General features: G+C 70.3%; 56 protein-coding genes and 3 tRNA genes (1 of these 59 running past the window's edge). 17 read left to right on the top strand and 42 right to left on the bottom strand.

Annotated elements, in window-relative coordinates:
- Window positions 1-3: 3 nt before the first annotated feature.
- From GH740_RS02185 to GH740_RS02200, 4 genes are all read right to left on the bottom strand, one after another.
- Window positions 4-282: a hypothetical protein gene (locus GH740_RS02185; protein ID WP_153744436.1), complete on the bottom strand. Its 279-nt coding sequence runs from the start codon at window positions 280-282 to the stop codon at window positions 4-6.
- Entirely contained in the window at window positions 272-703 is a 432-nt protein-coding gene (locus GH740_RS02190) for a phage holin family protein (RefSeq protein WP_153744437.1), read from the bottom strand. The genes GH740_RS02185 and GH740_RS02190 overlap by 11 nt, the downstream gene beginning before the upstream one ends.
- Before the next feature lies 1 nt (window position 704).
- Window positions 705-989 (bottom strand): YtxH domain-containing protein, encoded by a 285-nt coding sequence (locus GH740_RS02195; RefSeq protein WP_216644886.1) that lies wholly within the window; start codon window positions 987-989, stop codon window positions 705-707.
- Between the two features lie 77 nt (window positions 990-1,066).
- A complete protein-coding gene (locus tag GH740_RS02200; RefSeq protein WP_367640347.1) occupies window positions 1,067-2,485 on the bottom strand; it encodes an NAD(P)/FAD-dependent oxidoreductase in 1,419 nt (472 codons plus the stop codon).
- Between the two features lie 35 nt (window positions 2,486-2,520).
- On the opposite strand from GH740_RS02200, the gene GH740_RS02205 reads away from it, so the two are divergent.
- Window positions 2,521-3,018 (top strand): hypothetical protein, encoded by a 498-nt coding sequence (locus GH740_RS02205; protein WP_153744438.1) that lies wholly within the window; start codon window positions 2,521-2,523, stop codon window positions 3,016-3,018.
- Here GH740_RS02205 and cls read toward each other — a convergent pair.
- From cls to lysS, 3 genes are all read right to left on the bottom strand, one after another.
- Window positions 2,999-4,459: a cardiolipin synthase gene (gene cls, locus GH740_RS02210; protein ID WP_153744439.1), complete on the bottom strand. Its 1,461-nt coding sequence runs from the start codon at window positions 4,457-4,459 to the stop codon at window positions 2,999-3,001. The two genes, GH740_RS02205 and cls, sit on opposite strands and share 20 nt — an antisense overlap.
- Before the next feature lie 88 nt (window positions 4,460-4,547).
- Window positions 4,548-4,769, bottom strand: coding sequence for a hypothetical protein (locus tag GH740_RS02215; protein ID WP_153744440.1), 222 nt, complete (start codon window positions 4,767-4,769; stop codon window positions 4,548-4,550).
- 40 nt (window positions 4,770-4,809) lie between these two features.
- Window positions 4,810-6,330, bottom strand: a complete 1,521-nt coding sequence (gene lysS / locus GH740_RS02220; protein WP_153744441.1) for a lysine--tRNA ligase — start codon at window positions 6,328-6,330, stop codon at window positions 4,810-4,812.
- Between the two features lie 99 nt (window positions 6,331-6,429).
- On the opposite strand from lysS, the gene GH740_RS02225 reads away from it, so the two are divergent.
- Window positions 6,430-8,055: a phospholipase C gene (locus GH740_RS02225; protein ID WP_253941158.1), complete on the top strand. Its 1,626-nt coding sequence runs from the start codon at window positions 6,430-6,432 to the stop codon at window positions 8,053-8,055.
- Window positions 8,056-8,104: 49 nt separating this feature from the next.
- On the opposite strand, the gene GH740_RS02230 is transcribed toward GH740_RS02225, so the two are convergent.
- The 12 genes from GH740_RS02230 to tilS all read right to left on the bottom strand — a co-directional run bounded on the left by GH740_RS02230 (window position 8,105) and on the right by tilS (window position 18,031).
- A complete protein-coding gene (locus tag GH740_RS02230) occupies window positions 8,105-8,809 on the bottom strand; it encodes a DUF2520 domain-containing protein (protein ID WP_367640351.1) in 705 nt (234 codons plus the stop codon).
- Entirely contained in the window at window positions 8,806-10,395 is a 1,590-nt protein-coding gene (locus GH740_RS14000) for a PH domain-containing protein (RefSeq protein WP_153744443.1), read from the bottom strand. The genes GH740_RS02230 and GH740_RS14000 overlap by 4 nt, the downstream gene beginning before the upstream one ends.
- Complete coding sequence (locus GH740_RS02240; RefSeq protein WP_153744444.1) at window positions 10,392-11,000, bottom strand: PH domain-containing protein; 609 nt, start codon at window positions 10,998-11,000, stop codon at window positions 10,392-10,394. Before GH740_RS02240 ends, GH740_RS14000 begins: the two co-directional genes overlap by 4 nt.
- Window positions 10,933-11,439, bottom strand: a complete 507-nt coding sequence (locus tag GH740_RS02245; protein ID WP_153744445.1) for a DUF3180 family protein — start codon at window positions 11,437-11,439, stop codon at window positions 10,933-10,935. The genes GH740_RS02240 and GH740_RS02245 overlap by 68 nt, the downstream gene beginning before the upstream one ends.
- The gene (gene folK / locus GH740_RS02250) at window positions 11,436-11,954 is read right to left on the bottom strand and encodes a 2-amino-4-hydroxy-6-hydroxymethyldihydropteridine diphosphokinase (RefSeq protein WP_153744446.1); all 519 of its coding nucleotides are present in this window, start codon (window positions 11,952-11,954) and stop codon (window positions 11,436-11,438) included. The genes GH740_RS02245 and folK overlap by 4 nt, the downstream gene beginning before the upstream one ends.
- Window positions 11,951-12,325, bottom strand: a complete 375-nt coding sequence (folB, locus tag GH740_RS02255; RefSeq protein ID WP_216644887.1) for a dihydroneopterin aldolase — start codon at window positions 12,323-12,325, stop codon at window positions 11,951-11,953. The genes folK and folB overlap by 4 nt, the downstream gene beginning before the upstream one ends.
- Entirely contained in the window at window positions 12,325-13,128 is an 804-nt protein-coding gene (gene folP / locus GH740_RS02260; protein WP_153744447.1) for a dihydropteroate synthase, read from the bottom strand. Before folP ends, folB begins: the two co-directional genes overlap by 1 nt.
- Entirely contained in the window at window positions 13,125-13,715 is a 591-nt protein-coding gene (gene folE / locus GH740_RS02265; RefSeq protein WP_153744448.1) for a GTP cyclohydrolase I, read from the bottom strand. Before folE ends, folP begins: the two co-directional genes overlap by 4 nt.
- 9 nt (window positions 13,716-13,724) lie before the next feature.
- Window positions 13,725-15,719 (bottom strand): ATP-dependent zinc metalloprotease FtsH, encoded by a 1,995-nt coding sequence (gene ftsH, locus GH740_RS02270; RefSeq protein ID WP_153744449.1) that lies wholly within the window; start codon window positions 15,717-15,719, stop codon window positions 13,725-13,727.
- Between the two features lie 161 nt (window positions 15,720-15,880).
- Complete coding sequence (locus tag GH740_RS02275; protein ID WP_153744450.1) at window positions 15,881-16,321, bottom strand: hypothetical protein; 441 nt, start codon at window positions 16,319-16,321, stop codon at window positions 15,881-15,883.
- 138 nt (window positions 16,322-16,459) lie between these two features.
- A complete protein-coding gene (hpt, locus tag GH740_RS02280) occupies window positions 16,460-17,011 on the bottom strand; it encodes a hypoxanthine phosphoribosyltransferase (RefSeq protein ID WP_153744451.1) in 552 nt (183 codons plus the stop codon).
- Window positions 17,012-17,020: 9 nt separating this feature from the next.
- Window positions 17,021-18,031, bottom strand: a complete 1,011-nt coding sequence (gene tilS / locus GH740_RS02285; protein WP_367640681.1) for a tRNA lysidine(34) synthetase TilS — start codon at window positions 18,029-18,031, stop codon at window positions 17,021-17,023.
- Between the two features lie 61 nt (window positions 18,032-18,092).
- Here tilS and GH740_RS02290 point away from each other — a divergent pair, with 61 nt between their 5' ends.
- On the top strand, window positions 18,093-18,575 hold the full coding sequence (locus tag GH740_RS02290; protein ID WP_153744452.1) for an inorganic diphosphatase: 483 nt from the start codon (window positions 18,093-18,095) through the stop codon (window positions 18,573-18,575).
- A 7-nt stretch (window positions 18,576-18,582) separates the two neighbouring features.
- Here the strand turns inward: GH740_RS02290 and GH740_RS02295 are convergent, their stop codons facing one another.
- Complete coding sequence (locus tag GH740_RS02295; RefSeq protein ID WP_367640358.1) at window positions 18,583-19,965, bottom strand: M23 family metallopeptidase; 1,383 nt, start codon at window positions 19,963-19,965, stop codon at window positions 18,583-18,585.
- Between the two features lie 234 nt (window positions 19,966-20,199).
- Between GH740_RS02295 and GH740_RS02300 the strand changes: the two genes are divergently transcribed.
- From GH740_RS02300 to GH740_RS02310, 3 genes are all read left to right on the top strand, one after another.
- A tRNA-Glu gene (locus GH740_RS02300) sits at window positions 20,200-20,272 on the top strand.
- Between the two features lie 27 nt (window positions 20,273-20,299).
- Window positions 20,300-20,373: transfer RNA gene (locus GH740_RS02305), tRNA-Asp, on the top strand.
- A gap of 70 nt (window positions 20,374-20,443) precedes the next feature.
- A tRNA-Phe gene (locus GH740_RS02310) sits at window positions 20,444-20,516 on the top strand.
- Between the two features lie 82 nt (window positions 20,517-20,598).
- Here GH740_RS02310 and GH740_RS02315 read toward each other — a convergent pair.
- Window positions 20,599-21,537, bottom strand: coding sequence for a site-specific integrase (locus GH740_RS02315; protein WP_172978255.1), 939 nt, complete (start codon window positions 21,535-21,537; stop codon window positions 20,599-20,601).
- A 113-nt stretch (window positions 21,538-21,650) separates the two neighbouring features.
- On the bottom strand, window positions 21,651-22,052 hold the full coding sequence (locus tag GH740_RS02320; RefSeq protein WP_153744454.1) for a hypothetical protein: 402 nt from the start codon (window positions 22,050-22,052) through the stop codon (window positions 21,651-21,653).
- 127 nt (window positions 22,053-22,179) lie between these two features.
- Between GH740_RS02320 and GH740_RS02325 the strand changes: the two genes are divergently transcribed.
- Window positions 22,180-23,646 (top strand): ATP-dependent endonuclease, encoded by a 1,467-nt coding sequence (locus GH740_RS02325; RefSeq protein ID WP_153744455.1) that lies wholly within the window; start codon window positions 22,180-22,182, stop codon window positions 23,644-23,646.
- Between the two features lie 141 nt (window positions 23,647-23,787).
- On the opposite strand, the gene GH740_RS02330 is transcribed toward GH740_RS02325, so the two are convergent.
- The 5 genes from GH740_RS02330 to GH740_RS02350 all read right to left on the bottom strand — a co-directional run bounded on the left by GH740_RS02330 (window position 23,788) and on the right by GH740_RS02350 (window position 28,199).
- Window positions 23,788-24,024 (bottom strand): hypothetical protein, encoded by a 237-nt coding sequence (locus GH740_RS02330; RefSeq protein ID WP_153744456.1) that lies wholly within the window; start codon window positions 24,022-24,024, stop codon window positions 23,788-23,790.
- A gap of 16 nt (window positions 24,025-24,040) precedes the next feature.
- Window positions 24,041-25,114 (bottom strand): replication initiator, encoded by a 1,074-nt coding sequence (locus tag GH740_RS02335; RefSeq protein WP_367640361.1) that lies wholly within the window; start codon window positions 25,112-25,114, stop codon window positions 24,041-24,043.
- A 285-nt stretch (window positions 25,115-25,399) separates the two neighbouring features.
- Window positions 25,400-25,924 (bottom strand): flavin reductase family protein, encoded by a 525-nt coding sequence (locus tag GH740_RS02340; protein WP_153744458.1) that lies wholly within the window; start codon window positions 25,922-25,924, stop codon window positions 25,400-25,402.
- Window positions 25,921-27,123 (bottom strand): acyl-CoA dehydrogenase family protein, encoded by a 1,203-nt coding sequence (locus tag GH740_RS02345; RefSeq protein WP_172978256.1) that lies wholly within the window; start codon window positions 27,121-27,123, stop codon window positions 25,921-25,923. The genes GH740_RS02340 and GH740_RS02345 overlap by 4 nt, the downstream gene beginning before the upstream one ends.
- Before the next feature lie 128 nt (window positions 27,124-27,251).
- On the bottom strand, window positions 27,252-28,199 hold the full coding sequence (locus tag GH740_RS02350; RefSeq protein ID WP_172978257.1) for a LysR family transcriptional regulator: 948 nt from the start codon (window positions 28,197-28,199) through the stop codon (window positions 27,252-27,254).
- A gap of 207 nt (window positions 28,200-28,406) precedes the next feature.
- On the opposite strand from GH740_RS02350, the gene GH740_RS02355 reads away from it, so the two are divergent.
- Window positions 28,407-29,666: an ABC transporter substrate-binding protein gene (locus GH740_RS02355; protein ID WP_153744461.1), complete on the top strand. Its 1,260-nt coding sequence runs from the start codon at window positions 28,407-28,409 to the stop codon at window positions 29,664-29,666.
- 79 nt (window positions 29,667-29,745) lie between these two features.
- On the opposite strand, the gene GH740_RS02360 is transcribed toward GH740_RS02355, so the two are convergent.
- Both GH740_RS02360 and GH740_RS02365 read right to left on the bottom strand, forming a co-directional pair.
- On the bottom strand, window positions 29,746-30,597 hold the full coding sequence (locus tag GH740_RS02360) for a transposase (RefSeq protein ID WP_153744462.1): 852 nt from the start codon (window positions 30,595-30,597) through the stop codon (window positions 29,746-29,748).
- Window positions 30,598-30,601: 4 nt separating this feature from the next.
- Window positions 30,602-31,621, bottom strand: a complete 1,020-nt coding sequence (locus tag GH740_RS02365) for an LLM class flavin-dependent oxidoreductase (protein WP_172978258.1) — start codon at window positions 31,619-31,621, stop codon at window positions 30,602-30,604.
- 103 nt (window positions 31,622-31,724) lie between these two features.
- Between GH740_RS02365 and GH740_RS02370 the strand changes: the two genes are divergently transcribed.
- Window positions 31,725-32,606, top strand: a complete 882-nt coding sequence (locus tag GH740_RS02370) for an alpha/beta hydrolase (RefSeq protein WP_172978259.1) — start codon at window positions 31,725-31,727, stop codon at window positions 32,604-32,606.
- A gap of 6 nt (window positions 32,607-32,612) precedes the next feature.
- Here the strand turns inward: GH740_RS02370 and GH740_RS14270 are convergent, their stop codons facing one another.
- Both GH740_RS14270 and GH740_RS02380 read right to left on the bottom strand, forming a co-directional pair.
- Window positions 32,613-33,221, bottom strand: coding sequence for a hypothetical protein (locus GH740_RS14270; RefSeq protein WP_367640365.1), 609 nt, complete (start codon window positions 33,219-33,221; stop codon window positions 32,613-32,615).
- A 139-nt stretch (window positions 33,222-33,360) separates the two neighbouring features.
- On the bottom strand, window positions 33,361-33,753 hold the full coding sequence (locus tag GH740_RS02380; protein WP_153744465.1) for a (deoxy)nucleoside triphosphate pyrophosphohydrolase: 393 nt from the start codon (window positions 33,751-33,753) through the stop codon (window positions 33,361-33,363).
- A 277-nt stretch (window positions 33,754-34,030) separates the two neighbouring features.
- On the opposite strand from GH740_RS02380, the gene GH740_RS02385 reads away from it, so the two are divergent.
- The 4 genes from GH740_RS02385 (at window position 34,031) to GH740_RS02400 (ending at window position 38,788) form a co-directional block, all read left to right on the top strand.
- Window positions 34,031-35,557 carry a sugar transferase gene (locus GH740_RS02385; protein ID WP_153744466.1) on the top strand — a complete coding sequence of 509 codons (1,527 nt, stop codon included), beginning with the start codon at window positions 34,031-34,033 and terminating at the stop codon, window positions 35,555-35,557.
- A gap of 202 nt (window positions 35,558-35,759) precedes the next feature.
- The gene (locus tag GH740_RS02390) at window positions 35,760-36,443 is read left to right on the top strand and encodes a hypothetical protein (protein WP_153744467.1); all 684 of its coding nucleotides are present in this window, start codon (window positions 35,760-35,762) and stop codon (window positions 36,441-36,443) included.
- A gap of 6 nt (window positions 36,444-36,449) precedes the next feature.
- Window positions 36,450-37,760, top strand: coding sequence for an MFS transporter (locus tag GH740_RS02395; RefSeq protein WP_367640368.1), 1,311 nt, complete (start codon window positions 36,450-36,452; stop codon window positions 37,758-37,760).
- Window positions 37,761-37,768: 8 nt separating this feature from the next.
- The gene (locus GH740_RS02400; protein ID WP_216644888.1) at window positions 37,769-38,788 is read left to right on the top strand and encodes a hypothetical protein; all 1,020 of its coding nucleotides are present in this window, start codon (window positions 37,769-37,771) and stop codon (window positions 38,786-38,788) included.
- Here the strand turns inward: GH740_RS02400 and GH740_RS02405 are convergent, their stop codons facing one another.
- A complete protein-coding gene (locus tag GH740_RS02405; RefSeq protein WP_172978260.1) occupies window positions 38,789-39,211 on the bottom strand; it encodes a VanZ family protein in 423 nt (140 codons plus the stop codon). It abuts the gene before it with no gap.
- Between the two features lie 200 nt (window positions 39,212-39,411).
- Here GH740_RS02405 and GH740_RS02410 point away from each other — a divergent pair, with 200 nt between their 5' ends.
- From GH740_RS02410 to GH740_RS02420, 3 genes are all read left to right on the top strand, one after another.
- Window positions 39,412-40,983, top strand: a complete 1,572-nt coding sequence (locus GH740_RS02410) for a DUF4082 domain-containing protein (protein ID WP_172978261.1) — start codon at window positions 39,412-39,414, stop codon at window positions 40,981-40,983.
- A gap of 143 nt (window positions 40,984-41,126) precedes the next feature.
- Entirely contained in the window at window positions 41,127-41,957 is an 831-nt protein-coding gene (locus GH740_RS02415; protein ID WP_153744470.1) for a glycosyltransferase family 2 protein, read from the top strand.
- Window positions 41,954-42,880 (top strand): glycosyltransferase family 2 protein, encoded by a 927-nt coding sequence (locus tag GH740_RS02420; RefSeq protein WP_153744471.1) that lies wholly within the window; start codon window positions 41,954-41,956, stop codon window positions 42,878-42,880. The genes GH740_RS02415 and GH740_RS02420 overlap by 4 nt, the downstream gene beginning before the upstream one ends.
- Before the next feature lie 8 nt (window positions 42,881-42,888).
- Here the strand turns inward: GH740_RS02420 and GH740_RS02425 are convergent, their stop codons facing one another.
- On the bottom strand, window positions 42,889-44,139 hold the full coding sequence (locus tag GH740_RS02425) for an O-antigen ligase family protein (RefSeq protein WP_172978262.1): 1,251 nt from the start codon (window positions 44,137-44,139) through the stop codon (window positions 42,889-42,891).
- A 71-nt stretch (window positions 44,140-44,210) separates the two neighbouring features.
- Window positions 44,211-45,023: a hypothetical protein gene (locus GH740_RS02430; protein WP_153744473.1), complete on the bottom strand. Its 813-nt coding sequence runs from the start codon at window positions 45,021-45,023 to the stop codon at window positions 44,211-44,213.
- A 148-nt stretch (window positions 45,024-45,171) separates the two neighbouring features.
- On the opposite strand from GH740_RS02430, the gene GH740_RS02435 reads away from it, so the two are divergent.
- Window positions 45,172-45,903: a hypothetical protein gene (locus tag GH740_RS02435; RefSeq protein ID WP_153744474.1), complete on the top strand. Its 732-nt coding sequence runs from the start codon at window positions 45,172-45,174 to the stop codon at window positions 45,901-45,903.
- Here GH740_RS02435 and GH740_RS02440 read toward each other — a convergent pair whose 3' ends face one another.
- The 8 genes in view from GH740_RS02440 to GH740_RS02475 are tightly spaced (each overlapping or abutting the next) and all read right to left on the bottom strand, a layout consistent with a single transcriptional unit that may run on beyond the window.
- Window positions 45,904-47,625 carry an asparagine synthase-related protein gene (locus tag GH740_RS02440; RefSeq protein ID WP_153744475.1) on the bottom strand — a complete coding sequence of 574 codons (1,722 nt, stop codon included), beginning with the start codon at window positions 47,623-47,625 and terminating at the stop codon, window positions 45,904-45,906.
- Window positions 47,610-48,629 (bottom strand): hypothetical protein, encoded by a 1,020-nt coding sequence (locus GH740_RS02445; RefSeq protein WP_153744476.1) that lies wholly within the window; start codon window positions 48,627-48,629, stop codon window positions 47,610-47,612. Before GH740_RS02445 ends, GH740_RS02440 begins: the two co-directional genes overlap by 16 nt.
- Complete coding sequence (locus GH740_RS02450) at window positions 48,626-49,957, bottom strand: glycosyltransferase family 4 protein (RefSeq protein WP_153744477.1); 1,332 nt, start codon at window positions 49,955-49,957, stop codon at window positions 48,626-48,628. The genes GH740_RS02445 and GH740_RS02450 overlap by 4 nt, the downstream gene beginning before the upstream one ends.
- The gene (locus tag GH740_RS02455; RefSeq protein WP_153744478.1) at window positions 49,957-52,347 is read right to left on the bottom strand and encodes a glycosyltransferase; all 2,391 of its coding nucleotides are present in this window, start codon (window positions 52,345-52,347) and stop codon (window positions 49,957-49,959) included. Before GH740_RS02455 ends, GH740_RS02450 begins: the two co-directional genes overlap by 1 nt.
- Window positions 52,344-53,801, bottom strand: coding sequence for a lipopolysaccharide biosynthesis protein (locus GH740_RS02460; RefSeq protein ID WP_153744479.1), 1,458 nt, complete (start codon window positions 53,799-53,801; stop codon window positions 52,344-52,346). The genes GH740_RS02455 and GH740_RS02460 overlap by 4 nt, the downstream gene beginning before the upstream one ends.
- On the bottom strand, window positions 53,798-54,904 hold the full coding sequence (locus tag GH740_RS02465; protein ID WP_153744480.1) for a DegT/DnrJ/EryC1/StrS aminotransferase family protein: 1,107 nt from the start codon (window positions 54,902-54,904) through the stop codon (window positions 53,798-53,800). Before GH740_RS02465 ends, GH740_RS02460 begins: the two co-directional genes overlap by 4 nt.
- Window positions 54,901-55,527, bottom strand: a complete 627-nt coding sequence (locus GH740_RS02470) for a NeuD/PglB/VioB family sugar acetyltransferase (protein WP_153744481.1) — start codon at window positions 55,525-55,527, stop codon at window positions 54,901-54,903. The genes GH740_RS02465 and GH740_RS02470 overlap by 4 nt, the downstream gene beginning before the upstream one ends.
- Window positions 55,524-56,249, bottom strand: partial view of a DegT/DnrJ/EryC1/StrS aminotransferase family protein gene (locus GH740_RS02475; protein ID WP_253941160.1) — the 3' portion only. 420 nt of this gene lie beyond the right edge of the window; only the last 726 of its 1,146 coding nucleotides appear in the window; the start codon falls outside the window, past its right edge — the gene reads right to left on this strand; it ends in the stop codon at window positions 55,524-55,526. Before GH740_RS02475 ends, GH740_RS02470 begins: the two co-directional genes overlap by 4 nt.

A 56,249-nucleotide genomic window follows, 5' to 3' on the forward strand; every position in this document is an offset into this window, starting at 1 on the left:
GCCTCAGCGGGTGTAGAGCCGCACCACACCCCACACGGCGCCGCCGATGGCCGCCGCCGCACCGACCACGGCCAGCACCGCCATCCCGGGGTTGCGCCGCGCGAACGACTGCGCGCGGGCGATGCCCCGCTCGGTGGCGCCGGCCATACGCTTGGGGATGTTCGCCTTCACCTCGATGGCGGCCAGGGCAGCCTTCAGTTCGGCGCGCGCCTTTTCGACGGGGTCGTCGATCCCCACCGGCACCGCGGTGCGCGGGACGGGGACATCGGTGTCAGAACTCATCGGCGACATCCTTCACGATCTTCACGTCCCGGGCGGCGGCCGCCGCGGGGTTCTCGCGCCGCGTGAGCCTGCGGAAGCGCAGGATGCCCAGCAGCGCGAAGAAGGCGGCGATCACGAGCACGATTCCGAACACGACCAGCGCCGACAGCCAGACCGGCCACCAGGACGACAGTCCGGCGATGATGAACGTGAGCAGGGCCGGCACCGACCAGAACAGGAAGATCAGCCCGACGGCCATCCAGCCCGCGCCGATCCCGGCATCCTTCGCCGTCTTTCCCACCCATGCCTTCGCGGCGCCGATCTCCGCCACGATGAGGTTGCGGATGAGCTCGGGCAGTTCGCCGACGAGCGTCAGGAAGCCGTCGTCGGCACGATCGCGGAACGCCCATGCACGGCCCTGGGACCCGCGTGGTGCGGCCATCTCAGCTCCCGTCGCGGTCGCGGACCGGGTCCTGGGCGCGGGAATCCTGGCCGCGGGAGCTTGCCGCGCGGGTGATCTTCACGGCACCGTCCCAGAGCGCGGTGGGCAGGGCCATCGCGGCCATCCGGCCGGCGTCCTTGACCTTGTCGACCTGCTTCTGCACCGCCGGCTGGTTCCAGATCCTCTCGGCCTGCTCCTTGATCTGCTCGTAACGCTCCCGTCCTGCGCGCGTGCCCAGGACGTAGCCGGCGGCGAGCCCGATCGCCAGTCCGATTTTTCCCCTCATCGGATCTCCTCACCTAGTCGGTCTTCCCCAGGGTAACCCTGTATGCCATTTCCGGCATCCACTTGCGATGCGGCCGATCAGTCGCTAAAGAGCGCCCGCCGACGCAGGCGGTCGGCGGTCGCCGCCGCGTCGTCCGCGACCTGAGCGAGCCCGCTTCCCGACAGCCAGGCCCCGGTCGCGGCCAGGCGTGGAACGGCTTCGATGGCGTTGCGCCCCTGCGTGGCCAGCCGGCGGCGTCCGGTCACCGCGTGGGACGGCGCAAGCGTGAACCGCGCCCGATGCGCGGCACGGACCCGCTCGATGGCGACGCCGAACAGGGAGGCCGCCTCGGTCGCGGCCATCTCGGTCGCCGCGGCGTCGTCGAGGTCCGCGGTGGCGGGCGCGGTATCGGGCCCGCCGAACGCTATCCGGACCACGTGCCGGCCGTCGCCGATGCCCCACTTCGCCGTCAGATGCAGCGCCGCGGCGGCGGCGCGGGATCCCGGCAGCGCGAGCGCCTCGGCCCCGCGCGGATGCGCGTCCAGGCCCGGCGCGTCCACGACGAGTGTCACGGTCTCGATCGGGATGCCGCCGGACGGCGCGGTGTCGAGCGTCGGCACGACGGGGTTCAGCAGGGCGCGGGCGGATGCCTCGGGCGTGGCGACGATCACGGCGTCCGCCTCGAGGTCCTCGTCCACGGCGCGCACTGTCCACCGGTCGCCTGGCGGCTCGAGGGCGGACACGGATGTCGCGACGCGGATCTCGGCGCCCGCGGCGCGCAGCTGCGCCTCGAGTGCGTCCACCAGGCGCGACATCCCGCCCTCCACCGACCGGATCGCGGATCCCCCGCGCTGTGCGCGCAGTGTCGCGACCGCCCCGGACAGCGATCCGGTGCGGGTGAGCGCGGCGTTCAGCCCCGGCGCGGCCGCGTCGACGTCGATGTCGTCGGGCTCGGCGCCGTACACGCCGACGGCGAGCGGGGCGACCAGCCGGTCCAGGACCTTCTGCCCCATCCGGGTGCGCACGAGCACGGACAGCCGCCGCTCGTGTCCGATCGTCAGCGGCGGCCGCAGCCGGTCGAGGTAGGCGCGCCACGTGCCACCGGTGCCGAGGATCGCCTGGGCCTCGTGGCCGAACATGTTCTCGGGAATGCCGAGGAGAGTGTCCTCCGGCAGCGGCGCGGCATCCTCCCCACCGCCGGTGCCGACGACCCACCGGGTCTCGGTGGCCGGGGCGATCAGGGCGCCGGCGAGCCCGAGCTCGTCGACGAGCCGGGCCAGCCTGCCGCGGCTCGCGAAGCAGTCGGCGCCGGTGTCGACGCGGATGCCGTCCAGCTCCACGGTGGACACCGTGCCGCCGAGACGCCCGGATGTCTCGAAGACCGTGACTTGGAGCCCGACCTTCGTGCACTCCAGGGCTGCCACCAGGCCCGCGATGCCCCCGCCGATCACGGCCACGCGCACGCGGCCGGCCTGGTCGGCGAGCTCATCCAGCGGGACGTGGTCGTTCGGGCTCACGCCTCCATCCTCCCATTCCGCCGTAGCATCGACGTGTGACCGGCTTCGTCTTCAACCCGACGCGAGGCGACGCGGCGGCGGCCGCCGACGACATGGCTCCCCGCGACCTGGTGGACCGCCCCGACATGTTCGGCCGCTGGGGCAAGCCGATGCGGGCCGCCGCCGGCATCGACCCGGCCGATGCCCGCTTCATCGCCGCCAACCTGCAGCACTGGGTCGCCAACGCCATCCGCGAGGAAGTGCTCATGCGGCGCACGAATCTCGCGACCCTGCTGCCCACGCTCGCGGTGACCTCGCCGGAGATGACGCTCGACCGCGTCTCGCGGCTGCAGCACGGCGACGAACCGATGCGCCTGGCCGACCTGCTGGTGTGGGCGCGGACGTTCGACGCCGTGCGCGACATCCTCACCTCCGCGTTCGGCGACGCGACCCGCGCGCCGGTGTCCACGACGCCGCCGGCGGAGGGCGGCATGGGACCGATCGTGACGACCGGGATGGCCCGCAGGCGGGCGGCTACTGCAGAGCCGACGTGAGCCGGGCGAGGTTGTCGAGCACGGTGGAGCGCAGCGGCTGCTGACGCCATTCCTCGAGCGTCAGCTCGCGGCTGAGCCGCCGGTACTTCTCCTCGATCAGGCGCATCTCGGCGACGAACTCCTCGCCGCGCACGAGCATCGATATCTCCAGGTTCAGACCGAACGAGCGCATGTCCATGTTGCTGGATCCGATGATGGCGACCTCGTCGTCGATCGTCATCGACTTGGAGTGGAGGATGAACGGCTTCCGGTACATCCAGATCTTCACCCCGGCCCGCAGCAGCGCCTCATAGTAGCTGCGCTGCGCGTGGTAGACCACGGCCTGGTCGCCCTCTTCGGACACGAAGAGCTCGACCTGCAGGCCGCGGTGACACGCGGTGGTCACCGCGAGCAGCAGCGCCTCGTCGGGCACGAAGTACGGGCTGACGATGATGATCCTGCGCTGCGCGTAATAGAGCAGGGCGAGGAACAGCCTCAGGTTGTTGTCGAACCGGAACCCGGGGCCGCTGGGCACTATCTGACAGTCCAGGTCGCCCCGGGACGGCGGCGGGATCTCGAACAGCTTGATCTCGTCCTCGAGCGTCTCGCCGGTCTCGCTGTACCAGTCGGACAGGAACACGGCGCCGATGGAGGCCACGACCGGGCCCTGGACGCGCACCATGAGGTCGACCCAGTGCAGGCCGCGGCGGATGTTCCTGCGCAGGTTGTACGTCGAGTCGATGACGTTCTGCGATCCCATGAACGCCGTCTCGCCGTCCACGACCAGCAGCTTGCGGTGGTTGCGCAGGTCGGGCCGCTGATACTTCCCGCGCAGCGGCTGCACCGGCAGCATCAGCCGCCAGCGCGCCCCCATCGCCGTGAGCCGCTTCAGCGTGCGCCGGTAGTACGGCTTGCCGCGGTTGGCCCAGTGGTCCAGCAGCACGCGCACCACCACGCCGCGCCGGGCGACCTCTTCCAGCGCCTGGAAGAAGTCCTCGGTCGTGGCATCCGTCAGAAGGATGTAGAACTCGACGTGCACGTACTTCTTCGCGCCGCGGATCGCGGCCGCCATAGCGGCAAGGCTCTCGGCATACTCCGAGATGAGGTGCGCCTCGTTGTCGCCGGCCAGCGGCATCGAGCCGAGCTTGCGGTTCATCCTCACCATCGTGGTGAACCAGTCCGGGGCGTGCGGGCGCAGCGACCCGAAGTCCAGGTGCGAGCTGGTCTCGTGGATGTAGTCGTTGATGGCGTCCTGCTTGCGGCGGCGCTTGCGCGGCAGACGCGGCGTGCCGATCAGCAGGAAGAGGAACACGCCGATGAAGGGGATGAAGTAGATCGCCAGCAGCCACGCCATGGCCGCGGTGGGGCGCCGGTTGCGGGGCACGACGATGATCGCCGCGATCCGGATCGCGATGTCGACGACCAGGATGGCGATCGGCCACCACGTCAGGATGAGCGACATCCGGCGGTCCCCTTCCCCCGAAACCTCGCTCCAGCGTAGTGGGGGCGTCCGCAGCCCGGCGAACCCGAGCGAGCGGGCGGGTCGGGCCTCAGCGGCCGGCGGCGGAGGACGCCTGACCGGAGCCGGTCGCGTCGGGCGTGAGCGCCGGCGGCAGACCGCGCCGGGCGCGCTCCTCGGCCTCGATCTTCGCGTAGACGCGGCGCTCGTTGCGGTCCATGTGGACGACCGCGCGAAGGATGAACAGGAACAGCCCCAGCACCACGATGGTCGGGATGATCGACCAGAACGCGGCGACCCAGAAGTTGTCCATGCCCCCATGGTACCGGCGGCCAATCGGCGTCGGCTGTGGGCTACTTGACCAGCGGGAACAGGATCGTCTCGCGGATCCCGAGCCCCGTGATCGCCATCAGCAGGCGATCGATGCCCATGCCCATGCCGCCCATCGGCGGCATCCCGTGCTCCATCGCCCGCAGGAAGTCCTCGTCGATGCGCATCGCCTCGAGGTCGCCGGCGGCGGCCAGCGTCGCCTGCGCGACGAACCGCTCCCGCTGGATCACGGGGTCGATGAGCTCGGAGTACCCGGTGGCCAGCTCGAACCCGCGCACGTAGAGGTCCCACTTCTCGACGACGCCGGGGGTCGAGCGGTGCTCGCGCACCAGCGGGCTGGTATCGACGGGAAAGTCCATCACGAACGTGGGCCGGGTCAGCGACCCCTTCACGAAGTGCTCCCACAGCTCCTCCACCCACTTGCCGTGGGTGGGGTGCGGCGGCTCGGCGACGCCTTCCCGGGCGGCCAGCGCGCGCAGGTCGTCGACGGATGTCTGCGGGGTGATCGTGACGCCGGATGCCGCGGACAGCGACGCGTACATCGAGATGCGGTCCCACTGTCCACCGAGGTCGTACACGGTGCCGTCGGCCCAGGTCACGGTCGTGGAGCCGGCGACCGCGATCGCCGCGTTCTGGATGAGCTCCTGGGTGAGGTCGGCGATCCCGTTGTAGTCGCTGTAGGCCTGGTAGGCCTCCAGCATCGCGAACTCGGGGCTGTGCGTGGAGTCGGCGCCCTCGTTGCGGAAGTTGCGGTTTATCTCGTAGACCCGGTCGATGCCGCCGACCGCCGCGCGCTTCAGGTACAGCTCGGGGGCGATGCGCAGGTACAGCTCGGCGTCGAAAGCGTTCGAATGCGTGACGAACGGGCGGGCGGAGGCGCCGCCGTGCTGGATCTGCAGCATCGGGGTCTCGACCTCGATGAACTCATGCTCGGCGAACGTGCGACGCAGGCTCGCGTTCACCTGCGCGCGGGCGCGGACGGTGTGCCGCGCCTGATCGCGGACAATGAGATCGAGGAAGCGGCTGCGGACGCGACCCTCCTCGCTGAGCTCGGTGTACAGATTCGGCAGCGGCAGCAGCGCCTTGGACGCCATGGCCCAGTGGGCGACCATGATCGACAGCTCGCCGCGCCGGCTAGAGATCACCTCGCCCCGCACATACACGTGGTCGCCGAGGTCGACGAGCTCCTTCCAGCGCTGCAGCGAGTCCTCGCCGACCCCAGCGAGCGAGACCATGGCCTGGATGCGGCTGCCGTCGCCGGACTGCAGCGACGCGAAGCACAGCTTGCCGGTGTTGCGGCTGAACACGACGCGGCCGGCGACCGCGGCGATGACGCCGGTCTCGGCGCCGGGCTCGAGGTCCGGGAACCGCGTCCGCAGGGAGGGGATCGTGTCGGTGATCGGCACGGTGACCGGATACGCGCCGCCGGCGGCATCCGCGCGCTCGGCGATGAGCCGCTCCCGCTTGGCCATGCGCACAGCCTTCTGCTCGATGACATCCTCATCGGAGGCGTCGGCGGGCGCGGATACGGGGGTGTCGGTCATGCGGCAGGGCTCCTCGGGAAAGACGCGGTCCAGTCTATCGGCGCGGCGCGGGGTGCCCGGAGAGAGCCGGCGGCGCGACACTGGTAGCGGAGGCAATGCATGAGCCGGCGATGGCACCGCATGCGGACGGCGACCGCCCTCGGCGTGCTCACCATCGGCCTCGCCGCCTGCACACCGGTCCCAGCGCCCGACGCTTCACCGTCGTCGACGCCGCTCGACGGCATCCGCGTCTCCCCCACCGCGGACGGGACACCGGCCACGCCGATCCAGCACCTCGTCGTGATCTTCGGCGAGAACGTGTCGTTCGATCACTACTTCGGCACGTATCCGGTTGCGGCGAACACCGACGGCACCACGTTCCACGCAGCATCCGACACCCCACGGGCCGACACCCTGATCACGTCCGGGATGCTGACGCACAACCCGAACGCGTCCCGCCCGCATCGCCTGTCCTCTGGGCAGGCGCTGACATGCGACCAGGACCACGGGTACACCGACGAGCAGGCTGCGATGAACGCCGGCCGGTTGGACCGCTTCGTCGAGCACACCTCACGGGACTCGTGCATGGGCGCTTTCGGTGAACCAGGGCTGGCCATGGACTACTACGACGGGAACACCGTCACCGCGCTGTGGAACTACGCTCAGCGGTTCGCGATGAGCGACAACTCGTGGGACACGGTGTTCGGACCCTCCACCCCCGGGGCCGTCGACCTCATCTCGGGTCAGACCTGGGGGGCCACCCTCACCGACCCGCACACCGGCGCGGTCGTGCGCGATCCCGCACGCGCGGCGGCCCCCGACGACACCGGCCGGGGGACGCTGATCGCCGACGTCGACCCGGCGTTCGACGACTGCAGCCGCACATCCGCTCCCCTGGGCCGGTTCCCGGCATCCGCTCACACGATCGGGGACCTGCTGTCGGCCGCGCACGTGACCTGGGGCTGGTTCTCTGGCGGCTTCCGGCCGACGGCCCCGTGGAACGCGGCCACCGGCGCGCCGGCACGGTGCGACGCGAGCCGCAGAAACATGGGTGGCGGCCGCATCACCGACTACGTGCCGCACCACGAGCCGTTCCAGTACTACCCGTCGACCGCGAACCCGCACCACCTGGCTCCGACGTCGGCCGCGATGATCGGGCACGACGATCGCGCGCATCACCAGTACGACCTGACCGACTTCGACGTTGCGCTGCGCGGAGGGAACCTGCCGGCGGTGTCGTTCCTGAAGGCGCCGGCCGCCCAGGACGGACATGCCGGATCCTCGGATCCGCTGGACGAACAGCGTTTCCTGGTGGAGACGCTGAACCGGCTGCAGACGTCGCCGCTGTGGGCGACGACAGCGGCCGTCATCGCCTACGACGACTCCGACGGCTGGTACGACCATGTCCCTCCCACGATCCTCAACGCGTCGCGGTCGTCCCTCGACGCGGCCATCTGCGCCGATGCGACGGCCCCGGTGATCGACGGCCAGGTGGGCCGCTGCGGCCCCGGCCAGCGGCTGCCGCTGCTCGTGATCTCCCCGTACGCGCGGCCCGGGGCCATCGACCACGCGCCGACCGAGCAGACCTCGATCCTGCGCTTCATCGAGGACAACTGGTGCACCGGCCGGATCGGCGGCGGCAGCTTCGACGTGCGCGCCGGAACACTGGACGGGCTGTTCGACTTCACCGCCCCGCCGCGCATGGCACCGCTGCTACTGAACTCCGACGGGTCGGCCGAGGGCTGATCCGCGCCTCGACTCACCCCGGTTTGGGGCGGATCCGGGATGTCGGAGGTCAGGGTGCCAGGTCGGCGGGGTCGGCCGGGTCCCCGGGCTCGGCGAGGGCCTCGTCGACGCTGGAGTGCACGATCGTGGACAGGAACGCGCGCGGGTTCTCGATGCCGGCGGATGCGAGCAGGTCGGCGGCCTGCCGCACTATCGAGCGGGAGAACTGGGTCGCGGTGGCGATCGCCTCGGCGTACGCGGGGCGGTCGGCGTCGGCCACCACCACCGGTTCGCAGCCGAGCTCGACGGCCAGCGCCTGAGCGATCGGAAGCACAGCCGGCGGCGCGGTGACGCCGGCGAACGCGTCGGTGAGCTGTCTCAGGTCCATCGAGGTGCCGGTGAACGTTATCGCCGGGTGGATGGCCAGCGGGATCGCGCCGCACGCGAGAGCGGGCGCCAGCACGTCCAGCCCGAACCCGGGATCGGTGTGCACCACGAGCTGGCCTATCTGCCAGGCCTTCAGCTCCGCGAGCCCCGCCACGAGCCCCGGCAGCTCGTCGTGCGGTACCGCCAGCACGACGAGCTCGGCACGGCGGAGGATCTCAGGGGTGGCCAGGAACGGCACCCCCGGCAGCACGGACTCGACACGGTCGTCGTCGGAGCCGTGCGTGACGCCGACCACCGCGTGCCCGGCGCCGGCCAGGGCCGCGCCGATCACGGGCCCCACCCGCCCGGCGCCGATGATCCCGACCCCGAGTCGTCCGTCGCGCGTCACGTTCCGCTTCCCTCCCCCGCCCAGCGGTGGCTGCGGTCGAACGTCCCGGCCACGATGGCGGCGGCCTCGGTCTGCGCGAAGACGGCGAGCGCGGCATCCCGGTCCACTGCGTGCAGCCGCCCGGATACCCGCCCGGCGATGGTGTGGGCGTGCACGGCGGCGACCCCCAGCGCCCGGTCCAGCGGACCCTGCGTCACCCCGACGCTCTGCAGCCGCGCCAGCGGGATGATCGCGAGGCTGCGCCAGACGGCGCCGCGGCGCAGGAACAGTGCGGGGCCGGACAGCTGGAACCCGTTGCGGCGCCATGACAGCGGCCGCAGCCACCGGGCGCGGTGCGGCGTGTTCGTGTACGGATCGCCGGCACGCGGGCCGAGGATGCCGTCCTCGAACACGAGGGGCCATTGCTGCTCGGGCATGCCCGGCAGCAGCAGTCGCAGGACGCGCTCGACATCCGACCGGTCGCCGACCGGCAGCACCTCGGCGAACTGGTCCTGCTCCCCGGACGACGCGCTCTTGCCGCTCATCCGGTTCACCCGCACGGACCACCAGCCGGCCGGACGCCACATCAGCGGCTGATGCACCTCGACGGCGTGAATGCGACCGGGCGGCAGGATCTCGGTCACCGTGGTGAAGAGGCCGTATGTGATGCGCACGCCGTCCGGCGTCGGCGCAATCGCGTAGCGCAGCGCCTTCACGACCGACCGCACCAGGACGGCGCCGAAGCCCAGGAACATCGGCACCACCGTGAACAGGATCCACGGCGTTTCGGCGATCGAGGCCCAGATCGCCGCGACCACGAGGGCCAGCAGCACGACGGTGCCGCCGCGCAGCACGCGCGACAGCACGAGCCGGACCACCGGGATCGCCACCACCGAGGCCGTCTCGGCGACCGGCGCCTCCGCGCCGAGCACGAGTCCGGTGACGGCGTCGGTGACGACGGATGTCGCGGCCGCCACCCGGGATCCGGGGGCAGCGGCATCCTGCACCCGCGCCTGCGCCAGCCGCCGCCCCGACGCGAGCCGGAGGATGTCGGCGCGCACGGCCTCCGCGTTGGAGGTGGAGAGGTACTCGAGTTTCACGTTGGAGTCCGAGCCCGCCCCCACCACCTCGAGCTTGGCCATCCCGCACAGCCGCGCCAGCATCGGGCGGGTCAGGTTGACGCCCTGCACGCGGTCCAGGGGGGCGCGGCGGTGGCTGCGGAACAGCACGCCCTGACGCACTTCGACGTCGTCGCCCGTGATCCGGAACGTGTGGAACCGCCATGCGAGGTGGAAGATCCCGATCAGCACGAGCGCGACCACGAGCACCGCCACCAGCGCCCACAGCACGAGGTTGTGCGAGATCAGGAAGTCGATGGGATCGCCGGATCCCTCGACATCCACGTCGGCGGGCACGACCTCGCGCAGGAAGAAGTCGACGATCCGCTCGCGCAGGTTCGAGATCACGATGCCGGTGACGATCACGAGGACCAGACCGCCGCGGAACAGCGGGGTCAGCGGGTGCATGCGGTGCCACTCGCCGTCGCTGAGCGGGGACCGCGCGGCCGGCAGCGGGGCGGCCGGGGCCGGCGGGACGGGGGTGGTCATAGGCCGGTCCGGCGGGTCTCGGCGACGGCGATGAGGGTGTCGCGCAGGCGCTCGGCGGCATCCTGGGTGAGCCCCGGGATCACGACGCCGGTGGATGCCGCGGCCGTGACCAGCCGGAGCTGCGCGATCCCGAATGCGCGGTCGAGGGGTCCGTGCGTGATGTCCACCAGCTGCATCCGGCCGTAGGGCACCGCGACCATGCGCTGCCACAGGATGCCGCGGCGGAAGACGAGGTCGTCGGCGCGCAGCTGGTATCCGAACGAGCGCGCCTGCCGCGGCGTGATCAGGGCGGTCCAGGCCAGGACCACGGCGGCCACGCCGCCGGGGACCCACGGCCACGGCGCCTGCGAGACGAGCGAGAGCACGACGGCCGCGGCGAGGACGATGACCAACAGCGCGGTGACCGAAATGAGCCGAACCCATACGTACGACCGCGCCAGCTGGTGCCAGGTGCCGTCGCCCAGGGGCAGCCGCCGGTCGCTGCGCGGCTGCGGGATGCCGGTGAAAGTGCGCTCGTCGAGGACGGGGGCGGCGTTGTCAGCGTTCGGCGTGGGAGCCGCCGAGGTGGGGCCCGTCGTCGGGTCCGTCTCCGGGGTGTTCGTCATCGTCGTCCTTCCGGATCGTGCACAGGTGCTCGGCGATCAGGCCTGCCGCGACCAGGGCCGCCGCGCACACGACCGTCGCAATCTGCGCGCCCATCGAGCCTAGCGACGGGTCGGCGGGCCGCGTCGCGAGGAACAGGATAAGGCCGAGCCCGAGGCCGCCGAACAGCGCGCCGAGCAGGCTCGACGCCTTCGCGAGGATCGCTATCCGCACGGCGCGGAACGGGTTGACCGGGCCGCCCGCGGTGCCGAGCGTGGCGCGACGGATGGGGACCGCGAGGGCCACGATGACGACTCCCAGCAGCAGCAGCAGGACCGGCAGCGACACCATCGGGGTGAACGTCGATCGGCCGGCCGCCGTGAGCAGCTGGTCCAGCAGATAGCCGGCGCCGGCGCCGAGGACGGCGGCGATCACCAGGGAGACGGGGTGCGTGCGCTTCATGCGTCCGCCTGCAGCCGGGCCAGCAGCTCCTGCACCCGGCCGGATCCGGGCAGCTGCGCGTCCGCGTCCAGCGCGAGCCACGGCTCGAGGACGAACGTGCGCTCGGCCGCTCGCGGATGCGGAAGGGTCAGATCCGGGGCGTCGCTGCGCACCGCGCCGTACGCGACGATGTCGAGGTCGAGCGTGCGGTCGCCCCACCGCTCGGCGCGCACGCGCCCGTGCCGCGCCTCCACGGCGTGCAGCGCGTCCAGGAGCCGCCAGGGCGCGAGCCGGGTGCGCAGCAGCGCGACGGTGTTCAGGTAGGCGGGGGCGGCGGCATCCGGCCCATCCAGCTTGACGGCGACGGATGAGATCGGCGGGGCGACCCGGACCTCGTCGGTCAGCGGCAGGGCGCGCAGGTCTTCGACGGCGGCGTCGATCGTCGCGGCGCGGTCCCCGAGGTTCGCGCCGATCGCCACCACGACGGGCACGCCCGGCCGGTCGGGGCGGAACCCCTGGGCGAGCCGACGGCTCATACGCCCTCCCGGCGGCGGCGGATCGTCACCGTGACGTCGTCGAACGGGACGGTGATCGGGGCGTCTGGCTTGTGCACCGTGACGTCGACGCCCTGGACCCCCGCGAACGGCAGCACCGTGTCGGCGATGCGCGTGGCGAGCGTCTCGATGAGGTCCACCGGCTCGCCGGTGACTATCGCCGCGACCGCTTCGGCGACGTCGCCGTAGTGCACGGTGTCGGTGACGTCGTCGGATGCCGCGGCCGGCCGGATGTCCACCCACAGTGTGAGGTCGACCACGAAGATCTGGCCCTCGCGCCGCTCGTGCGGGAAGACGCCGTGGTAGCCGAAGGAGCGCAGGCCGTGCAGGGTGATCTCGTCCAGCTCGTCCATCAGCCCCTCCATGCCGCGGCGACCCGCAGCGCATCACGGGTCGCGGCGACGTCGTGCACGCGCACGGCCCACACGCCCGCCTGCGCGGCCAGGACGCTGGCCACCGCCGTGGCGAGGTCGCGCCGGCGCTCGGTGGCCTCGCCGGCTCCGTCGGCCTCGAGCAGCTCCGCGAGGAACCGCTTGCGGCTCGTGCCGACCAGCACCCGCGGGCCCACCCCGACGAGGGCCGGCAGCCCGCGCAGCATGTCCCAGTTCTGGCTGCCGTGCTTGGCGAAGCCGATCCCCGGGTCCAGGATGATCCGGGCGGGGGGGATGCCGGCGGCCGCGGCGGCCTCCATCCTGTCCACGAGCTCGCCCACGACATCCCGGGCGACGTCCGTGTACTGCGCGTGCGCGTACATGTCGTCGGAGTGGCCGCGCCAGTGGCTGATCACCAGATCCACGTGGCACTCCGCCGCGACGCGCAGCATGTCCTGGTCGGCCAGTCCGCCGGCGACGTCGTTGATGATGCGGGCACCGGCCTCGACGGCGGCCCGCGCGGTCTCCGCGTGCATGGTGTCCACGCTGACCACGGCGCCCGCCGCGGCCAGCTCCCGGATCACCGGCAGCACGCGCTCCCGCTCGAGCGCCGGGTCGATGCGCACGGCGCCGGGACGGGTGGACTCCCCGCCGATGTCGAGGATGTCGGCGCCGTCGGCGACGAGTTCGAGGCCGTGCGCGATGGCGGCCTCCGCCTGCAGGTAGCGCCCGCCGTCGCTGAACGAGTCCGGCGTCACGTTCACGGCGCCCATGATGAGGGTCATCCACTCTCCCTTCCCAGGAGGCCCACCAGTTCGGCGCGCGCCGCGGGCTCGGCGAGCGCCCCGCGGGCGGCGATCGTCACGGTCGAGGCGACGGTCTGCGTGCCGCCGCGCATCGTGACGCATTCGTGCACGGCATCCAGCACCACGAGCACGCCCCGGCAGTCCAGCGCCTGGTCGATGGCGTCGGCGATCTGCTCGCCGAGGCGCTCCTGGACCTGGGGCCGGGCGGCGAGGATGCCGACGACCTTCGGCAGCGCTCCCAGGCCCACCACCTGCGCGCCGGGCAGGTACGCGATGTGCGCGCGGCCGGCGAACGGCAGCAGGTGGTGCTCGCACATCGAGCGGAACCGGATGTCACGCAGCATCACCGCGCCGGAGGGCATCGTGTGCGGCGCAGGGCCGGACGACACCGCGATGGTGTGCGCGAGGGGGGCGGTGGCGTCCTCGCCGACGCCGGCGTAGAACTCGGCGAAGGCGTCGGCGACGCGCTGGGGTGTCTGGCGAAGGCCGGGCCGGTCGGGGTCCTCGCCGATCGCGACGAGGAGCTCCCGCACCAGCGCGCCCACGCGCTCACGGTCGACGGCCATGCGCCGACTCTACGCGGTCGCGGGGCGGGCCTGCCCGCTGGGCCGGCGACGCGGCGCCTTGGCCGCGGGCTCCGCCTCCACCGAGGCGGCGATGCCGGCGGGCTGGCGCGGGACGTCGACGGGCGGCAGTGCCGACACCGGCCGGTCCTCGCTGGAGAGCCACTGCGGCCGCTCCGGCAGCTTCGTGACGTCCTGGAAGATGTCGGCGATCTCCAGGTGGTCGAGCGTCTCCTTCTCCAGCAGCGACAGGGCGAGCCGGTCGAGGATCTCGCGGTTCGCGTTGAGCACCTCGTACGCCTCGTTGTGCGCCTGCTCGAGGAGGGCCCGCACCTGCTCGTCGACCCGCTCGGCCATCGTCTCGGAGAAGTCGCGGCCGTGGCCCATGTCGCGGCCGAGGAACATCTCCCCGGAGGACTGGCCGAGCTTGACCGGGCCGACCGCGACGGTCATACCGTACTCGGTGACCATCTTGCGGGCGATGCTGGTGGCCTTCTCGATGTCGTTGGAGGCGCCGGTGGTCGGGTCGTGGAACACTATCTCCTCGGCGACGCGTCCGCCCATCGCCCACGCCAACTGGTCCTGCAGCTCGTTGCGGGTGATGGAGTACTTGTCATCCAGCGGCATCACCATCGTGTAGCCGAGGGCCTTGCCGCGCGGCAGGATGGTGATCTTGGTGACCGGGTCGGAGTGGTTCATCGCCGCCGCGGTGAGGGCGTGACCGCCCTCGTGGTACGCGGTGATGAGCTTCTCCTTGTCCTTCATCACGCGGGTGCGGCGCTGCGGGCCGGCGATCACGCGGTCGATGGCCTCGTCCAGGGCCCGGTTGTCGATCAGCTGCGCGTTCGAGCGGGCCGTGAGCAGCGCGGCCTCGTTCAGCACGTTGGCGAGGTCGGCGCCCGTGAAGCCGGGGGTCTTCCGCGCCACGACCTCCAGGTCCACGCTGTCGGCCAGCGGCTTGCCGCGGCCGTGCACCTGCAGGATCTTCAGCCGCCCCTGCAAATCCGGCGCGTCCACGCCGATCTGCCGGTCGAAGCGGCCCGGGCGCAGCAGCGCCGGGTCGAGGATGTCGGGACGGTTCGTGGCCGCGATGACGATGACGTTCGCCTTGGGGTCGAAGCCGTCCATCTCGACGAGCATCTGGTTCAGCGTCTGCTCGCGCTCGTCGTGCCCGCCGCCCAGGCCCGCGCCGCGGTGCCGGCCGACGGCGTCGATCTCGTCGATGAAGATGATGGCCGGCGCGTTCTCCTTGGCCTGGTTGAACAGGTCGCGCACGCGGCTGGCGCCGACGCCGACGAACATCTCGACGAAGTCGGAGCCGGAGATCGAGTAGAACGGGACGCCGGCCTCGCCGGCGACGGCGCGCGCGAGCAGTGTCTTGCCGGTGCCGGGAGGGCCGTACAGCAGCACGCCCTTCGGGATCCGGGCGCCCACGGCCTGGAACTTGGCCGGGTCCTTGAGGAAGTCCTTGATCTCCTCGAGCTCCTCGATCGCCTCGTCCGCCCCGGCGACGTCGCCGAACGTGACCTGCGGCATCTCCTTCGTCACGAGTTTCGCGCGCGACTTGCCGAACTGCATGACCTTGCTGCCGCCGCCCTGCGCGGAGGACAGCAGGAACCAGAACAGCACACCCAGCAGCAGCATCGGCAGCAGCAGCGAGAGGAAGCCGTCGAACCAGCTCGGCTGCGGCACCGCGTCGTTGTAGCCGCTCTTGGGCGCGGCGGCCGTGATCGCCTCGACCACCTGGTCGGCGCGCGCGGACACGTAGTAGAACTGCACGTCGCTGGCGTCCTCGTACGGCGTCGACAGCGACATGTCCACGCGCTGGTCGCCGTCGGTGTTCAGCACCTTGATGACGGTGCCGCCCTTGAGCAGGTCGAGCCCCTGCTGCGTCGTGATCTGCTTGGCCCCGCCGAGGCTGGAGATGAGCGAGAAGCCCACGATCAGCAGGACCCCGATGAGCAGCACGTACATCAACGGGTTGCGGGAGATCTTCTTGAAGTCCATGGTGGGGCTGGCCCCCGGGCCCTTTCGTCGCGGTCCGCACGCGCGCGGACTGTGGTTTCAGGGTATCGCGCGCGCATTGTGGGGCGTCTGTGCATTCGCCCACGGCGTACTGGATATGCGGATGCCGCCCGGACCGCAGGCCGGACGGCATCCCGGGTCGTTCAGTCCTCGCGCGGGCGGTCGTACCGGGCCGACAGCGCGGCCAGGGCCAGCGCGGCGACGAGCAGCCCGACATCGCGCAGCGCGATGTCCCAGCCGCCGTTGCCGGCCGTCACCAGGTTGACGATGATGCCGAGCAGCCAGGCCGCCACGACGTACGCCGACCAGCGCGGACGCACGGCGATGCCGATAGCGGCGATGATCTCGATCACGCCGACGAGGTACATGGTGCCCTGCGCGCCCAGGGGCGAGATGTTCGCGATCCACGGGGCGAGGTAGCTCGGCCAGTCGACCATCAGGTTCGTGAACTTGTCGATGCCCATGAGCAGGGGCAGGATGATGAACCCTGCCCGCAGAATCCAGAACGCCGTGAATGCGGGGTCTGTGCGCAGCCGCTGCCCGAACGTCAGCTGTGACGTTCCCGATCCGGTGGCTGTTGCCATGTCTCCTCCTTGGTCGATGACGAGACCCATCTATAAATAAGATCTCTGCGTATAGATGTACTCGCCTCGGCGGTCCACGTCAAGCACGACGACGGCGGCATCCGGTGATCGGATGCCGCCGTCGGAGTTCGGGAGGGCTCAGCTGTAGACGTGCGGGGCGAGGATCGCGACATCCCGCACGTTGCGGTACTGCTCGGCGTAGTCCAGGCCGTACCCGATGACGAACTCGTTCGGGATGTCGAAGCCGACGTACTTGCAGTCCACGCGGACCTTCGCGGCCTCGGGCTTGCGCAGCAGCGCGAACACCTCGACGGATGCCGCGCCGCGGGAGGCGAAGTTCTCCAGCAGCCAGCTCAGGGTCAGGCCGGAGTCGATGATGTCCTCGACGATCAGGACATGCTTGTCGTGGATGTCGGTGTCCAGGTCCTTGCGGATCTGCACGACGCCGCTGGACTTGGTGCCGCTGCCGTAGGACGAGACGGCCATCCAGTCCATCGGCACGACATCCGGCAGCGCGCGGGCGAAGTCCGCCATCACCATGACGGCACCCTTGAGCACGCCCACCAGCAGCAGGTCGCGGCCCGCGTAGTCCGCCGCGACCCGGGCGGCGATCTCGTCGAGCTTGGCTCGGATCTGCTCCTCGGTGACGAGGACTTCGGTGATCTGATCGGAGATGTCCGCCGCGCGCATGCCTCGAGTCTACGTGGGCCGCACGCCCGGCCCCGCGGCGAAGACGATCCGGCCGTCGACGCGGCGCGCACTGCACCCGGGCAGGTCGATGGGGCCCTGCCCGGCCCAGTCGGTGACCAGGCGCCCCACCTCGACGGTCTGCGTGCGGGTCAGGCTCTGCCCGAACTCGCTGGCCACCACGTGCCGGATGATCCGGTGGCGCAGCGCCGCGGGGTTCGCGGCGAGCGCGGCGACCGAGACGGCGATGCCGGCCTCGGCGTGCTCGACGATGTCCTCGATCGTCTCCTCAATCATCGCGGCGAAGGCCGCGGCATCCTCCCGCAGCTGCTCCGCGGTGCGGGCGAGGGCCAGCGCGACGCCGGGGCCGAGCTCCGCCTCGAGGACCGGCAGCACCGTGGTCCGCACGCGGACCCGGGCGTACGCGGGGTCGTCGTTCTGCGGATCGTGCCAGGGCTCGAGTCCCTGCGCCGCGCAGGCGGCCCGCGTCGCGGAGCGCGGCACGTCGAGGAACGGGCGCAGCAGCGGGATGCCGCCGAGCTCGGATGCCCGCGCCATGCCCTGCAGGCTGGCCGCGCCCGATCCGCGGGCGAGACCCAGCAGCACCGTCTCGGCCTGGTCGTCGCGGGTGTGGCCGACGAGCACGGCCGCGGCGTCCGCGTCCGCGGCGATGCGGGCGAGGGCGCGGTAGCGGGCGTCGCGGGCGGCGGCCTCCGGGCCGCCGGGCCCGGAGACGTCGACGCGCTCGATGCGCGCGTCCATGCCCAGCTCCTCGGCCTGGCGGGCGGCGGCCTCGGCGACCTCGGCGGATCCGGCCTGCAGGCCATGGTCGATGGTGGCGGTGATCAGCGTCATCCCGCGCTTGGGAGCTTCGAACGCCGTGGCGGCGGCGAGGGCCAGCGAGTCGGCGCCGCCGGACAGAGCCACGACGACGGCGCCGGGGCGGATGTCGGCGAGCGCCTCGCGCACCGCGAGGCGGGTCTGCGCGACGGCAGGGTCGAGTCCGGGGCGGTGCTCCACGATCACACGCTACGACCCGCCACTAGGCTTGTCACGGAATTCCCGCCATCGAAGGAGCACAAGCATGGGCGCGTACGACGCCGTCATCGAGATCCCGCGCGGCAGCCGGGTGAAGTACGAAGTCGACCACGAGACCGGGAACGTCCACCTCGATCGCATCCTCTACACGGTGTTCGGCTACCCCGCGGACTACGGCTTCTTCGACAAGACGCTCGGCGAGGACGGCGACCCGCTGGACGTGCTGCTGCTGCTGGACGCGACCCTGTTCCCCGGCGTGCACGTGACCGTGCGACCGGTGGCGGTGCTGAAGATGAGCGACGAGGCCGGCGGCGACGACAAGGTCGTCGCGGTGGTGGCGAAGGACCCGCGCTGGGCGCATATCCAGGACGTGGGCGACATCCCGGAGCACACGAAGAACGAGATAGCGCACTTCTTCGAGCACTACAAGGACCTCGAAGAGGGCAAGTGGGTCAAGGTGGACGAGTGGGCGGGCGCGGCCGAGGCCGAGCGACTGGTCGCCGAGGCCGCCGAGCGCTTCACGCACTGACGCGCGACTACACCGAGATGCCGCGGGCGGCCATGAACGGCACCGGGTTGACGGTGCGGCCGTTCACGTAGACCTCGAAGTGCAGGTGGCAGCCGAACGAGTTTCCGGTGTTGCCCTCGCTCGCTATCACCTGCCCCACCGTGACCTGCTGGCCGTAGCGGACGTGGATGCCGCCGTCGCGGATGTGGCCGTAGCCGGTGCCGATGCCACCGCCGTGGTCGATGCGGACGTAGTTGCCGTAGCCGCCGTTGTATCCGGCGTAGACCACGGTGCCCGAGTGCGCCGCGTAGATGTTGGTGCCGCAGCCGTCGGCGAGGTCGACGCCCTCGTGGAATCCGCTGGAGCAGTAGCTGTTGCCGCACTGCACGGTGCGCGGCCCGTATCCCGAGCTGTGCCAGCCGCCGTTGGGGCGGCACCAGCCGGAGCCGACGGGGCTCCCGCCGCCGCCGGACGGTGACCCGCCGTTCTTGGCCGCCTCCTCGGCGGCCTTCCTCGCGGCCTCGGCGGCCTTGCGTGCGGCCTCCTGCTCGCGGCGCTTGCGCTCCTCTTCGGCCTTGCGCCGCGCCTCTACGCCGGCCTTGTAACCGGCGACGGTCTTCGCGGTGGTATCGCGAAGCGCGGCGAGCTGGCCCTCGAGCTGGTCGAGGTGCGCGTTCTGGTTGTCGAGAGCGGCCTGGGCGGCGTCGGCGGCCTGCTGCGCGGCGACCATCTTCTGCTCGGCGATCTTCTGCAGCTTGTCGCGCTCCTCGCGCTTCTTCTTGGCGTTGTCGCTCAGGCTCTGCGCGGAGTCGCGCGCGGCGACCGCCTCGGCGTACACGGCGCGGTTGGACTCGAGGAGCTTGTCCATCGTGCCCAGGCGTGCGAGCAGGTCGTCGGCGCCGGCGGCCGATCCGGCGAGGAACAGCTGCAGCGAGGTGTTGTCCCCGCCGTTGCGGTAGAGCTGGGCGGCGACGCGACCGGCCTTGTTCGCGGCATCCTTGGCCACCGCGGCCTGATCGTCGGCCTGCGCCTGCAGGTCGTCGGCGCGGCGCGCGGCGTCGAGGTACTTCTCCTGCGCCGCGAAGTAGTCGCTGCCGCGCTGCTCGGCGAGCTGCTGGGCGCTGGCCGCGGCGTTCTTCAGGCCCTGGATGAGCCCTTCGATCTTGCGGATCTCGCCCTTCTTGGCGGTTTCGTTCGACTTCGCGCGCTGCACGTCGCCCCACGAAGGGTAGTCGGCGGCGTATGCGGCGGGCATCGTGGGGGCCACCGCGACACCCGCGGCGGCGACGCCGAGGATGCCGAGGGCGATAGCGCCGCGACGGCTGACGGCGTTCGGCCAGAGAGCGCGCTTCTCACGCGCGGAGGGTGCGCAGTCGCACTCCTCGGCCTCGACGGTTCGCTCGTCGATCACCGTGCCTCCTCATGATCTAGACACAACTCGCTCCACACTAACAACATCAGTCACAGATGCAACGATTTTCGGCGATTCCGCGTGCCTTTCTCTATCGTCCGCCGGCAGGCCCGTGTCATCCAGCACCCCGCTCGCGGGTCGCCCGAACGGGCTCCGGGTGGATTCGCGAATCCCCGGAGAATCTCTTATGCTTGAGCGTCGGCAAGCGTGTGCCCGCAAGGGCAGCCTGCACCCGGCCCCATCGTTTAGCGGCCTAGGACGCCGCCCTTTCACGGCGGTAGCACGGGTTCGAATCCCGTTGGGGTCACACTTTCCGATACAATTTCACAGTTCTGGCCCTGTAGCGCAGTTGGTTAGCGTGCCGCCCTGTCACGGCGGAGGTCGCGGGTTCAAGTCCCGTCAGGGTCGCTCCAAGCGACGGGCCCTTTCCGGAGGGCCCTTCGTGTAGGACGCGGCAGAGGTCCATCGGATGCCGCGCGGCTCTGTAGCTCAGTTGGTAGAGCGCACGACTGAAAATCGTGAGGTCACGGGATCGACGCCCGTCGGAGCCACTGAGACCCTCGCGTGGCTTCTACACGCGGGGGTTTCTTCATTTCCCTTGCAAACACAGGGATCGTGGGCTCCATCAGTCCTCTACGAAGGCGAAGTCGTGCCGGTCATCGCGGGCGCTTCACCCCCTTCGAGTTGACCTCTTGATTGGGCGTCGAAGAACGCCGACAACGGCTCAACGCTTCTTCGCGCAGCGAGTCGCCGCGTGTCGGCGTAGAGCTGCGTCACCATGAGCGACGAGTGCCCCAGTAGCGCCTGAACGTCTGGCGCCGGGAGCCCCGCATCGAAGAAGAACACCGCCGCCGTATGGCGCAGGTCATGCCAGTGCAATGCACGCTCACCGGGGGCAAACGACTTGACCACGTCGCGCTTCCGATGCCAGTCGAGCGCACGGCTCAGATTCTTCGAGCTGATGAAGCCGCCGCGCGGCCCCGTGAAGAGATAGTCGTGGATGCCCTTATCCGCTTCCGCTTCGCGCAGGATTGGGACGAACTGATCCACGACGGGAACTGTGCGCGTCCTGCGACCTTTGGTAGGCCCTACGACGACTTGTCCAGTGAGGCCGGGCGACACAGTACGAACGACGCTCAGGGTGCGCTCTTCCCAGTTCACGTCCGAGAGCCGGAGTCCCGCGACTTCCCCCAGACGACAGCCCGTGTACGCCATCGCCAGTACGAAGCGCCGGTATGGTCCCGAAGCAGGAAGCACCTCGAGCAGACGGCGGAACTCATCGCGAGTGAGGGCCCGAGCCGCCACATCGGACGCTTGCTGCCGACGCCGGTCAACGCCGATGCACGGATTTGACGCGATATAGCCGCCCTTCACTGCGACGCGGCACAGCGCTGACAGCACGCCGAGCGCGTCCGCCCGGGTGGATTCCGCTCCAGTCCAGTTCGCGAATGCTTCCTCGACATCCAGAGTGGTGATCGCGGAAATCGTCCGATCCGCGAACCACGGCTCAACCCGACGCCGCCATGCGTACGTGTACGCCCGTTGAGTGCCAGGCGCGATCTTCGAGAACACGACAGGCCGATAGCGAGCCCAGAGAGCACCGACCGTAGGTGGTGCAGTCGAGGAATCAGCTAGTCGCATATTGTGAGACTAGCTGCTTATCCTCCTAGACGCAATATATGCGACTAATCTTCTTTGCGCGGAGGATGACGCGCCGCAAACCCTGCCGCGAACTTCGCAGGGTCGAGGTCGATCCCTTCAAACTCGTACACGTCCGGATGCTCCCCGAATGCCTCACGGAACTGGGCAATCCGTCGATACATCTGCGATTTGGAGATCCCGAGGGCCTTCTGTGTGTTCTCGAACCCTCCGCACAGGTGCCACATCAGCCAGAAGCCGATCAGGTCGAGCACGCGAGCACCCACGTAGCCGCGCAACATCTGACGTAGCTCTGGGAACGCCCCGAACAGACGCTTGTTCGCCGCCTTGTTGACCTTGTAGTACGTCTCGTAAGCCGACTCGAGCGCAGACTTGGCGCGGCCCTCCCCTTCGGGCGAGGGCATACGCTCAGATCGAAAGTCAGCCATCGAGAGACCCCCTAGTCGCGACCTACGGGACTACACCCTACGGCACGCTTCTGACACTGTCGGTTGCCCGCCGCCTGCGGGAGAGATCGTCTCCCGAAATCTTCTACACAGGATCAAGAAAGACCACATGCCAGCTCCTACCGCATCCAAGCTCACCAGCGCATGGAACGCCGCCCGCCATCAACCCAACGGTTGGCCTCAGTTTCTGCAGGCCATAAACATCCAGGGTCTCCGTGGCTGGCGAGGCGAAACCGTCGACTTCCGCTATCCGGTAGTCGCCATCGCCGGTGTCAATGGAGCTGGGAAGAGCACCATTCTCAAGGCCGCTGCCGCGGCGTATCGCGCACCGACGGGTGGCCGGGCATCCACATATTCTCCTGACGACTTCTTCCCAAACACCCCCTGGGAGAAAGTACGCCGCGTCGTCCTTACCTACACGCTCCAGCTCGGGGACCGCGCAGAGACGATCACAGTGCGAAAGCCGACTGAAAGGTGGCGTGGCGGACAGGAACGCAGGGAGCGCCCGTCCTACTTCCTTGATGTCTCGCGCATTCAGCCCGCGAATACCCAGATCGGCTATGGACGAACCGCTCAGGAAGTCATCAGTCGCGGTACCACGGATACTCTCACTGCCGTCCAGGTGGGCCAACTTAGCCGGACGCTTGGTCGCACTTACGACACCGCACATATCGACCGCAGCGAGGCGAAGCAGATCGGTGTGCTAAGTCAAGGAGGAGTTAGCTACTCGAACTTCCACCAGGGCGCGGGGGAAGACTCCGCCCTAGACCTCATCGCCCTTCTAAGCGACGCCCCGAACCATTCCCTCGTAATCATCGACGAAGTCGAGGCTTCGCTACACCCGCAGGCGCAACGGGGATTGATGACTGAGCTACTGCGACTCGCGCACGATAAGAAGTTGCAGATCATCATGTCCACCCACTCACCTTTCATCTTGGAGCAACTCCCGGACGTCGGGCGGGTGTTCATCTCCGTCGACCGCGAGGCCATGCGACACGTCCTGTATGGCGTAAGTGCGGACTTCGCGCTGAACCTAATGGACGACGAGCGACACGACGAACTCGACATTTACTGTGAAGACGAGGAGGCAGAGTACTTCATTGAGCGCATACTGGCCGCCGGAGCGCCCGAGGTACTCGATCGCGTCCGCATCACCCCTGTAGGCCCAGCCAGCACGGTAATGACGCTAGGGAAAGTCGCTACGGAAAGAAAGCTCCCGCGCGCCACCATCTGCGTTGTGGACGGCGAGCAGGCAGCCGGAACGGACTATCACCTCCTTCCGGGTTTGGAACGACCTGAACGTGTCGTCTACGAGAGCCTTACAGACCGTGAGTGGGAGATAGTTGCCGAACGGCTGGGTGTGCAGGCGGGCGCCCTTCTGGACGCCAAGGATGCCGCCCTGCACATCCCCAACCACCATGCATGGGCCGGAGAGATCGCCCGAAAGATTGGCGGAACGATGCGTCCATCAAAAGTCTGGGAAGCAGCGACGGACGTCTGGGTGCGAGATCATTACGGCTCCGCAGCCGCCAAAGAGTGGAGCGAGCCCTTCGTCGAGGCTCTGTCTAAGCAGTAGTCTTGCTGCCGCCCTGCGCGCTCCGCGCTCCGGTTGCCCTCGGCATCGTGGTTCCTTTCCTTCAGGCGTGGTGCGGGGCGGGGCGGTGCGGGCGCGCGCGTGCCGCACGCGGCACTACGCTGCGCCCCGCCCCGGCCCCGCTCACACACCCCCGACTGTCGGCCACGGCGGCACGATTGTCGACCGGCGCACGTGCACGTACTCCCCCCGGTACTCCGGGTTCATCGACACGAACACCGCTAGCGCGTCCTCGTGCGTCCTCGCGATCCCGATCACCCCGCCGATCAGGTGTGTGGGACGCCCGAACGCGTCGCACGCGTAGATATCCCAATCCGGCAGCAACTCCGCGTCTTCCCCGTCGCGAATGTAGAACTCCATCAGCACGCCTCCCGCGTCATGGCGCGGCCCAGCCGCGCGCAACCAACTCACGACGCGACCGCGCCGCAAGATCCTCAAGCGGCGCCGGCACGACCGCCGGCGCACCGGCGCCCGCCTCGTCCCGCGCCCGCGACTCCCACCAAACGCGCCGCAGTCGCCGCTGCACCGTCCGCGTCAACCCCGTGAACGACCAACCCGTGCGGTGCTTCGTGCGCCGCGATGCGGACACCACCTGCGACCGGGACCCGTACCGTTGATGCACCAGGCTCGAGCAGCTCTGCGGCACGCAGTCACGCCCGCACCGCATCCGCCGTGCCGCATCACCGAGCGCCACCTGATGCCGCCACACCGCCAAGGGGACCTCGCCCGCGCCCGTGGCCACGTCCTTGAGCACGTAGTTCAGCGCCTTGGACAAGTACCAGATCGTCTTGGCACCGTCGCCGTCCGCCCGGAACGCGTCACACTTCGCCTGCGCGCCCCACTCCACAACCGTGCCGTTGATCCGTGACACCGCCGTCGCCGACTGCGCCGCCACCCGCAGCGCGTCCGCACTCGGCGCCTCCAGCCGTGCGACCCGCACCAGCGCGTGAACGTGCAGCACACCGCGGTCCTGCCACTCCCGCACGATGAAGTACTCCAACGAGTCCCACCGGTCCCGCAGCCGCCGCCGTGTCCGATCCCACAACACGCCCGCGTCCCGGTTCCAGGCCACCTGTCCCGCGTAGTCATAAGTGGCGGGGTCCAGCGGCACTCCCCGCAGCGCGGCATCCCTGGCCGTGTGTGTCGCACCGCACCCGCAACGATCCGGCCGTCCGCCGCCCTCACGCGGCACCCGATGCACCCGCCCGAATGACGGCGCGGTCAGCGTCAGCAGGTAGAACCGGAACCGCTCAACCGGACCATCGAACACGCCCGAACGCGCAATCGCCGCCCAATCACCCCGGTAGAGCTCCCCGCACGACTTGCACTTGGACTTGATCCGCGAGCCACAGCGCACCCACACACCGGTCGCCGTCTTGACGGGGCTCGAGCACCCGCGTTCGAGAATCGCGGCCCGAGCCGCTTTGTCCTCGGGAGTGTGTTCCGCCATAGCGGGCCCACACCGGCAGTTCGCCTGAAAATCGTGAGGTCACGGGATCGACGCCCGTCGGAGCCACGGAGACCCTCGCGTGGCTTCTACACGCGGGGGTTTCTTCATTCCGGCCGGCACCGCCGGTCGCGAGGGCAGGCAATGCGGCGAGAACAGGCCGATTCTCGGCTGAAACCGCCTGTTTCGGCTCCATCGCCTGTTTACGCCGCGGCTGCGGACCCTGTCGTCCCGCGCAGCCAAACGCGCCCCGCCGACGCAGGGTCGGGGGGCGCGCTTGATCGGAGGTCACGCGCTCTGGGATCCGGCGAGCTCGGGAACCCGGACGACGGAGTCCGGCGCGAGCCGGTGCCAGGTGCGGTTGCGGTAGACGAGCCCATCGTCCGGTTCTCCACTGCCCGACGCCGACTCGATCGCCGTGCCGACGAACACGGTGGACCCTCCCGCGTCGATGCGGTGCAGAATCCGTGCTCGCAGCCACGTGTGCACGTCGTTGAACACAGGTTCCCCGGTGGGCAGCCGCCGCCAGCGCGTGGTGTCCGCGAAGCGGTCCGCTCCCCTGTGCGCACCGAGGATCGCAAGATCGAGGTTGTCAGCCGCCAGGAGGTGGACGACGACGGTGTCCGCCAGCCGCAGGCTCAGCGCGCTGGAGCTGAGCGCTGACACCGAGAACATCAGGAGGGGAGGATCCGCGCTGACCGCCGATACCGAGGAGGCGGTGAACGCGACCGGGTCACCGGGATCCGCGGTGATCAGCGCGACCCCGCTGGGATGCAGCCGGAATGCCTGCTTGAAGTCGTCCGCGGAGATCATGAGGACACCGATGCCAGGTGCCGCATGGCGTTCTGACGCCAATTGAGCGTGACATGGTGGGACACCATCTCGATGTCGCGCTTGGCGAGCGAGACGGGGTGCTCCGCGCGGCCGGCGCGCGCGCCCACGAGCGAGAAGATCTGCTGCACGGCGCGCAGCGCGGTCCGGGCGACCAGCGCGTTGTCGCGCAGCTCCCTGGCTACGTTCTGCTCGGTGGACTCCACGCGCTGCCGGGCCCGTTCGGATGCCTCGAAGCTGCGCTTCTCGATGAGCAGGCGCGCCATCTCGATGTCGCCTTGGGCTTGTGCGAATTCCGTTGCGACGTAGTCCTGGTCGGCGAGGCGGACGGCGCCGCCCAGCGCGTTCGCAACCCGTGTGCTGCTTCCGACGGAGGCCGCGAAGTGCTCGGCGGCGCCCCACGCGGCGCCCACCGCGCACGAGGCGAAGGGGAACCGGCCGTTCGAGGGCCACGTCGCGTACATGGTGCTGAACGTGGGGTGCAGCGACCGCCGCTCCTTGAGCTTGCGCACGGTGTCCTTGGTGGCCTGGACCCGGTGTTCAGGAACGAACACATCGGTGACGGACATCGTGCGGCTGCCGGTTCCCCGCATTCCGGTGGGGAACCAGTCGTCCACCGTCTCCGCCTCGTCGTGGGGCACGAGGAACATGTGCCCTTCGCCGGCCTCGCCGACCGGCGCGTTGAAGATGAGCCATTCCGAGAAGTCGGAGCCGCTGCAAAAGCCCCAGCTGCCCGTCAGACGGTAGCCGCCGGGTACCTGCCTCACGGTGGCCTTGGGGTTCAGGTTCGTGTTGCCGGCGAGCGTGGCATAGGTGTTCTGGCCCCAGATCTCGTCCTGCACCTCCTCCGGGTAGGCGACGATGGCCATGTTGTCGGAGCTGAGGATCGAGAACACCCATGCGGTGGATGCGCACCCGCGTGCGAGTGTCATCGCGACCCGGGCGTGCTCATGCTCGCTGAGCTCGAGCCCGCCGTACTTCTTGGGCTTGAGGATGTGGAAGAACCCGGCGTCGCCGAGACGCCGGAAGGTGTCGTCCGAGATCCGACGCTCCGCGTCGACCTCGGCCGCCCGCTCCCGCAGCAGCGGGACCAGCTCTTCCGCTCGAGCGAGAAGGTCCTCGGCGGTGAGTGAGGGCGACGGCGCGGCGCGGTGCCCGGTGCTGAGTGTCTGGGTGTCCATCATGGCTCCCTCTCCGTGGCGACAGTGCCGACGGATTCGTCTGGATTGGTTGTCCCAGCCATGATGCGCACGCGGCCAATCCTCGGTCAAAGTGAACATTTCGAGGAATATGCACGGCCCAGTTGTAATTAGCGAGCAGGCCGCGGGAACTGTTCCCGGACGAGTTCCGCGAGGGCCTTCGCGCGTGGCGAGAGTTCCACGTCCTTGCACCAGGCGAACACGACCGACACGGGCGGCGGTGGCGGGACGATGTCCTTCTCGACGATCGGCAGGCCTTCGTAACTGGTCTTGTTCTCCGGGCGCTGGACGAGGACGGCGTACGCGGTATCGGACCGGGCCACGATGGAGCGCGTCAGTTCGAACGCGTGCGTGCGGTGCCGGATGTTGGGGGTCAGGCCGCGTGCTTCGAACATGGTCATGGCGTACCGGGTGCTCGGTGTCTGGTCGAACAGGACCAGGGGCACGTCCGCGAGTTCCTCCAGCGTCACCGAGTCCGCCTGCGCGAGGGGATGATGAGCGCCGAACAGCGCATAGCCTCGGGCCTCGTAGAGCGGGAAGCTGTCCAGCCTGTCGGTGTCTCCCATGTCATACATCAGGGCCACATCGATCGTGCCGTTCTCGAGGGCTTCTTGGAGCTCGTCCTGGGCTCCGACCACGAAGTCGAGCGTGACACGAGGGTGACGGTCCTGGAATTCCTCGAGGAGCCGGGGCAGCAGGCTCGGAGAGAGGGTGACGAAGCAGCCGACGATGAGGGGGCCCACCAGGTCGTTCCCGTTCCCACGGACGGCGAAGTTGAGCTCCGCGACATCGTCCACGAGTCTCTTCGCACGGACGAGGACGAGGCGACCGGTTGAGGTGAGCGTCACTCCCTGCGCCCTGCGCCGGATGCACAGTTCCGTGCCCAACGCCCGTTCGAGCTCGGTGATGGATGCCGAGATCGCCGAGGGGGAGAACCGCAGTCGTCTCGCGGCGCCGCTGATCGTGCCCTCCTCGGCGGCGGCGATGAAGTGAGTGAGCTGACGGAAGGTGAGTTCTCCGGGGATGAACTCGCCGTCGGGTTCCGAGGCGTGCGACATGCAACCACCTATAGCACGGTTCAACCGTGCTTCTACATCGATTTGTTTCGATTGACCGCAGAATGCGGACCCGCCCATGATGGTGCCGGAGTGGTCGACACAGTCGGCTCCAACGAGGGAGCAGGCCCGACACTCGGAACCCGGCAAGGCGAGCGTGCGCGCTGCTTCACGCTGACGCTCGGTTGCCCAGAGCAGGAGGCGTGTCCCATGCAGATCAATCGTCGTTCCCGTCGCAGCATCGCGGTTCTGGCCGCCACCGCGGCATTCGCTGTGGTCCTCGCGGGGTGTTCCCGCGGGGCTCCGGCCGATGAGAAGAACCGGACGGAGGCGTCACCGGGCATCACCGACACGAGCCTCACCCTGGGCATCACCTCGCCGCTGTCGGGAAACGCCGCGGGCGTGGGAACCTGCGCGGTCGACGGGGCAGTCGCATACTTCGGGGCGAAGAACGCCGCCGGCGGCATTAAGTTCGGCGACGGGAAGACCCGCACCGTCCAGATCAAGGCCTACGACGACGGCTACGACCCGCAACGGGCGGCCGGGAACTTCCAGCAGATGAACGCGGACGGCGTCTTCGGCGCGGCGCTCAGCCTCGGAACGCCGACGAACCGGGCCTGGCGCGAGGCAGCGACCGCGGAGGAGTTCCCCCAGGTTCTGGTGCAGACCGGGGACCCGCTGTTCAGCGACCGCACGCAGAGCCCCTGGCAACTCGGGCTGATCCCCGTGTATCAGCAGGAAGGCAAGGCATTCGGTGAGATGCTCGCCGCTTCCGGCACGCGGCATTCCGTGGCCGTCCTGTTCCAGAACGATGACTTCGGGAAGGGATACCTCGAGGGCTTCAAGGAGGGGATCGCCGGCGCATCCAACGTCGAGATCGTGAAGGAGGCCGGGTTCGAGGCCACCGCCACCGACATCAACGCGCAGATCACCGATCTTGCGTCCACGAAGGCGGACGTGTTCCTCAACGCCATGTCCTCGCTCGCGCCACTGGTGATCGGCTCCCTGAAGCAGGCTGCGGCCGTCGGCTGGAAGCCGAGCCTGTTCCTGCCCTCGACCTCCTCGAGCCCGGCGTTGCTGACGCCGTCGGCAGCCATCGGCAACTTCCCGGCCATCTACACGACGGCGTCCTCTCAATCGATCGCGTCGCCGGCGGTCCAGCAGAGTCCGGACGGAAAGGCGTTCCTGGACGCCCTGCACAAGTACACGAAGCAGGACGGCATCCCGGCGTTCCCCCAGTGCCTGTGGAGCTGGATCGGCGCCGCAGTCCTGGAGGAGGCATTCCGGACGATGGAGCACCCCACCCGGGCGAGCTTCATGGAGGCGCTGCGGAGCATATCGGACTTCTCCGCGCCGTTCCTTCTCCCCGGGGGCGACATCGACACGACGAAGGACGATCTGCCGGCGATGAGCGGTGTCGTGATCCTGAAGCACAACGGATCGGGATACGAACCCGTCTCCGGCTCCTGATAGGAGGGGCGGGGCCGGTGGGACCTCCCCCGCGCCCCGCCCCCCCGTTCCGGATCGTGCCCCCTCGCGTCAGGTCGCGTCAGCCCTCTGCCTCGAGCAGCCTGCGTGCAGCGGCGAGAGCCTCCTCGGCGGCGGCGACCGCGGCCCCGGCGGCCGCCGTGCGCTCCTCGATGCCCGGGATGTCGGCCCGCGCGGCCTTGAGCAGCCCGCGCGTGCGCGCGAGCTCGGCCTCCAGTTCACCCGCCCGCCCGGTCAGCCGCTCGATGCGCCGGGCGGCATCGGAGGCGTCGCGGTCGGCGTCGGAGCGCGTGCGCTGCGCGCGCACGAGCTCCTGTTCGGCGTCGCGCACGGCACGCTCGGCCTTGCGGCGCTCCCGTCGGGCGTTCACCTCGTCGACCGGCGGCGCCACGGCCGGCGACGCCGTCAGATGCCCACCGCCCACCGCGGCGTCCACATCCAGCGGGAACGCGCTTGACGGCGCGAGTTCGCGGATCAGTCGGCCCGACGCGACGGCGAGTGCCGCATCCGGATCGAAGAAGGCGGCGGCGATCGTCTGCCGCACGGCCTCCACCGTGGACGGCGTGGCGCGTCCGCCGCGCGCGTGGGCCAGCGTCACGGCGTCGTCGGCGAGCCGGTTGGTCAGCGCGCGGCGCTGGCGCCCGAGCTGCGCGAGAGCCGGGGCGTCGAGTTCCCCCTGAGCCTCCCGCAGCTCCTGGGCCAACTGCAGCGCCTGGCCCAGGTCTGCGGCCCGCTCGCGGGCGAAGACGTTCACGATCCACGCGGCGATCGACGGCTTGCGCAGGGCGCGGATCTGCTCCGCCAGCGCGGGATCGGCGACCTCGGCGGCGAGGGCGTTCCGCGCCGCGACGAAGTCCTCCGCCGGACCGGTGTACAGCTCGGCGGCGATCTCGGCCAGTGACGCGTCGGACATCCGCTCAGCCTGCGAGCCGCGCCCGCACCGCGGGGATCACCTGCGTGTCGAAAAGGTCGATCGAGGCCAGCGCGTCGGCCACCGGCAGCGATCCCCAGCTGAATGCGCAGGCGACGTAATTCACGCCGGTCGCCTCGACCACGTGGGCGACCTGCTCGATCACGGCATCCACCGACCCCACAAAGAAGAGGTGGTCGGCGACGAGCCGGCGCAGGTCGGGCAGCGGCGGCTGGTCGACGCCGTGCTGCCGCCACAGCCACGTGAAGTTGTCGTAGTGATCGACGAACGCCGCCTCGGCCTGCTCCCACGCCTCGGCCTCGGTCGGCGCGACGAAGACGTGACGCAGCACGCCGAACCGCGGGTGCTTGCCCGTCGAGGCCATGCCCGCGCGCGCCTCGAAATAGATGTCGCGGCGCTCGCGGATGATCTGCAGCGGCGGCGACTTGAACGCGAAACCGAAGATGGTGTTCTGCCCGTTCACCGCCGCGCGCTGGATCGATTCGGGATTGGATGTCGGGTACCACGTCGTGAACTCCCGCTGCACGGGCCGGATCGTCAGCGGATGCACCTGCCCGTCGTCGCGGTATTCGCCGGTCTGCAGCGCCGCCAGGATCCGCGGCAGGAACGCGTCGTACCGCTCCTGCATCTGCTCCGGCGAATGGCCGAACATGCCCGCCTCGACCGGCGACGAGCCTTTCCCGATGCCGAGCTCGAGCCGGCCGTGCGAGAGCTGGTCGATCATCGCGATCTCCTCGGCCAGCCGCAGGGGCTCGTACAGCGGCACCACGAACGTCATCGGCGCCAGCCTGATGCGCTCCGTCTCGCGCGCCAGGGCCGCCGCGAAGAGGCCGGGGGAGGCGGCCAGCCCGAGTGTCGTGCCGTGGTGCTCGGCGATGTGGTATCGCTCGAAGTCGCCGTGATCGGCGCGGCGTGCGAGCGCGATCCTGTCGTCATAGGTCTCGGCGATGCTGCGGCCGCGCGCGACATCCACCCAATCGAACACACCGAATTCGAGATCCACCACTGCGCCGGCTCCTTTGCTACTCGCCCTCAGTCTGCCGCACATCCCGCACCGGCCCGGCCGTCCGCGTATCGTCGGTGCGGACACGTGGATGACGGAGGACCGGATGGCAGACACCCTTGCCCAGCGCCGCCGGGCGCTGCAGGCGCTCGGCACCGCGATAGTGCCCGAGATGGTGGCGGGCACGATCGCGCTCACGGCGCCGGACATCGACCCGGCGATCTACGACGGCGTCGACGTCGTGATGGATGTGCACTACGGCCCGCACGCGCGGAATGTGCTGGACGTCTACCGCCCCGCCGGCGGCAGCGGGCGGCCGGTGCTCGTGTACGTGCACGGGGGCGGGTTCGTGCGCGGGGCGAAGGACTCCGACGACACGCCGTATTTCGCGAACCTGGGGTCGTGGGCCGTGCAGCAGGGCTGGGTGGCCGTCGTGATCAACTACCGGCTGGCACCGGAGTCCACGTATCCGTCGGGGGCCGAGGATGTCGCGGCCGCCATCACCTGGACGGTGGACGAGATCGCCGCCCACGGTGGGGACCCCGCGCGGATCTTCCTCGCGGGCCAGTCCGCCGGGGCCATGCACGCCGCCGACTACGTCGTCGGTCACGGCGGGTTCGGGCCGCACGGCCGCGCCCTGGCCGGCGCGATCCTGGTGTCCTGCCTGTACGACGTCCCCCGCGCGGCGCCTGCCGAGACGCCGCACGTGTACTGGGGCGGGGACGCCGCCGCATGGGACGCCTGCTCGACGCTGCCGGGCCTGCTGCAGACCGAGCTGCCGCTGCTGCTGACGGTGAGCGAGTTCGACGACCGGGAGTTCCAGGATCAGGCTGCGCTGTTCGTCGCGGCGTGGCACGCGCGGCACGGCACGTATCCCCCGATGCACCGGCTGGACGGGCAGAACCACCTCACGCCGGTGTACGCCGTCGGCTCGCGCTGGGACGTGCTCGGCCCCCTGCTCGCCCGCTTCGTCGACGCGAACCGGTAGACCGGCTCAGGTTGCGGCAACCTCGCCGACGAGAGTGACGACGCCGCCCTCGAGGACGCCGGAGAACCGGTAGTCGCCCCACCGCGTCGCACCCGAGTGGTTGTGGTCCACGGCATCCCAGTCCCATCCCGCGACCGGCCGGGGGTCGCCGCACTGCGGCGGGTAGGAGTCCATCACTATCGTGCAGAACACGGGGCCGTCGCCGGTGTCGAGGACCATTCCGGTGAAAGCGCGCACCGGCCCCACCAGCGCGACGACGAGCGCGAGCGCGGCGAGCACGAGGGCTGCGGGAGTCATCGTGAACCGCTCCGGCCGGGAACGGGATGCCGCGTTCATCACGATGCCGAGCGCGAGCATGCCGAACACGACCCACATCGCCACAGCGGACACCGCCGCCGGGACGACATCCACCACCCCGCTGCGATCGAGCGCTATCAGCGCCATGACCGCATAGATGAGCAGGGAGACCACGGAGCCGATGCGGTACCGGCGCGGGAGGACGCCCGGGTGCTGTCCGCCCCAGGCGAACCGGCCCCATGGGGCGCCGAGGGCGAGCGCCAGCTGAAAGGCGGCGAGGACGGCGATGAGTGCAGCGAACACAAGTGCGAGGGCCACGATCGGAGCCTATCGAATCGACGCGGCGTGACGCGAAACGGCGTGGCCAGAACAGGCGATGGGGCGAGAACAGGCTGATTCTGCAGATTTCCGCCTGTTCTCGCCCCGTTGCCTGTTTCCGCGACCAGGACGCCGCGGGCTACAGCTCGCCCGCGGCGAGCTGCGCCACCATCGGCAGGTCGGGCGCCGCCCAGTCCAGAGCGGGGAGCTCCGCGGGTCGCACCCACGCGAGCCGGTCGTGGTCCGTACTGGCATCCGGCCGCGGGCCGGTCAGGGTCGCGCGCAGACAGGTGAGCCGGATGCCGCGACCGGCCACCTTCGTGACATCCGACCGGAGCACCTCGCCGACGCGGACGTCGACGCCGAGCTCCTCGCGGATCTCGCGGCGCAGCGCCTGCGCGGCCGTCTCCCCCGACTCGACCTTGCCGCCCGGGAATTCCCATTTCCCGGCGTCCGTGCCGGGGCCGCGCCGGCACACGAGCACGCGGTCGCCGTCGACGATCACCGCTGCGACGACGTCCAGGGCTCTCATCGAGGCATCGTCGCATGCCCGCGCGCACCGGATGCGGCGGCACACGCACAGTCCGCCAAGAAGTCTCGGATCGGGTATGTCGCAAACACTTCCGCTTCCGACGGTGTGCCTGTAGAGTGACTGCCATCGAGGCGGTGGGACGCCTCTGCACCGGCGGTGGGACGCCGGTGCGACTACTGGGGAAACAGGCGACGGCGACGTCGCCGGACATTACTGCTGGGGAGAGAATGTCTACTGGGGACGCGCTTTTGCGCGGGCGCATCTGCGCGTGGGTTCGATGACGGCTGTTGCACAGCCGACGGTCGGCATCGGTCGTGTTCTTCCGCGACCGATCGACTTCGACCGCAACTGGGAGGCTGCGGCCGCGCCGCGGCTTCAGCCGTCGCTGGAGCGGCGGCGCCTGTGGGAGCGCCGCTACCGGCGCTACCTGCGTGTCTCCGACGTCGTGACCGTGCTGGCCGCGACATCCCTCGCCGCCGCGGGCGCGATTGCCGCCGCGCCCGCGGCCGGCGACCTCTGGGCCATCGTGCGCATGCCGATGCTGACCGCGTTCGTCTGGATCGTGCTGCTGGCGCTGTTCGGCACACGGTCGGCGAACATCTTCGGGTCCGGCGCCACCGAGTACAAGCGGGTCGCGCACGCGACCGGACTGGCGTTCGGCATCGTCGCGATGACCTACGTGATCTTCCAGTGGCCGGGGGTGCGGCTCCAGTTGGTCGCGGCCCTGCCGCTGGGACTGTTCGCCGTCCTGATCGGGCGGTGGACGTGGCGGCGCTGGCTCATCCGCCAGCGCGCACGCGACCACTACACCTCGCGCACGCTGGTCACCGGCACGCGCACCGACGTCGAGTTCGTGATCAGGCAGCTGTTGCAGGACAGCAATCACGGGTTCACCATCGTCGGCGCCGCGACCGCAGACGGCGCACGCGAGCCCGTCGTGGTCGACGGCCGCATCGTTCCCGTTGTGGGGACGACGGGAACGGTGGCGGCCCGTGCGCGCGAACTGGAGGCCGACTCCGTCGTTGTGGCGAGCCAGTTGGACGGGGAGCCGGACTTCGTCAAACGCCTGAGCTGGGAGCTCGAGGGCGCGGCGGCCGAGCTCATCCTGTCCAGCCGGCTCGCCGACGTCGCGGGGCCGCGGATCTCGCTGCGCCCGGTGGACGGAATGCCGCTGATCCACGTCGCCATCCCCGAGTTCGAGGGCGGTCGACACCTGCTCAAGCGCACGATGGACATCGTCGTCGCGGTGCTCGCGCTCATCCCGATCACACTGATCGGCCTGCCGATAGCGCTGCTGATCAAGCTCGCCGACCGCGGGCCGGTGTTCTTCCGGCAGACCCGCGTGGGCCGCGACGGCACCGAGTTCAAGATCCTCAAGTTCCGCACGATGCAGGTGGATGCCGAAGCACAGCTGGCGGCGCTGCAGGATGCCAACGAAGCCGCCGGTCCCCTGTTCAAGCTGAAGAGCGACCCCCGGGTCACCAGGATCGGCGCGGTGCTGCGCAAATTCTCACTGGACGAGCTGCCGCAGTTCTGGAACGTGCTGGTCGGCGAGATGAGCGTGGTCGGCCCGCGTCCGCCGCTGCCGAGCGAAGTGACCGCGTACGGCGGGACCGTCTTCCGGCGTCTGTACATCAAGCCCGGGATCACCGGCCTGTGGCAGGTCAGCGGACGCAGCGACCTCTCCTGGGACGAGAGCGTGCGGCTGGACCTGCGGTACGTGGAGAACTGGTCAGTGATGACCGACCTCATGATCATGTGGCGAACCGCCCGCGTGATGGTCGATCCGAAAGGTGCCTATTGATACGGCGGTCGGCACCGCCGACCGATTCCAGACCGGATCCGCGGTCACTCTCCCCTCATCGGCATGGATGTACCCCTGGGGCCTGTGCTGACATCGTGGCCGCGGATCCCTGGGTGACAGCGATACAGTGTGCACGCGGCGAGGGCACGGGGAGGCGTCGCCGCATGGGGAACGCCTGGGAGCCGACGGGGAGCGGATCTCGATGACTGAGCAGAAGAGGACGTCGACGCTCACGCCGGCGATGAAGATCGTGATCGGCGTGGTCACCGTCCTGGTGATCGCCGGGGCCATCGTGGCGTCGGCGCTTGTCGGCGCGGGGAGTGCGCCGGATGCAGCCGCCACCGTCGCGGCGACGCCGCCGAGCGGGAGCCAGCCGGGCGGGTCCGCAACGGGGCCGCAGACGCCGGGCGCGGCATCCACCGCTCCCGGCCCTCCCACCCGGGGGCCGCTGCCACAGGCGACGCCCACCACCGGGTCGGAGGTGCTGCCGCCGACGGCCACGCCGAACGCCCGGCTGCCGAAGGTGACTCCGGCGCCGCCACTGGTGCCCGGGCCGCTGCCGACATCCGCGGCGCGCACCGGCGGGCTCGTGACGGGATTCCCGAGCCGCGTGATGGGGCCGGCCGCCACGTCGCCGGTGGTGTCCAGCTCGGTCGCGACGCAGGGCACGACAATGCAGGTGACCCTGGTGGCGGTGTACAGCGGGTCGCGCGACACCATCACGAGGCACTACGAGACGCTGTGGGCATCGTTGGGCCTGCGGCGCGGCCTGACCAGCGACGGCACCCTCGTCTACGCCGGCGCGCACGAGTCCGTCACGCTGGCGTTCGGGGCGTCGGGGACGGGCAACCGGTACACGCTCTACGGCGTGTTCCGGACGAAGTGAGGCCCGTTGTACATCTCCTTCACGAACAAGCCGAAGCCCCCGGACCTCGATGTCGGCGCGCGCCCGCACCGCGGGGTGCGGGCCGTGTCCTCGACGGTGGTGGCGTTCGGCATAGTGTCGATGGTCACCGACATCTCGTCGGAGTCGATCACGGCGGTGCTGCCGCTGTACGTGACCGCGTACCTCGGGATGTCGACAGTCGCGTACGGGTTCCTGGACGGGCTGTACCAGGGCGTGAGCGCGCTGGTGCGGATCGCCGGCGGCTACACGTCCGACCGGCTGGGCCAGCCGAAGTGGGTGGCGTTCGTCGGCTACGCGGTGGCCGCCGTGGCCCGCGTGGGACTGCTGTTCACCTCCGGCTTCGGTGCGCTGATCGCTGTGTTCTCGGCCGACCGGATCGGGAAGGGGATCCGCACCGCGCCGCGGGACGCCGTGATCACGGCCTCGTCGCGCGCCGACAACCTGGGGGTATCGTTCGGCGTGCATCGCACGCTCGACAACATCGGCGCGGCGGTCGGCCCGCTGATCGCGTTCTTCATCCTGCTGCTGATCCCCAACGGCTACGGCACCATCTTCGTGGCGTCGCTGGCGTTCGCGGTGATCGGCGTGACGATCCTCGGCCTTTTCGTGCCGAACGTGCGCACGAGGCCGCCGGCGGCATCCGTGCGCGCCGGCGGCACGCAGGCGAAGGCGCCGCGGGCGAAGGCGCCGCGGGCGAAGTTCGACTGGAGCGTCGTGACCGCTGGTGGGATGCGCCGGGTGCTGGCGGCGGCGGGGATCCTCGGGCTGCTGACGATCGGCGACGGCTTCGTGTACCTCGTGCTGCAGGCGCGCAGCGACTTCGCTGCGCAGTGGTTCCCGCTGCTGTACGTCGGCACGAACGTGGCGTTCCTCGCGCTCGCGATCCCGCTGGGGCGCCTGGCGGATCGCGTCGGCCGCGCCCGCGTCTTCGTATTCGGGCACGCCGGATTGCTGGCGGCGTACGTGGTGGCGGCCCTGCCGATCGCCGACGTCGCCGCCACGCTGCTGTGCCTCGCGTTCCTCGGGGCCTTCTACGCGGCGACCGACGGCGTCCTGGCGGCTCTGGCGGCGCAGTTGACGACACCCGAGACGCACGGGACCGGGATTGCGGCCGCCCAGACGGTGGTGGCGCTGTCGCGGTTCGTGTCGGCGGCGGGGTTCGGCATCCTCTGGTACGCCATCGGCCGTGAGGCGTCGATGTTCATCGTCTCGGGTCTGCTGGTCGTGGCGATCCCGTTGATAGCGCTGCTGCTGCGCCCGTACCTGTCCGCGCGCGGGCGGGAGACGGCGACGTGACTCCCCGGGTGAAATGGGTCCTCATCGCGGCGGTGTCCGTCCTCGCGCTGGGCGGCACCGCCGGGGCCGGCCTGTACGCGTGGGGGCAGTACCGGGGGCGCCAGGACGTGCCCTCCGCGGTGCAGACGACGACGTCCACCGGCTGGGCCCAGGGCGACCGGATCCTGTTCCGCAACACGGCCGCCGGTCAGGGCTACGGCCTGGTCGCGAGCGTCCCGCGGGACGACCCGAGCGGGCCGCGCGCCCTCACCGACATCCCGTGCGACCGGGTCGCAGCCACCGCGACGCTGCTGTCGTGCCTGCGTTCGGAGCGCGGCCTCACGCCCACGTACAACGCCCGGCTCTACGACGACGCGGGCGTCGAGCAGCTGCAGTGGCCGCTGCCGGGCGTGCCCAGCCGCACCCGGTTCTCGCCGGACGGGTCGCTCGTGGCGACGACGGCGTTCGTCACCGGGCACGCGTACGCGACGATCGGATTCTCGACCGAGACCGCGATCCGGAAGACGTCCGACGGGTCGAATTTCGGCAACCTCGAAGATTGGAAACTGTTCATCGACGGCACGCCCAGCGCGCCGTTCGACCGCAACTACTGGGGCATCACGTTCGTCGATGACCACACGTTCTACGCGACGGTCGGGATGACGACGGCCGGGGTCACCTACCTCGTGAAGGGCGACATGGACACCCGCACGATGCGGTCGGTCCTGAAGACGGTGGAGTGCCCGTCGCTCTCGCCGGACGGCACCCGGATAGCGTTCAAACGCGTGACCGGCGGCGCCGGACCCACCGTGCACTGGACGCCCGCGGTGTACGACCTGGCATCAGGGAAGGTCACGGTGCTGGATGTCGAGTCGCGCAGCGTCGACGACCAGATAGCGTGGCTCGACGACGACACGCTGCTGTACGGCCTCCCGAACCACACCCCGGGCGACTCGGATGTCTGGGAGTTGAAGGCCGACGGGGCGAGCGCGCCGAGGCTGTTCATCCCGCACGCGTGGTCACCGGCGGTGGTGGAGGCCGGCCCGTAATCATCGGCCGAGGCGGTCATCCCGGCGTCGTCGCCGCAGCACGAAGAGCCAGGCCAGGAGGGCGCCCACGGCGGCGCCGATGCTGTTCGAGATGACATCGCGCAGCGTCGCCTGCCGGTTCGGGATCAGGATCTGAGCGAGCTCCGCGACCGCCGACAGCACGACGGCGAGGAATGTCCCGTACCAGGGGTGGCGGAACAGCAGGGTGAGCAGGAACCCCATCGGCACGAACAGGATGATGTTCGCGGCGAACTCGATCCAGCCGGCACCGAAGCGCGCACCCGCATCCCCGGTGAACAACCGCCAGACGGCGGTGATGAGTGCGCCATAGGAGACCGGCAGCAGGAGTAAAGCGAGCACGGCGACGAGGTAGACAGTGAGCCCGATGAGGCTCCATCTCTGCGTGGTGCTGGGACGTCGCATCCTGCTCCTCGGGCGCGCCGGACGGAGTTTCTCCTTGAGCGCTGTGCGCTCTCCTGGGAACATTACAGCCACGGGAGGAGGCGATGAGGTTCCTCTCATACGTCAAGGTCGGCGCAGACAACTGGGCAATACTTCCAGAGACCTGGGAAACCGGGTCGCCCCATCCCCTCACAGATGTACCCCATCCCCCACAGATATATATGACACGCAAAGAAACACGCATAAAGAAGCTCATCCGCAAACGCCGTATCAAACTCAGCACCACACTCATCGCCGCTGCCTCCGTGGCGGCGGCAGGGTTCATCGTGGCGCCCGCCATCGCGACCAACGCGACCTCGACGAACGGCATCTTCGCCGACAGCCTGCAGCCGCAGGTCGCCGCCGACTCCGACCGCAGTGCCGTCGAGCTCGGTGTCCGGTTCAGCCCCCAGAAGCCGGGATCCGTCACCGCGCTGCAGTACTACCAGGGCCCCCGCGCCCACGGCGTGCAGCGTGCGACCCTCTGGTCCGGCCGCGGCACGGTGCTGGCGAGGGTCTCGTTCACGCCGACCACCGATGTCGGCTGGCGCACCATCGCGCTGGCCAAGCCGGTGGACCTCGCGGCGGGACAGACCTATGTCGTCTCGTACAACGCCCCGAAGGGCGGGTACCCGGTCACCGAGCGCGCGCTGTCGAAGGCGTCGTCCCAGAACGGGTTCGCGCTGCCGGCGAGCGCCGGCGTCTACCGCTACGGTGACGGGTCCGTCGTGCCCAGCAAGTCGTACAAGGGCTCGAACTACTTCGCCGACATAGTGTTCGCACCGAGCGGCTCGGACGGGCAGAAGCCGGTCGTCACGCCGACCCCGACGAGCACGCCCACTCCGACGCAGACGGCGACGCCCACGCCGACTCCGACGCAGACGGCGACGCCCACGCCGACCCCGACGCAGACGAGCACGCCGACGCCGACCCCGACGCAGACGAGCACGCCGACGCCCACGCCGCCGTCCGGTGGCATGTCGGTGCTGGGACGCCACTTCCCCGACTCCAGCACCACCGGTGTTCCCAGCGGAACGACCCTGACGAAGTACACCGGGCCGTGCACGATCAGCGAATCGAACGTCGTGATCGACAAGAAGACGATCGACTGCTACCTGCGCATCACCGGCAAGAACGTCACGATCAAGAACTCCGTGATCAACGGCGCCATCTACAGCAGCAAGGGCTCCTTCACGGTGACCGACAGTGACATCCGCCTGTCCGCCACAGAGGACACCGGCGTGGGCGAGGCGAACTTCACCCTGAACCGGGTGGAGGTCACCGGCGGCCGTCGCAGCGTCAACTGCGCCTCGAACTGCACGGTGCAGGCGTCGTACCTCCACGCGCAGGGCAAGGACCCGACAGGCACCGCCCACCAGTCCGCGATCCGGATGGGTGCGAACTCCGTGATCCGCGGCAACACCATCGCGTGCGACGCCCCGGAGTCCGCCCCGGCCGGCGGCTGCTCGGCGGCTCTGACCGGCTACGGTGACTTCGCCGTCGTCGAGAAGAACACCATCGACGGCAACCTGTTCCTGGCCAGTAACGCCGGGTACTGCGCCTACGGCGGGTCGAGCACGGGCAAGCCGTACTCGAACGGCGTCAACAACGTCAAGTTCACGAACAACGTCTGGCAGCGCGGCAAGACCGGTGTCTGCGGCATCTGGGGACCGATCGTCTCCTTCGTGCCGAACCTGCCCGGCAACGAGTGGACCAACAACGTCTACGACAACGGGACGACGATCAAGCCCTGATCCTCCCCCTCCCCGCGGCCCGGGGCGGATGACGGCACGAGTTTCCTCGTGGCCTGACCCGCCCCGGGTCTCGTCGTGTCCGGCACGAGCCGCTAGTCTGCTCCCAGGGCGCGCGGGGAGCGCCCTTCCGGGGAGGTCGGGCGTTGCCGAGTGTCATCATCGCCGCGCACAACGAGGAATCGGTGATCGAGGCGTGCCTCGACGCCCTCATGGTCGGGCGGACTCCGGGCGACCTGGAGATCGTCGTCAGCGCGAACGGCTGCACCGATCGCACGGCCACCGCGGCGGCGCGTCCCGGCGTGACGGTGATCGATCGCCCCGAGCCGGGAAAGGCGGCGGCCCTCAATGCGGGCGACGGCGCCGTCTCGTCGTTCCCCCGCGCCTATCTCGACGCCGACATCGTCGTGCCGCCGGGAGGTCTGGACGCCCTGATGCAGAAGGCGGCATCCCCGGACGCGGTCGCCGCCTACATTCCCCGCCGCAGAATCGACACCCGCGGGCGGCCGTGGCCGGTGCGCGCGTACTTCGCGATCAACGAACGACTTCCCGTGTTCCGCACGGGCCTGTTCGGACGCGGGCTCATCGTCCTGTCCCAGAGCGGTCGCGCACGTTTCGGGGCGTTCCCGGAGATCATCGCCGACGACCTCTTCCTCGATTCGCAGTTCCGTGACGAGGAGAAGCAGGAGGTGCCCGACGTCGTCGTCAGCGTCCAGGCCCCGTTCACGACCCGGGATCTCATCGGCCGTCTGGTGCGCGTCCGGCGCGGAAACACCGACCTGCGCACCCGGGTGGACAAGGTCCGCCCCAGTGATCGCTGGGCATGGCTGCGGGATGTCGTGATCCCGTATCCCCGGCTCGCTCCGGCAGCGGTCCCGTACGTCGTGATCACGCTGATCGCCGAGATCCGTTCCCGCCGACCGGCCGCCGCGGACGGCAGGTGGGTTCGCGATGAGAGCACACGGGGTGCGCGATGAGCCAGCCGCGCATCGCCGTGTGCGTGGTCACCTTCAACAGCGCGCCGCTCATCCGGGGCCTCATCGACTCGCTGCCTGCCGGTGCCGCAGGCACCCGGTGGGCCCTCGTCGTCGCCGACAACGCCTCGACCGACGACACGCTCGCCGAGCTGGCCCGGTGGGCGCCGTCGGCCGTCGTCGTGGAGACCGGGGCGAACCTCGGGTACGCGGGCGGCGTCAACGCCGCCATCGACGCCGCGGGCGAGCAGGACGCCTACCTCATCCTCAACGCTGATGTCCGGCTCGGCGAGGGATGCATCGCCGAGCTGTACGCGCAGCTGGACGATCGCACCGGAATCGCCGTCCCACGCCTCGTGGACGGGGACGGCACCCTCATCTGGTCGATGCGACGCGAACCCACACTGTCCCGGGTGTGGGCCGACGCGCTCATCGGGGCACGACGCGCCGGTCGCTCACTCGCCCTCGGGGAGGTCGTCACCGACACGTCGCTGTATGCGAAGCCGCGCGCCACCGACTGGGCGGAGGGATCCACGCAGCTGATCAGCGCCGAGTGCGTGCGCCGATGCGGCAGGTGGGACGAGTCGTATTTCCTGTACTCCGAGGAGACGGATTACCACCTGCGTGCGGGCGACGCCGGACTGCGGGTGCTGTATGTGCCGCAGGCGACCGCCCAGCATCTGAAAGGCGATTCCGCGGTGTCTCCGGCGCTGTGGTCCCTGCTCACGATCAATCGCGCGCGCCTGTATGCCCGCCGGCACGCCGCCGTGCCCGCGATCCTCTTCTGGCTCGCACTGGTCATCCGCGAGGGAAGTCGCGCAGCGCTCGGCCGGCGCACCAGCCGTGCCGCCCTGATCGACCTCCTCTCGCCGCGGCGGTGGCGGCAGCGCCGCGGCCCCGCGTGGCTTGCCGGTGTCCGCGTGTGATCTCAGAGCTATAGAGCGTCGTCGCGATCCCGGCGCGCGACGGCGCCGATGATCCCGAGCACGAGGAACAGCGTGCCCATCGTCATCGGGAATGCGAAGGTGTCGAAGAACGCCATGCTCACGAATCCGGCCAGCACGGCTCCGGACAGCGACGCGGCGAGGTCGCGGCTGCGGATATCGGTGACGCGGTCGGCATTGCGAGCCACGCGACGCATCTCCAGCATGGCGACGACCGCGACGGCCAGCAGGGCGGCGACGCCGATGAAACCGACGCTGACCAGCTGGACGAGATACTGGTTGTCGAAGATCCGGTACTTGGGAAGGAACGTGCCGAAGCCACGCCCGAACAGCGGATGCTCGGCGGTGAACGCCCACGCGAAGTCGAAGCTGTCGGTCCGCGAGGTGATGCTGGGATCGTCGGCGGGGTCGTTGAACAGGCCGATGATGATCTTCGTCATCCGCGGCCAGACGAGCGCGACCAGCGTGACGCCGATCACGGCGACGGAGACGACCCACCGCCGCAGCACCGGCGTCCACGCCAGAAGGCAGACCAGGACGCCGGCGACAGCGCACAGATACGCCGAGCGCGACCCCGAAATGCCGATCACGGCGGTCAGGGCGACGACACAGCCCCACCGCACGAACGCCGATCGCGCCGTCTGGTACAGGGCGGTGTGCAGGGCGAGCGGCAGGATCATCGCGAGGATGGCCCCGTACTCGATGGGGTGCGTCGCCGTGCCGTTCGGGCGCACCAGCCCGTTGCGGGAGGGGAGTCCGCCGCCGGAGAGCTCGGTGAGCCCGGGGATGTGGATGAGGTCAGTGAACGGCATCGCCGTCACGAACTGGGCCAGGCCCAGCACAGCAAGCAGCCCGCCCGCTACGGCGATCCGCCACACGAGATCATCGATCCGGCGCCGGCTGCGCACGAAGTCGGTCGCCAGCAGCAGCGTCCCGGTCCACGACAGCAGCGAGAGGACGGAGACATCGGCCGGGCTCATCTCGTCGAGGTTGATCGGGCGGGCCATTGCTATCGCATACGAGACGCAGCAGACGACGACGAGCGCGCCGGCCGCCCAGCGCAGGGGATAGAACCGCAGCTGCCTGGCCGGCCGGCGCCGCGTGACCACGAGGAGGAACCAGACGCACAGGCTCAGCAGTCCGATCAGCATCGACGGCGCGCCGGCGCTTCCGAGCGGACCTATCACGAATCGCGTCGGGACCGCGAGGAGCGCGAACAGGTAGAACGTCAGCCATGTCACGGCGTCCGGGGGGACGCTGCGCGGGGGCGGCCGTCTCCGCGTTTCAGCGGCGTCCTGGGTGACGGCGGCGCTCATGACGACGAGTCATGACGGGCGGCGGTCGCACCTCCCTGGTGCGCGGACACCATGGAACGCTCTTGAGCGCTGTCGCCGTCCTCGACATCCGCGGTGTCGTCGACCGGGAACCCGCTCTCCTCCTCCGACAGCTCGATCGGGCCCTCGGCAGTCGCGGCGTCCCCCCGGTGACGGCCGCGATCACGGGGAGAAACGGCGGCGCTGCGGTGACGCCGCCGCTCGACCACGGAGTCGACGGCGAGCGCGATGATGATGGCGGCGGCCAGGCCGCCGCCGATCTCGAGCACCAGCAGGCGGATCAGCGTCTGGTAGTCCGGCTCGGCCTCCGTGTCCATGGCGAGCTCCATGGACCGGACGGTGTCGGCGGGCTTCACGCCGACGTCCTTCTGCAGGTTCGCGAGCCGCTGTGAGACAGTGTCGGTCACGTAGGCGAGAGTGTCCAGGGCCCGCTTCTCGCCGTGGTCTTTCACATCGATAGCGACGACGCCACCGCGCGTCGTGTCATCGACGCTCAGCTGCGCTTCGGCATCCGGGGAGACGGATTTGAGCTCGTCGGCGAAGGCCGTGCTCGAGTAGGTTGCGACGAGCACCCGGGCGGTCAGATCGAGTCCGCCGAGCTGGAGGAACGGGTTCGCGCCGACGGCCTCCCCGGTCGCGGCCGGCGGGAGCAGCAGCACGAGTCCTCGGGCGGTGTAGTCGGGTGGGCTCGCGGTGTATACGAACCAGGCACCTCCGAGCGTGAGGATGACGCCGACGATCAGCACATACCAGCGACGCCCGAGCGCGCCCGAGATCTCGCGAATCCCCACAGCTTCCCCCAAGCTCGAAGACCACTATCCGCGCGACATCCGGCACTGGATGCAGCAGGCCCTCACAGCGAGCCTGCGGACGCACACGCTATCGTTCTGTGACGCCGACAACGGTACAGTACGGCGCTGAGAAGTCGGTGAGGAGACGATGACGCTCGCGGACCTGCTTCACGCACTGCGCAGACGGTGGCCCGTCCTGCTGATCGGTCTGCTCGTGACGCTCCCGCTCGCCTCCCTGGCCGCGAAGCCGGCACCGGTCTACGATGCCCGCACGCAGGTCGTGTTCATGGCCCCGTCCAGCCTCGACAACCCCAACGAGCTCGTCACCCAGGCGGAGTCGGTCATCATCACGGCGGGCATCGTCGCCAAGCGCATCAACGGCGCGACGCGGCCTCTGTTGTACGGAAGCCCGGAGGTGGACGCTGTCGGCGTGCCGGATGTCGGCGACACGTGGATCCAGCTGCTGAACACGGGAACGCAGTGGGTGCCGGCCTTCGATGAGCAGGTGCTGCTCGTGGACACCGTCGGCGCGACGCGCGAGGAGGCCGCCGCGAAGATGGATGCCGCGATCACGCGGATCCACACGGTTCTCAACCAGCTTCAGCGCGAGCAGCACGTGGCGCCGATCAACGACATCACCACCATCTCCTCCCCCGACCCGGCGCGCATCACCCGGATCGAGGGCAGCCGCCCCCGGGCGGCCGGCATGACCGCCGCCATCGGGCTGTTCGTCACCCTCACCGCGGTCATTGCCTTGGAAGTTCGTCGCGGTGCTCGTTCCCCGAACGGCCCGTCCCCTGAGGTGCGCCGGTCGGCTGCGCGGCCTGTGCCGGCTCCCGTGCGCGTCGCCGACGAACCGGTGCCAGAGCCGGTGCGGTGATCAGTCCAGCACCGCGTGGTCTGCGACCACGATCAGGGCTGTTGCCAGCGCCACCGAGCTGGGTCGCGGTGCGAGCGCGCCGGAGAGCACACGGTCCATCCACACCGGGTCGACGACCTCCCGGAGGGATGCCGCGACGAGCGCATCGTGTGAGCGCCAGTGGCGCACAACGAGCTCGGAGAGCACGTCCGTGCCCTCGGCGGGCCTGTTCCCACCGCGTACCCGCTGGATGACCTTGCGCGCGCCCTTGCCGGCGACGGTCCGGGCCCGGCGGGCGGCGCCGAGGGCGGACGGCGCCACATGCACCACGGGTGCCGGCCGGCCCTCCAAGGGGACGGTGCCGAGGTCGGCGTCCAGTCGCATCTGCAGCCGCCCGAAGAATCGGGCGTGGGCCTTCTCGGCGGGCGGAACCCCTTCCACCGCGGCAAGGAACGCCGCGGAGAGCATCGGGTTCACGACGAGGCGGTCGTCGCCGACGGCCGTGTCGTTCGTGCCCGCCCACCGTTGCACGCGATTGCGCAGGTACAGCCGGTCCGTGGCGCGGAACCATTCGTCGCCGCCGCGCCGCAGCGCGGCGTAGACCTCGTCCACCGCGACATCCTGCGCCCATCGTGCGAAGTCCGCCACGAGCATCCCCGGCTCGACGGCATGGTTGGGGAACATCCGCCACATCGCGAGACGTCGCGCATCGTCGCGGTCATAGGGGCGGTCGCGGACGCGGGACGAGTAGTAGAAGCCGCGTCCGACCTCGCCGCCGACGCCGGAGATCCGGGCGCCCTGGTCGAACTGCTCCTCGGCGAGCGCCAGGGCCGCGAGGGCGAGAGCGTCGGTGTGGGCGTCCACCTGGAGAGCAGCCCGGCGCACTCGTCGCCATGCCTGTTCGGGACTGAGCCGGGAGGCGTCGACCGACGGACGCACCTCATGATCGAGCCCGCACCGCTCCGCGAGCACCCGTGCGATGCGGACGTCGCCGTCGTCGGGGGTTCCCAGCGTCATGGCCCGCAGGCCGCGGCGGCGGGACGGGGGAACGGCGCTGAGCAGGATCCGGGAGTCCCACCCGCCGGACAGCTGCAGGATCACGTCGGGGTGCTCGTCGAGCAGCCGCTCCATCGTCGCCGTGAGGGCGGCCGCGGCCAGGCCGACGCCCTCATCGGCCGACAGCGCACGCGGCGGGACATCGTCCGGCGCGGCGACCGCGACGCCGGCGGCATCCAGGCGGGCGGTGGCGCCGGGGGTGAGCTTGGAGATCCCGTCGAACATCGTGCGCTGCCCGAGCTGCCAGCCCAGCTGGGACTGCACCGCCACGGCCCGCCGGTCGAGCCCCGCCTGCGTCGTCCACCCGGCCAGGAGCGCGGACGTCGATATCACCGGAGCGGCGTCGCCGTGATACAGCTGCCGGAATCCCGCGGCATCGGCGGCCACGGTGACCCCATCGCCGTCGCCGGTGAGGATCGCGAACGGCGGAAGCATCCGTGCGGCCAGCGCCCCGGGGGCGGCAGCGCCCGCAGCCAGGTCGCCGTCGGCGACCGGACCGGCGGCATCCCAGCGCAGCCGCGAGAGCGCAAGCACCGGGCCCGCGGCCACCGGCTCCAGCCCCCACCGGACGAGCTCGATGTCGCCGTGGCGGGTCCGGGTGGCACGCTCCGGGATCCTCGCCCGTGCCGGCACGCCCGCCGGCACCGCCAGGAACCCGGACAGCGGCGGCATCACGATGCGCCCCACCGGATGAACGTGACGGTGCTGGTGGGGTACGACGTGACGCGCATCGACCGGCGGGAGCGCAGGAGTCCGCCGCCGACGGCTTCGTCGTGGATGGCGGGCTCCACGTACCCCATGACGAACCGCCCGTGCGGGTGGGCGTCGTACGCCCGCTGCGCCATCCGCGTGATGAGGTACCAGGCGGCGCCGGTGTTGCCGGCCTGCGAGCCGCCGTCGGCATAGTACGTGCTGCCCGCGAACTCGAGACCGTGGAACGCGGCCATCGGCCCGGCCGACGATGTGGCGACGGCAGTGAGTGCATACCGACGTGCGGAGACGATGCCCGCGACCGCCGACACCGCGGCGGCGGTGCGCCGGAATCGCAGGCCCTTCCGGCGGTACATCGTGGAGCGCAGCCGGATGATCGTGGGCACATGGCGCAGGCTCCCCAGGCCCGATCGCACGTCGAGCTGCAGGCCGTCGATCTCGTTCTGCGCCTTCTTGACGTTTCTGCGCACATTGGTGCTGATGGCCCGCCAGTACTCTTCCCACGTGGGCCATGCGGCGAAGTCGACCGCCTCGACGACCATGGGCCGCACCCGAGTCACCGTGACGCCGGGGATCGCGGCGATGTCGTCTTCGCGGGGCGGCTCCATCGACAGTTCCCAGCCGTACGAGAAGGTGCCCGGGCCGACGGCGGTGAGCACCGCCGCCATCACCGGTGGCCAGGGGCCCGCAGACGGTGCGAGCACGAGCCGATCGAGGAAGACATGGTCGGTTCCTGCGGTGCCCACGGCGCACTGCGCGACGACGTCGCCGGACGCGCCGCCGCCGGCGTGCACCTCGAACAGCCGCAGCCGGCGGCGGCCGACGTGCTTGACCGCCCACCCGCGCAGATGTCCCGTGGTCAGGCGCACCGAGGAACGGTTCCGTTCCGCGAACGCGTTCCAGCGGGCGCTGTCGACCGTGCGCAGGTGCCGTTCGACGACGACGAGGCCGTCGGCGCGCGCTCCGCCCCCCTCGGTCACGGGGCACGCCGTTCGAGCAGGTAGCGGCCGGCCTCACCGGGATCGTCGAGGTCGACGTACCGGCGACCCTGACGATCCGATCCGGCCGCGGCGCCGTCGTCCGGTACCGCGGGTCCGGGCCTGGAAAAACCTGTGAGATCGTCGAACACACCGACGTACGCGTCGGCCTGGGGTCGCCAGTCGAGCGCGTCCGCGACGCGGCGCCGTCCCCGCTCGCCGAGTTCGACCCGCAGGCGGGGATCGTCGATGAGGCGCTCGACGGCGTCGGCGAACGCCGCGATGTCACCCGACGGGACGTAGAGAAGGCAGTCGCCGCCCGACACCCGCGTCTCGGCGAGGTCGAACGACACCGCCGGCAGCCCGTACGCCATGTACTCCATCGTCTTGTTCATCGTGGACAGGTCGTTCAGGGGCGTCTTCAGATCGGGGCACAGTCCGATGTCGGCGCGGCTGAGGTACTCGGCGATGGCCACGCGGTCGACGCGTCCGGTGAACGTGACGCTAGCGTCGAGGCCCAGCGCGGTGCACTGCGTCTTCAGCTCGTCGAGGCAGTCGCCGAATCCGAGAAGGGTCGCCGTGACATTCGCGCGCCCCCGCCGGTGCACGAGCTCGTCCATGACCAGCAGCACCTGATCCACGCCGTCCTGCGGGCCCATGATGCCGAGGTAGGCCAGTTCGATCCCGTCGGCCGGGCGGGGCCGCTCCGGGTAGACGGGGCGCATCTGCCGGGTGTCGGGCCCGCTGCGCACCACCGTGACGTGCTCGGGCGACAGCCCGCCGCGCCGGACGGCGATGGCCTTGTACGACTCGTTCGTGGACGTGACGCGGTCGGCGGTGCGGAAGGTGCGCCGCTCCAGCCAGCGCAGCCCCCGGAACTGCAGCTTCTGGGCGAATGTGGTGGGGTCGCCGAACCGGGAGATGTACAGCTCCGGATTGAGGTCGTGGTGGTCGAAGACGAACCTCACGCGGCGGATGCGCCACAGGAGCGCGAGCAGCCAATACGTGTCGGGCGGGTTGCACGCCTGGATGACGTGGAACCGGCGGCGACGCCAGGCCGCGAGCGACAGCAAGGCGGTGCGCACCCAGCTGTACGCGAACTCCCACGCGAACCCGAGGAATCCTTCCGCCTCCGCCGCCGGCGGGTACTTGTAGATGTCGACGCCGTCGATGTGCTGGCGCGGCGGATCACCCGGGCCCTTCGGGCAGATCACGCTGACGTGGTACCCGCGGGCGACGAGCGCCTGGCACTCGAGCCACACCCGCCGGTCCAGCGGAACGGGCAGGTTCTGCACGATGATCAGGACGTGCGGGCCTGAGCTGTGCGGCATCAACGGCTCCCCTCCGTGTCGTCGCCGTCGATCAGCCGCAGCAGCCGATCGGCGCGATCGTTCCAGTCGTGTCCCGCGACGGATGCGGCGATGGCGGCGCGGTCGACGTCGCCGGACAGTGCTTCCCGCACCGCGGTCACGAACCCTGCGCGGTCGGCCACCCGCACGTACCGGTCGTCGAGCCCGTCGACGACCGCGATATCGGTGGCGACGGCCGGGATCCCCGCCGCCAGATACTCGATCGTCTTCAGCGGATAGCTGCGCCGATTGAACATCGAGTCCCGATACGGCGTGAGCCCGACGTCCAGGGCGCCGAGGTACCGCGGAAGCTCCTCGCGGGGGACGGCGTCGATCCATCGAACGCCCGGACGGGCGATCAGCTCGTCGAAGGCCGCATTGTCGGCCGCCGTCTCGAACCAGCGCGGTCCGACCAGCAGGAGACTGATCCCCGCTTCCTGGACGGCCCCCAGCAGATTCAGGTCGATCCGCGCGTTGAACTGTCCGATGACGCCGGCGACGGGTCCGGTGAGTCCGACCTCGTCCGCGGGCGTGCGCGGGATGTCGCGGAACCGCTGCAGCTCGGCGCCGTTGGGCAGCCACTGCGCGGGTTCGGACCGTCGCTGCAGATGCCGGGCGAGCTGCGGCGTCACGGCCACCACGAGGTCCGCGGCCGCCAGATTCTTCTCCCGTGCGGCGTGCAGGTAGGCGGAGCTGACACCCCACAGTGCTCCAGCGGCGACCGAGTCGTCAGTCTCATAGAACACCTTGCGTCCTGGCAGATTCGCCACCAGCGGCAGGATCGGCGCGGTGGTCGAGGCGATCACCGCCGAGGGGGCGAGGCCGTTTCCGCGCAGGTGGCGGCGGGCCGCGCGCGCGCGACGGCGATCGCCGATCGCCCGCAGGATCGGCCGCTGGGGACCCGGCAGTGTGAAGACCCGGAGCCGGGTGACGTTGTCCTGCGGCTCGCTGGAGCGGGGGCCGCGGTGCCGGCGGAGGCTGAGCAGTGACGTGGCTGTGTCGACCCAGATCACGGGGCGACGTGCGGCCAGTGCGCTGACAAGGTGCCGGTCGGTGCCGGCGAGGGTGTCCCAGCGCACGCCGGCGAAGTAGAGGATGGGCCCGTCGGACCGCGCGTCGCCCTGCGGGCGGGACGGGGGCGGGGCGGCTGCCGCCACGGGGGCGGCGTTGAAGTCGTCGGCGCGCCGGTTTCCGCGCAGCTTCTGGATGCGCCGGCGAGCGTAGTACGCGCCGATGCGCAGGCCGGATGCCGCCGCCGCGCCGAGGCGCCGCTTCTGCCCCGGCGCCGAGGCGACGGCATCCCGGTAGACGGTCACGAGATGACGGGCGGCCGTCGTCAGCGAGAAGTCCTCGACCACCCGACGGCCGAACTCTCCTCGCTCGCGGCGCAGCGCAGGGTCATCCAGCAGCGGCAGGAGCTCGGCCCGCAGGGTCGCCACCCCGTCCTGCGCGGCGGCGCCCACGCCATACCATCCCTGCCACCGGAATGTGTCGACCGTCGCGGGCGAGAGGGCGCGGAAGAATCCGTGCTCGCCCTGCACGATCAGCGGCTTGCCGAAGGCGAGGGATCGCAGTGCGGAACCGCCCATCCCGATCATGATGTCGGCTGTCGCGTAGGCCGCTCGAGGGTCGGCGAGCTCACCGGTGAACACGATGCTCTTCCGGCCGGAGTGGGCGTGCGCCGCCGCCGCGGCGGCTTCCATGTCGGCGCGGGAGCGGCCCTCGCCGACGATGAGGAGCTGGAACGGCGCCCGGTCGACGAGGTCTCCGGCCAGCTCGATAGCGGAGAAGATGCCCTCGGCCTTCAGGTCCGGTACGAGCCGGCTGACCACGGCCACGACCGGCCGGTCGTCCAGCCCCCTCTGCCGCTTGAAGGCGTCGATCTCCGCGGCCGGCAGCGGATGGTTCGCGGCGAGGTCCACGGGCGGCTCCATCAGCTGCGCGGCCGCGCGGCCGCGGATGTGCTCGGCGGCGAGGATCTGCTGCGTGCCGACAAGCAGCGGCATCCACTTCGGGATGAAGGGGGCTATCGCCATCGACATCACCGTTGTGACGACGGCGACGTCCGGAAGCGGGTCGACGGCGAGCGCCGCCTCGAGCGCGGGGGGCCACTCGTATCCGTGGACCACGTCGATGCCGCGTTCGACCACAAGCCGGCGCAGCGCACGCACCACCCGTGGCGAGGGGCGCCGACCCGGCTCCGGAGCGGCGACGAACTCCAGTCCGAGCTCGTCGATGCGTGCGCAGAGGCTGCCGGGCCGGCCGAACACTATGCATTCATGGCCGAGGGCCTGTACGGCGGCGGCGAGCTCGATGGCGTTCAGCTGACTGCCGCCGATGTCCAGGTCGTGCGGGTAGACGACGATCTTCACGAGGTCCCCCGATTCGCCAGCGCCGTGCGCAGCAGCCGGAGGTTCGCGCGCTGGGTCAGCGCGAGAGCGGCGATGACGGCGACCGACACCAGGGCGGAGGCCGCCGCGGCGAAGAAGGCGGGCTCCACCATCCGCGCGAGGGCCGCGGCCGCCACCCAGACGACCAGGCCGGCGAGCGTGGGCAGGACCACACCCCGGGCGACGGCGCCCACGCGCACGTCGACGCTGCGCAGGCTGAGCAGGTAGAGCGGGACGCCGACAGCGAGGCCCACCACCAGCTGCGCGGCGGCGACGCCGGCCTCCCCCAGCGGCCGCACGACCAGCAGCATGACCGGCAGTGCGACGACGAACGTGGCGCTCTGGATCACCAGCACCAGTCCCGACCGGCCGTGGACCACGAGGTAGTCGTACGCGAGCTCGAACCAGATGCGGAGGGTGGCGAACGCCGCGAGCCACAACAGGACGTCCGTCGCCGGCGCCCACTGCGCTCCGTACACGAACCGCACCACGGGGCCTGCAGCGCCGCTGATGGCAAGGCACGCCGGGATGGCGACGGCAGAGAGGATGCCGAGGATGCGCACGAAGTTGCGGGTCATCCGCGCGGGGTCGTCCTTCAGTGCCGAGAAGGTCGCCGGGGCGACTGCTCGCAGCGGCTGCGAGAAGATCGACACCGGCCAGCTGGCGAGGTTGAAGGCGAGCACGTAGAAGCCGAGCGCCCGTGCGTCCAGGCTCGACGCGACGATGACCTGGTCGACGTAGCCGGACGCGAACACGACGATGCTGGATGCCGCCAGCGGCAGGCCGAACCGCAGCAGCCGGCCCGCGGTGGTCCGGTCCCACCCGAAGCGGTAGGGCACCGGCGACCAGTGCCAGATGAGCAGGGCGAAGACGATGCTCGCTATCAGGCGGCCCGCGGCCAGGCTCATGGCGCCCCAGCCGAGCAGCGCGAAAAGAAGCGACAGTCCCGCGCCGAGCCATGTGTTCACCTGGTCGGCGATCGTCCGCTCCTTCTGCATGAACTCGCGCTGGAGCACGGCGGCGGGCGTCGCGACCAGCCCGTTCACGAAGATCGAGAGGCCGAGGACCTGGATGACGCCGGTCGCCCGGACATCGCCGAGGATCGTGGTGATCGACGGGGCGAGCAGCCAGGTGGCGGCCGTCAGGATCGCGCTGCTGATGACGGCGATCGTGTTGATCGTGGGCGCGATCGTCCGCGGATCGTCACGCCAGCGGATGACGGCCAGGCTCACCCCGAGCTCGTTGAAGCTCAGGATGGCCAGCAGCGTCACCATCGCAATGGCGAAGATCCCGAATTCGTCCGGGCCGAGCACTCGGGCCAGGGCGACGCCGATGACGAGCGTGCCCAGGCGCGACACCACGGTGTTCCCGAAGCTCCATCCCAGAGCCCGGGTCGCCTTGCGTGGCACGGAGTCCTCCGGCAGCGGTGCGCTCACCCGGTCACCACGCTCCGCAGCGCACGGGTGACGTCCTCCTGCTGGCCCTCGGTCAGGTGCGGGGACATCGGCAGCGACAGGATGGTGTCGGCGGCGGCCTCCGCCACCGGGAACTGCCCGCGGCGGTGCCCGTGGTCCGCGTACGCCTCGGTCAGCGGCACGATAGTGGGGTAATGGATGCCGACGCCGATGCCCGCGGCGCCGAGCCCTGCCGCCACCCGGTCGCGATCGGCGACGCGGACCACGTACAGGTGCCACACGTCCTCGTTGCCGGGGCGCACTGAGGGCAGCCGGATGCCGTCGACGTCCGCGAGCAGGCCCGCGTAGCGCGCCGCCGCCGCCCGGCGGGCCGCGTTCCAGACATCCAGCCGCCGCAGCTTGGCCCGCAGCACCGCAGCCTGGACCGCGTCCAGACGGGCGTTCACGCCGATGTGGTCGTGCACGTACTTCGTGGAGCTGCCGTGTGCGCCCAGGCTCCGCACGAGCGCGGCCGCGCCCGGGTCGTCCGTCAGCACGGCGCCGGCGTCGCCGGCTGCCCCGAGGTTCTTGCCGGGATAGAAGCTCGTCGCCGCGATCCGGCCGAGCGCGCCCGCGCGGCCGGCGGACGAGACCGCGCCCTGCGCCTGCGCGGCGTCCTCGATGACGGGGATGCCGTGCGCATCGGCGATCGGCGCGATCCTGTCGACGGGCGCTGTCTGCCCGAACAGGTGCACCGGGACGATGGCGCGCGTGCGCGGCGTGATCGCCGCGGCGACGGCATCCGGGTCCATCAGCAGGAACTCGTCGTCCACGTCCACGAACACCGGGACCGCGCCGATCCGCGACGCCGCCTCGGCCGTCGCGATGAAAGTGTTGGCGGGCATGACGACCTCGTCGCCGGGCCCCACCCCGGCCGCCCGGTACGCGAGCTCGAGCGCGTCGGTGCCGTTGGAGACGCCGACGACGTGGGCGACGCCGATGTAGTCGGCGTACTCGCGTTCGAACGCGTCGACCTCGCCGCCGCCGATGAAGGCGGCCGTGGTGAGCAGCCGCTGCCACACGGGAAGCACGTCGTCGGCGATCTCGGCCTGCTGCGCGGCCAGATCCAGGAACGGCACGGTCATGCGTCGCCTCTCAGTTCTCGTGCGGGCACGCCGGCCCACGTCTGGTGTCCGGGCACATCGCGGATCACGACCGCGCCCATGCCGACCGCGGACTCGGGCCCGATCGTCAGTCCCTGCCGCACCGCGGCGTTCATCCCGAGGTACGCGGCCTCGCCCACGCGCACGGCGCCGCCGAGGGCGACGCCGGCGGCGAGCGTGCAGAAGTCCTCGAGCACGTCGTCGTGCGTGATGGTGCAGTTCGGCATCACCACGACGTGCCGTCCGATGCGGGCATCCGCGGTGACCACCACCGAGTCAAGCAGGATGCCGCCGATGCCGACGTCGCTGCTGGCGCCGATCCGCGCCGAGCGCGCCACGAACGTCGCGTACCGGTCATCGGCGACGCCGAACTTCGCGAACCGGCGGACGATGCTGCGTCGGGTCGCGCTCGGCCCGACGCACACGAGCAGCTTCTCGGATCGCTGCGGCGCGAGCGCGAGCGGTCCGAGCACGGGTACGCCGGACACCTCGGTGTCGTGCAGCTGCACATCGTCGTCGAGGATGCCGGTCACCCCTGTGATGCCGGCGGCGAGGACTTCACGGGCCAACCCGCTCGCCCCCACGAGCAGCAGGCCCTCGCTCATGGTCTGTCGCCGTCCGGTTCGCGGAGCACGGCGATGACCCGGTCCTGATCGGCGTCGGTCAGCGTGTGGTACAGCGGAAGGATCAGGGTCCGGTCGGTGAGCCGCTCGGTGACCGGCAGGCCGCGCTCCGGGGTGAGGTCCCGGTACGGCGGCTGGCGGTGCGTGGCCATGATGCCACGGCGGGCGGAGATGTCCGCATGTGCGAGCGCCTCCAGGAGCCCTTCCCGATCCAGCGGGTACTCGTCGCCGACCTCGACCCAGAACGACTGGACATTCCCGGTGCCGTACGCCGGGTCGGCCACCGCGCGCAGGCCCGCGACCTGGTCGAGCTCCTGCCGGTACCGGGATGCCAGCTCCCGCCGCCGCGCGACGATCTGAGGCAGGCGCCCGAGCTGGACGAGGCCCACGGCCGCCTGCAGATCCGTCATCCGGAAGTTGAACCCGACCTCGGTGTACTCCTCCGCCGGCGGCAGAACGGACCGGTGCCGATCCGCGGCCGATACGCTCATCGCGTGCTCGCGGAGGTGTCGGGCACGGGTGGCCCACCGCTCGTGGTTGGTCGTGATCATGCCGCCCTCGCCGGTGGTGAGGAGCTTGCGCGGGTGGAACGACCACGCGGCTATCTCGGCTCCCGCGCCGACCGGGCGTCCCTTGTATGTCGAGCCGGCGCCGCACGCGGCATCCTCGATCACGACGATCCCGAGCGGATCGGTCACGGCGCG

It is taken from the genome of Microbacterium sp. SYP-A9085 (assembly GCF_009649635.1).
Classification (GTDB): Bacteria; Actinomycetota; Actinomycetes; order Actinomycetales; family Microbacteriaceae; genus Microbacterium.

Coding starts and splice junctions, on each gene's coding strand:
- hpt (WP_153744451.1), bottom strand. CDS start 17,011: ATGCGCGCGGCGGACATCTCCGATCAGATCACCGAAGTCCTCGTCACC.
- lysS (WP_153744441.1), bottom strand. CDS start 6,330: ATGACCGACACCCCCGTATCCGCGCCCGCCGACGCCTCCGATGAGGAT.
- GH740_RS02470 (WP_153744481.1), bottom strand. CDS start 55,527: ATGAGCGAGGGCCTGCTGCTCGTGGGGGCGAGCGGGTTGGCCCGTGAA.
- GH740_RS02360 (WP_153744462.1), bottom strand. CDS start 30,597: ATGTCCGACGCGTCACTGGCCGAGATCGCCGCCGAGCTGTACACCGGT.
- GH740_RS02390 (WP_153744467.1), top strand. CDS start 35,760: ATGACTGAGCAGAAGAGGACGTCGACGCTCACGCCGGCGATGAAGATC.
- folP (WP_153744447.1), bottom strand. CDS start 13,128: ATGACCCTCATCATGGGCGCCGTGAACGTGACGCCGGACTCGTTCAGC.
- GH740_RS02275 (WP_153744450.1), bottom strand. CDS start 16,321: ATGGCAACAGCCACCGGATCGGGAACGTCACAGCTGACGTTCGGGCAG.
- GH740_RS02335 (WP_367640361.1), bottom strand. CDS start 25,114: ATGGCGGAACACACTCCCGAGGACAAAGCGGCTCGGGCCGCGATTCTC.
- cls (WP_153744439.1), bottom strand. CDS start 4,459: ATGTCGCTCATCCTGACGTGGTGGCCGATCGCCATCCTGGTCGTCGAC.
- folE (WP_153744448.1), bottom strand. CDS start 13,715: ATGGCCGTCGACCGTGAGCGCGTGGGCGCGCTGGTGCGGGAGCTCCTC.
- GH740_RS02450 (WP_153744477.1), bottom strand. CDS start 49,957: ATGCCGCACAGCTCAGGCCCGCACGTCCTGATCATCGTGCAGAACCTG.
- GH740_RS02370 (WP_172978259.1), top strand. CDS start 31,725: ATGGCAGACACCCTTGCCCAGCGCCGCCGGGCGCTGCAGGCGCTCGGC.
- GH740_RS02405 (WP_172978260.1), bottom strand. CDS start 39,211: ATGCGACGTCCCAGCACCACGCAGAGATGGAGCCTCATCGGGCTCACT.
- GH740_RS02225 (WP_253941158.1), top strand. CDS start 6,430: ATGAGCCGGCGATGGCACCGCATGCGGACGGCGACCGCCCTCGGCGTG.
- GH740_RS02385 (WP_153744466.1), top strand. CDS start 34,031: ATGACGGCTGTTGCACAGCCGACGGTCGGCATCGGTCGTGTTCTTCCG.
- GH740_RS02420 (WP_153744471.1), top strand. CDS start 41,954: ATGAGCCAGCCGCGCATCGCCGTGTGCGTGGTCACCTTCAACAGCGCG.
- GH740_RS02350 (WP_172978257.1), bottom strand. CDS start 28,199: ATGTCGCACGCCTCGGAACCCGACGGCGAGTTCATCCCCGGAGAACTC.
- GH740_RS02240 (WP_153744444.1), bottom strand. CDS start 11,000: ATGACGAACACCCCGGAGACGGACCCGACGACGGGCCCCACCTCGGCG.
- GH740_RS02320 (WP_153744454.1), bottom strand. CDS start 22,052: ATGGCTGACTTTCGATCTGAGCGTATGCCCTCGCCCGAAGGGGAGGGC.
- GH740_RS02190 (WP_153744437.1), bottom strand. CDS start 703: ATGGCCGCACCACGCGGGTCCCAGGGCCGTGCATGGGCGTTCCGCGAT.
- GH740_RS02290 (WP_153744452.1), top strand. CDS start 18,093: ATGGGCGCGTACGACGCCGTCATCGAGATCCCGCGCGGCAGCCGGGTG.
- GH740_RS02435 (WP_153744474.1), top strand. CDS start 45,172: ATGACGCTCGCGGACCTGCTTCACGCACTGCGCAGACGGTGGCCCGTC.
- GH740_RS02465 (WP_153744480.1), bottom strand. CDS start 54,904: ATGACCGTGCCGTTCCTGGATCTGGCCGCGCAGCAGGCCGAGATCGCC.
- GH740_RS02185 (WP_153744436.1), bottom strand. CDS start 282: ATGAGTTCTGACACCGATGTCCCCGTCCCGCGCACCGCGGTGCCGGTG.
- GH740_RS02380 (WP_153744465.1), bottom strand. CDS start 33,753: ATGAGAGCCCTGGACGTCGTCGCAGCGGTGATCGTCGACGGCGACCGC.
- GH740_RS02215 (WP_153744440.1), bottom strand. CDS start 4,769: ATGGACAACTTCTGGGTCGCCGCGTTCTGGTCGATCATCCCGACCATC.
- GH740_RS02340 (WP_153744458.1), bottom strand. CDS start 25,924: ATGATCTCCGCGGACGACTTCAAGCAGGCATTCCGGCTGCATCCCAGC.
- ftsH (WP_153744449.1), bottom strand. CDS start 15,719: ATGGACTTCAAGAAGATCTCCCGCAACCCGTTGATGTACGTGCTGCTC.
- GH740_RS14000 (WP_153744443.1), bottom strand. CDS start 10,395: ATGACCACCCCCGTCCCGCCGGCCCCGGCCGCCCCGCTGCCGGCCGCG.
- GH740_RS02410 (WP_172978261.1), top strand. CDS start 39,412: ATGACACGCAAAGAAACACGCATAAAGAAGCTCATCCGCAAACGCCGT.
- GH740_RS02345 (WP_172978256.1), bottom strand. CDS start 27,123: ATGGACACCCAGACACTCAGCACCGGGCACCGCGCCGCGCCGTCGCCC.
- GH740_RS02325 (WP_153744455.1), top strand. CDS start 22,180: ATGCCAGCTCCTACCGCATCCAAGCTCACCAGCGCATGGAACGCCGCC.
- folB (WP_216644887.1), bottom strand. CDS start 12,325: ATGGACGAGCTGGACGAGATCACCCTGCACGGCCTGCGCTCCTTCGGC.
- folK (WP_153744446.1), bottom strand. CDS start 11,954: ATGAGCCGTCGGCTCGCCCAGGGGTTCCGCCCCGACCGGCCGGGCGTG.
- GH740_RS02355 (WP_153744461.1), top strand. CDS start 28,407: ATGCAGATCAATCGTCGTTCCCGTCGCAGCATCGCGGTTCTGGCCGCC.
- GH740_RS02245 (WP_153744445.1), bottom strand. CDS start 11,439: ATGAAGCGCACGCACCCCGTCTCCCTGGTGATCGCCGCCGTCCTCGGC.
- GH740_RS02330 (WP_153744456.1), bottom strand. CDS start 24,024: ATGGAGTTCTACATTCGCGACGGGGAAGACGCGGAGTTGCTGCCGGAT.
- GH740_RS02195 (WP_216644886.1), bottom strand. CDS start 989: ATGAGGGGAAAAATCGGACTGGCGATCGGGCTCGCCGCCGGCTACGTC.